General features: G+C 73.9%; 61 protein-coding genes. 34 read left to right on the forward strand and 27 right to left on the reverse strand.

What is annotated here, in order from left to right; translation table 11 throughout:
- From IN07_RS26465 to IN07_RS16810, 9 genes are all read right to left on the reverse strand, one after another.
- A partial coding sequence (locus tag IN07_RS26465) for an NAD(P)-binding protein (protein ID WP_231558432.1) occupies window positions 1-368 on the reverse strand: 368 nt, incomplete at its 3' end.
- Between the two features lie 38 nt (window positions 369-406).
- Window positions 407-1,288, reverse strand: a complete 882-nt coding sequence (locus IN07_RS16775; RefSeq protein WP_081975476.1) for a polysaccharide deacetylase family protein — start codon at window positions 1,286-1,288, stop codon at window positions 407-409.
- A gap of 199 nt (window positions 1,289-1,487) precedes the next feature.
- Window positions 1,488-3,059: a DUF2252 domain-containing protein gene (locus tag IN07_RS16780; RefSeq protein ID WP_036337513.1), complete on the reverse strand. Its 1,572-nt coding sequence runs from the start codon at window positions 3,057-3,059 to the stop codon at window positions 1,488-1,490.
- Window positions 3,060-3,115: 56 nt separating this feature from the next.
- Window positions 3,116-4,135 (reverse strand): ABC transporter permease subunit, encoded by a 1,020-nt coding sequence (locus IN07_RS16785; protein ID WP_036337514.1) that lies wholly within the window; start codon window positions 4,133-4,135, stop codon window positions 3,116-3,118.
- Complete coding sequence (locus IN07_RS16790) at window positions 4,132-5,046, reverse strand: ABC transporter ATP-binding protein (RefSeq protein WP_036337515.1); 915 nt, start codon at window positions 5,044-5,046, stop codon at window positions 4,132-4,134. Before IN07_RS16790 ends, IN07_RS16785 begins: the two co-directional genes overlap by 4 nt.
- A 106-nt stretch (window positions 5,047-5,152) precedes the next feature.
- Entirely contained in the window at window positions 5,153-6,157 is a 1,005-nt protein-coding gene (locus IN07_RS16795; protein WP_231558433.1) for an MsnO8 family LLM class oxidoreductase, read from the reverse strand.
- A complete protein-coding gene (locus IN07_RS16800) occupies window positions 6,151-7,800 on the reverse strand; it encodes a SpoIIE family protein phosphatase (RefSeq protein ID WP_036337516.1) in 1,650 nt (549 codons plus the stop codon). Before IN07_RS16800 ends, IN07_RS16795 begins: the two co-directional genes overlap by 7 nt.
- A 105-nt stretch (window positions 7,801-7,905) precedes the next feature.
- Window positions 7,906-9,018: a spore photoproduct lyase family protein gene (locus IN07_RS16805; protein WP_036337518.1), complete on the reverse strand. Its 1,113-nt coding sequence runs from the start codon at window positions 9,016-9,018 to the stop codon at window positions 7,906-7,908.
- Between the two features lie 49 nt (window positions 9,019-9,067).
- Window positions 9,068-9,517 (reverse strand): MarR family winged helix-turn-helix transcriptional regulator, encoded by a 450-nt coding sequence (locus IN07_RS16810; protein WP_036337519.1) that lies wholly within the window; start codon window positions 9,515-9,517, stop codon window positions 9,068-9,070.
- Between the two features lie 76 nt (window positions 9,518-9,593).
- Between IN07_RS16810 and IN07_RS16815 the strand changes: the two genes are divergently transcribed.
- The 6 genes from IN07_RS16815 to IN07_RS16840 all read left to right on the forward strand — a co-directional run bounded on the left by IN07_RS16815 (window position 9,594) and on the right by IN07_RS16840 (window position 12,995).
- Entirely contained in the window at window positions 9,594-10,256 is a 663-nt protein-coding gene (locus IN07_RS16815) for a maleylpyruvate isomerase family mycothiol-dependent enzyme (RefSeq protein ID WP_036337521.1), read from the forward strand.
- Window positions 10,257-10,294: 38 nt separating this feature from the next.
- Complete coding sequence (locus IN07_RS16820) at window positions 10,295-10,714, forward strand: DUF350 domain-containing protein (RefSeq protein ID WP_036337523.1); 420 nt, start codon at window positions 10,295-10,297, stop codon at window positions 10,712-10,714.
- A gap of 21 nt (window positions 10,715-10,735) precedes the next feature.
- On the forward strand, window positions 10,736-11,032 hold the full coding sequence (locus IN07_RS26875) for an SH3-like domain-containing protein (protein ID WP_036337524.1): 297 nt from the start codon (window positions 10,736-10,738) through the stop codon (window positions 11,030-11,032).
- The gene (locus IN07_RS26880) at window positions 11,016-11,306 is read left to right on the forward strand and encodes an SH3-like domain-containing protein (RefSeq protein ID WP_036337525.1); all 291 of its coding nucleotides are present in this window, start codon (window positions 11,016-11,018) and stop codon (window positions 11,304-11,306) included. The genes IN07_RS26875 and IN07_RS26880 overlap by 17 nt, the downstream gene beginning before the upstream one ends.
- The gene (locus tag IN07_RS16835) at window positions 11,303-11,893 is read left to right on the forward strand and encodes a nitrile hydratase subunit alpha (protein WP_036337527.1); all 591 of its coding nucleotides are present in this window, start codon (window positions 11,303-11,305) and stop codon (window positions 11,891-11,893) included. Before IN07_RS26880 ends, IN07_RS16835 begins: the two co-directional genes overlap by 4 nt.
- 157 nt (window positions 11,894-12,050) lie before the next feature.
- Window positions 12,051-12,995 carry a GGDEF domain-containing protein gene (locus tag IN07_RS16840; RefSeq protein WP_156119247.1) on the forward strand — a complete coding sequence of 315 codons (945 nt, stop codon included), beginning with the start codon at window positions 12,051-12,053 and terminating at the stop codon, window positions 12,993-12,995.
- A 10-nt stretch (window positions 12,996-13,005) separates the two neighbouring features.
- Here the strand turns inward: IN07_RS16840 and glgA are convergent, their stop codons facing one another.
- Window positions 13,006-14,175 (reverse strand): glycogen synthase, encoded by a 1,170-nt coding sequence (gene glgA / locus IN07_RS16845; RefSeq protein WP_036337529.1) that lies wholly within the window; start codon window positions 14,173-14,175, stop codon window positions 13,006-13,008.
- A gap of 71 nt (window positions 14,176-14,246) precedes the next feature.
- Between glgA and glgC the strand changes: the two genes are divergently transcribed.
- Both glgC and IN07_RS16855 read left to right on the forward strand, forming a co-directional pair.
- Window positions 14,247-15,467, forward strand: coding sequence for a glucose-1-phosphate adenylyltransferase (gene glgC, locus IN07_RS16850; RefSeq protein WP_036337530.1), 1,221 nt, complete (start codon window positions 14,247-14,249; stop codon window positions 15,465-15,467).
- Window positions 15,468-15,473: 6 nt separating this feature from the next.
- Window positions 15,474-15,989: a 2'-5' RNA ligase family protein gene (locus tag IN07_RS16855; RefSeq protein WP_036337531.1), complete on the forward strand. Its 516-nt coding sequence runs from the start codon at window positions 15,474-15,476 to the stop codon at window positions 15,987-15,989.
- On the opposite strand, the gene IN07_RS16860 is transcribed toward IN07_RS16855, so the two are convergent.
- Window positions 15,986-16,663, reverse strand: a complete 678-nt coding sequence (locus IN07_RS16860) for an O-methyltransferase (protein WP_036337533.1) — start codon at window positions 16,661-16,663, stop codon at window positions 15,986-15,988. The two genes, IN07_RS16855 and IN07_RS16860, sit on opposite strands and share 4 nt — an antisense overlap.
- A gap of 233 nt (window positions 16,664-16,896) precedes the next feature.
- Here IN07_RS16860 and sigE point away from each other — a divergent pair, with 233 nt between their 5' ends.
- The 5 genes from sigE (at window position 16,897) to IN07_RS16885 (ending at window position 20,542) form a co-directional block, all read left to right on the forward strand.
- Window positions 16,897-17,502, forward strand: a complete 606-nt coding sequence (gene sigE, locus IN07_RS16865; RefSeq protein ID WP_036337535.1) for an RNA polymerase sigma factor SigE — start codon at window positions 16,897-16,899, stop codon at window positions 17,500-17,502.
- Entirely contained in the window at window positions 17,499-18,074 is a 576-nt protein-coding gene (locus tag IN07_RS26750) for an anti-sigma factor family protein (protein ID WP_036337537.1), read from the forward strand. The genes sigE and IN07_RS26750 overlap by 4 nt, the downstream gene beginning before the upstream one ends.
- Window positions 18,075-18,331: 257 nt before the next feature.
- Window positions 18,332-19,675, forward strand: coding sequence for a S1C family serine protease (locus tag IN07_RS16875; RefSeq protein ID WP_231558434.1), 1,344 nt, complete (start codon window positions 18,332-18,334; stop codon window positions 19,673-19,675).
- Between the two features lie 91 nt (window positions 19,676-19,766).
- Window positions 19,767-20,159, forward strand: coding sequence for a twin-arginine translocase TatA/TatE family subunit (locus IN07_RS16880; protein WP_036337539.1), 393 nt, complete (start codon window positions 19,767-19,769; stop codon window positions 20,157-20,159).
- A gap of 44 nt (window positions 20,160-20,203) precedes the next feature.
- Window positions 20,204-20,542, forward strand: a complete 339-nt coding sequence (locus IN07_RS16885) for a TfoX/Sxy family protein (protein ID WP_036337541.1) — start codon at window positions 20,204-20,206, stop codon at window positions 20,540-20,542.
- A gap of 69 nt (window positions 20,543-20,611) precedes the next feature.
- On the opposite strand, the gene IN07_RS16890 is transcribed toward IN07_RS16885, so the two are convergent.
- Entirely contained in the window at window positions 20,612-21,772 is a 1,161-nt protein-coding gene (locus IN07_RS16890) for an Mrp/NBP35 family ATP-binding protein (protein ID WP_036337544.1), read from the reverse strand.
- Between the two features lie 292 nt (window positions 21,773-22,064).
- Here IN07_RS16890 and IN07_RS16895 point away from each other — a divergent pair, with 292 nt between their 5' ends.
- Window positions 22,065-23,594, forward strand: a complete 1,530-nt coding sequence (locus IN07_RS16895; RefSeq protein ID WP_156119249.1) for an alpha/beta hydrolase family protein — start codon at window positions 22,065-22,067, stop codon at window positions 23,592-23,594.
- A gap of 61 nt (window positions 23,595-23,655) precedes the next feature.
- Here IN07_RS16895 and IN07_RS16900 read toward each other — a convergent pair whose 3' ends face one another.
- On the reverse strand, window positions 23,656-24,885 hold the full coding sequence (locus IN07_RS16900; protein ID WP_036337547.1) for an IS110 family RNA-guided transposase: 1,230 nt from the start codon (window positions 24,883-24,885) through the stop codon (window positions 23,656-23,658).
- 255 nt (window positions 24,886-25,140) lie between these two features.
- On the opposite strand from IN07_RS16900, the gene IN07_RS16905 reads away from it, so the two are divergent.
- A complete protein-coding gene (locus IN07_RS16905; RefSeq protein WP_036337549.1) occupies window positions 25,141-25,848 on the forward strand; it encodes an AzlC family ABC transporter permease in 708 nt (235 codons plus the stop codon).
- Window positions 25,845-26,162, forward strand: coding sequence for an AzlD domain-containing protein (locus tag IN07_RS16910; RefSeq protein WP_036337551.1), 318 nt, complete (start codon window positions 25,845-25,847; stop codon window positions 26,160-26,162). Before IN07_RS16905 ends, IN07_RS16910 begins: the two co-directional genes overlap by 4 nt.
- 54 nt (window positions 26,163-26,216) lie before the next feature.
- Here IN07_RS16910 and IN07_RS16915 read toward each other — a convergent pair whose 3' ends face one another.
- The 4 genes from IN07_RS16915 to IN07_RS16930 are packed head-to-tail and all read right to left on the reverse strand — an operon-like array spanning window position 26,217 to window position 29,707.
- Entirely contained in the window at window positions 26,217-26,618 is a 402-nt protein-coding gene (locus tag IN07_RS16915) for a universal stress protein (RefSeq protein WP_036337554.1), read from the reverse strand.
- The gene (locus IN07_RS16920) at window positions 26,615-28,156 is read right to left on the reverse strand and encodes a tripartite tricarboxylate transporter permease (protein WP_036337556.1); all 1,542 of its coding nucleotides are present in this window, start codon (window positions 28,154-28,156) and stop codon (window positions 26,615-26,617) included. Before IN07_RS16920 ends, IN07_RS16915 begins: the two co-directional genes overlap by 4 nt.
- Window positions 28,149-28,691, reverse strand: coding sequence for a tripartite tricarboxylate transporter TctB family protein (locus IN07_RS16925; protein WP_036337557.1), 543 nt, complete (start codon window positions 28,689-28,691; stop codon window positions 28,149-28,151). The genes IN07_RS16920 and IN07_RS16925 overlap by 8 nt, the downstream gene beginning before the upstream one ends.
- Window positions 28,688-29,707: a Bug family tripartite tricarboxylate transporter substrate binding protein gene (locus IN07_RS16930; protein WP_036337561.1), complete on the reverse strand. Its 1,020-nt coding sequence runs from the start codon at window positions 29,705-29,707 to the stop codon at window positions 28,688-28,690. Before IN07_RS16930 ends, IN07_RS16925 begins: the two co-directional genes overlap by 4 nt.
- Before the next feature lie 155 nt (window positions 29,708-29,862).
- On the opposite strand from IN07_RS16930, the gene IN07_RS16935 reads away from it, so the two are divergent.
- A complete protein-coding gene (locus tag IN07_RS16935) occupies window positions 29,863-31,455 on the forward strand; it encodes an ATP-binding protein (protein WP_036337563.1) in 1,593 nt (530 codons plus the stop codon).
- A complete protein-coding gene (locus IN07_RS16940) occupies window positions 31,452-32,171 on the forward strand; it encodes a response regulator (RefSeq protein ID WP_081975478.1) in 720 nt (239 codons plus the stop codon). The genes IN07_RS16935 and IN07_RS16940 overlap by 4 nt, the downstream gene beginning before the upstream one ends.
- A 50-nt stretch (window positions 32,172-32,221) precedes the next feature.
- Here the strand turns inward: IN07_RS16940 and IN07_RS16945 are convergent, their stop codons facing one another.
- The gene (locus IN07_RS16945) at window positions 32,222-33,802 is read right to left on the reverse strand and encodes an MDR family MFS transporter (RefSeq protein WP_052091389.1); all 1,581 of its coding nucleotides are present in this window, start codon (window positions 33,800-33,802) and stop codon (window positions 32,222-32,224) included.
- 42 nt (window positions 33,803-33,844) lie between these two features.
- On the reverse strand, window positions 33,845-34,447 hold the full coding sequence (locus IN07_RS16950; RefSeq protein WP_036337568.1) for an acyl-CoA-like ligand-binding transcription factor: 603 nt from the start codon (window positions 34,445-34,447) through the stop codon (window positions 33,845-33,847).
- 115 nt (window positions 34,448-34,562) lie between these two features.
- Between IN07_RS16950 and IN07_RS16955 the strand changes: the two genes are divergently transcribed.
- Entirely contained in the window at window positions 34,563-35,171 is a 609-nt protein-coding gene (locus IN07_RS16955; RefSeq protein WP_156119250.1) for a DUF6518 family protein, read from the forward strand.
- A gap of 4 nt (window positions 35,172-35,175) precedes the next feature.
- A complete protein-coding gene (locus tag IN07_RS16960; protein ID WP_036337573.1) occupies window positions 35,176-35,673 on the forward strand; it encodes an AAA family ATPase in 498 nt (165 codons plus the stop codon).
- A gap of 4 nt (window positions 35,674-35,677) precedes the next feature.
- Here IN07_RS16960 and IN07_RS16965 read toward each other — a convergent pair whose 3' ends face one another.
- Together IN07_RS16965 and IN07_RS16970 are read right to left on the reverse strand one after the other, a co-directional pair.
- Entirely contained in the window at window positions 35,678-36,223 is a 546-nt protein-coding gene (locus IN07_RS16965) for a DUF1003 domain-containing protein (protein WP_052091390.1), read from the reverse strand.
- On the reverse strand, window positions 36,216-37,454 hold the full coding sequence (locus IN07_RS16970) for a magnesium transporter MgtE N-terminal domain-containing protein (RefSeq protein ID WP_036337575.1): 1,239 nt from the start codon (window positions 37,452-37,454) through the stop codon (window positions 36,216-36,218). Before IN07_RS16970 ends, IN07_RS16965 begins: the two co-directional genes overlap by 8 nt.
- Before the next feature lie 92 nt (window positions 37,455-37,546).
- Between IN07_RS16970 and IN07_RS16975 the strand changes: the two genes are divergently transcribed.
- Complete coding sequence (locus IN07_RS16975; protein ID WP_036337736.1) at window positions 37,547-38,428, forward strand: PhzF family phenazine biosynthesis protein; 882 nt, start codon at window positions 37,547-37,549, stop codon at window positions 38,426-38,428.
- Window positions 38,425-39,393 carry a DMT family transporter gene (locus tag IN07_RS16980; protein ID WP_036337578.1) on the forward strand — a complete coding sequence of 323 codons (969 nt, stop codon included), beginning with the start codon at window positions 38,425-38,427 and terminating at the stop codon, window positions 39,391-39,393. The genes IN07_RS16975 and IN07_RS16980 overlap by 4 nt, the downstream gene beginning before the upstream one ends.
- 116 nt (window positions 39,394-39,509) lie before the next feature.
- On the opposite strand, the gene IN07_RS16985 is transcribed toward IN07_RS16980, so the two are convergent.
- Window positions 39,510-40,025 carry a GNAT family N-acetyltransferase gene (locus IN07_RS16985; RefSeq protein WP_052091391.1) on the reverse strand — a complete coding sequence of 172 codons (516 nt, stop codon included), beginning with the start codon at window positions 40,023-40,025 and terminating at the stop codon, window positions 39,510-39,512.
- 187 nt (window positions 40,026-40,212) lie between these two features.
- Here IN07_RS16985 and IN07_RS16990 point away from each other — a divergent pair, with 187 nt between their 5' ends.
- On the forward strand, window positions 40,213-41,166 hold the full coding sequence (locus tag IN07_RS16990) for an HpcH/HpaI aldolase/citrate lyase family protein (RefSeq protein ID WP_036337579.1): 954 nt from the start codon (window positions 40,213-40,215) through the stop codon (window positions 41,164-41,166).
- 83 nt (window positions 41,167-41,249) lie between these two features.
- Here the strand turns inward: IN07_RS16990 and IN07_RS16995 are convergent, their stop codons facing one another.
- On the reverse strand, window positions 41,250-41,648 hold the full coding sequence (locus tag IN07_RS16995; protein ID WP_036337582.1) for a DUF4190 domain-containing protein: 399 nt from the start codon (window positions 41,646-41,648) through the stop codon (window positions 41,250-41,252).
- Between the two features lie 16 nt (window positions 41,649-41,664).
- Window positions 41,665-42,381 carry a hypothetical protein gene (locus IN07_RS24120; protein WP_052091392.1) on the reverse strand — a complete coding sequence of 239 codons (717 nt, stop codon included), beginning with the start codon at window positions 42,379-42,381 and terminating at the stop codon, window positions 41,665-41,667.
- Window positions 42,382-42,502: 121 nt separating this feature from the next.
- On the opposite strand from IN07_RS24120, the gene IN07_RS17005 reads away from it, so the two are divergent.
- From IN07_RS17005 to IN07_RS17015, 3 genes are all read left to right on the forward strand, one after another.
- Window positions 42,503-43,699, forward strand: coding sequence for an acyl-CoA dehydrogenase family protein (locus IN07_RS17005; RefSeq protein WP_036337584.1), 1,197 nt, complete (start codon window positions 42,503-42,505; stop codon window positions 43,697-43,699).
- Between the two features lie 111 nt (window positions 43,700-43,810).
- A complete protein-coding gene (locus tag IN07_RS17010; protein WP_231558435.1) occupies window positions 43,811-44,734 on the forward strand; it encodes a quinone oxidoreductase family protein in 924 nt (307 codons plus the stop codon).
- A 19-nt stretch (window positions 44,735-44,753) separates the two neighbouring features.
- The gene (locus IN07_RS17015) at window positions 44,754-45,062 is read left to right on the forward strand and encodes a hypothetical protein (protein WP_052091393.1); all 309 of its coding nucleotides are present in this window, start codon (window positions 44,754-44,756) and stop codon (window positions 45,060-45,062) included.
- On the opposite strand, the gene IN07_RS17020 is transcribed toward IN07_RS17015, so the two are convergent.
- A complete protein-coding gene (locus IN07_RS17020) occupies window positions 45,063-45,722 on the reverse strand; it encodes a DNA alkylation repair protein (RefSeq protein ID WP_036337590.1) in 660 nt (219 codons plus the stop codon).
- Window positions 45,723-45,821: 99 nt separating this feature from the next.
- Here IN07_RS17020 and IN07_RS17025 point away from each other — a divergent pair, with 99 nt between their 5' ends.
- Window positions 45,822-47,360: an acetolactate synthase large subunit gene (locus IN07_RS17025; protein ID WP_036337591.1), complete on the forward strand. Its 1,539-nt coding sequence runs from the start codon at window positions 45,822-45,824 to the stop codon at window positions 47,358-47,360.
- Between the two features lie 9 nt (window positions 47,361-47,369).
- On the opposite strand, the gene IN07_RS17030 is transcribed toward IN07_RS17025, so the two are convergent.
- A complete protein-coding gene (locus tag IN07_RS17030) occupies window positions 47,370-48,809 on the reverse strand; it encodes a sodium/glutamate symporter (protein ID WP_036337746.1) in 1,440 nt (479 codons plus the stop codon).
- Window positions 48,810-49,089: 280 nt separating this feature from the next.
- Here IN07_RS17030 and IN07_RS17035 point away from each other — a divergent pair, with 280 nt between their 5' ends.
- A complete protein-coding gene (locus tag IN07_RS17035; protein ID WP_064972435.1) occupies window positions 49,090-49,590 on the forward strand; it encodes a hypothetical protein in 501 nt (166 codons plus the stop codon).
- Between the two features lie 83 nt (window positions 49,591-49,673).
- Here IN07_RS17035 and IN07_RS17040 read toward each other — a convergent pair whose 3' ends face one another.
- Window positions 49,674-51,263 (reverse strand): FMN-binding glutamate synthase family protein, encoded by a 1,590-nt coding sequence (locus IN07_RS17040; RefSeq protein ID WP_036337594.1) that lies wholly within the window; start codon window positions 51,261-51,263, stop codon window positions 49,674-49,676.
- A 222-nt stretch (window positions 51,264-51,485) separates the two neighbouring features.
- On the opposite strand from IN07_RS17040, the gene IN07_RS17045 reads away from it, so the two are divergent.
- The 6 genes from IN07_RS17045 to IN07_RS17070 all read left to right on the forward strand — a co-directional run bounded on the left by IN07_RS17045 (window position 51,486) and on the right by IN07_RS17070 (window position 55,695).
- Window positions 51,486-52,733, forward strand: coding sequence for a CpaF family protein (locus IN07_RS17045; protein WP_231558436.1), 1,248 nt, complete (start codon window positions 51,486-51,488; stop codon window positions 52,731-52,733).
- Window positions 52,730-53,593: a type II secretion system F family protein gene (locus IN07_RS17050; RefSeq protein WP_197058518.1), complete on the forward strand. Its 864-nt coding sequence runs from the start codon at window positions 52,730-52,732 to the stop codon at window positions 53,591-53,593. The genes IN07_RS17045 and IN07_RS17050 overlap by 4 nt, the downstream gene beginning before the upstream one ends.
- A gap of 70 nt (window positions 53,594-53,663) precedes the next feature.
- Window positions 53,664-54,605: a type II secretion system F family protein gene (locus IN07_RS17055; RefSeq protein ID WP_036337599.1), complete on the forward strand. Its 942-nt coding sequence runs from the start codon at window positions 53,664-53,666 to the stop codon at window positions 54,603-54,605.
- A gap of 28 nt (window positions 54,606-54,633) precedes the next feature.
- Window positions 54,634-54,840: a hypothetical protein gene (locus IN07_RS17060; RefSeq protein ID WP_036337602.1), complete on the forward strand. Its 207-nt coding sequence runs from the start codon at window positions 54,634-54,636 to the stop codon at window positions 54,838-54,840.
- Window positions 54,830-55,237, forward strand: coding sequence for a TadE/TadG family type IV pilus assembly protein (locus IN07_RS17065; RefSeq protein ID WP_036337605.1), 408 nt, complete (start codon window positions 54,830-54,832; stop codon window positions 55,235-55,237). The genes IN07_RS17060 and IN07_RS17065 overlap by 11 nt, the downstream gene beginning before the upstream one ends.
- Window positions 55,234-55,695, forward strand: coding sequence for a hypothetical protein (locus IN07_RS17070; RefSeq protein WP_036337608.1), 462 nt, complete (start codon window positions 55,234-55,236; stop codon window positions 55,693-55,695). The genes IN07_RS17065 and IN07_RS17070 overlap by 4 nt, the downstream gene beginning before the upstream one ends.
- The last annotated feature ends 115 nt before the right edge of the window (window positions 55,696-55,810 follow it).

Consider the following 55,810-nt stretch of genomic DNA (forward strand, 5'->3'; position numbering starts at 1 on the left):
GTCCACTGCGCACCGCTGCCGGGGCCGAGGTCGGCGTCGAGCCGGGTCGGGACGTCATCGCGGTGCCCGGGCAGCGCCGTCGTCGTCCCGTCGGCGAACCGGTAGGCCACCGCCGGGTCGAGCCGCTGCAACGGCAGCACCTCCGACAGCGGGGCGCCGGTGGCGGCGAAGAGGTCGTCGAGCACCTGCGGCAGGGTGACCAGGCTGGGCCCGGTGTCGAAGCCGTGGCCGTCACGGGCGTACCAGCCGAGCTTGCCGCCGACCTGCGGCGCCTGCTCCAGCACGGTCACCGCGTGGCCGGTCGCGGCCAGCCGGGCGGCGGCGGCGAGACCCCCGAGCCCGGCGCCGACGACGACGACCCGGGCCACGCCCCTCACGGTAGCCGCCGGGGTGCGAGCGCCGACGGTCAGAAGTCGGACTCCAGGTGGGCCAGCAGGGTGGCGCCGTCCCAGGTGGGCGGCGGCATGATCCGGCGGATGGTGGGCAGCGGCTGCATCGGGTCCGTGGGCTCGGAGAGCTGGAACGCGGCCCGGTACCCGGCAGCGGCGACGTGCGGCAGCGCCTCCTGGTCCCACATCCCGTGCGGGTAGGCGAGCAGGTCGACCGGGTGCCCGAGGATGCCGGCCAGGGTGGCCCTCGGGTCGTCGAGCTGCTCGGTCCACTGGCCGCCGGTCAGCTGGTCCACCCGCTGGTGGTCCCAGCTGTGCGCGCCGATCGTCATGCCGGCCGCGTCGAGCTCCCGCAGCTGGTCGCTGCTGAGCCAGTCCGGCTTGTCCAGCACCACGGTCATCGGGAAGAACGCCGCCGGGAAGCCGAACTCGCGGAGCACCGGCAGGGCCGCCGTGGCGTGGGTGACCGACCCGTCGTCGAAGGTCAGCAGCACGGGCCGGTCGGGGAGGGCGGTGCCGAACTGCAGGTGGTCCACGAGCGCCGGGGCGGTGACCGGGGTGTGACCGCCGTCGCGCAGCGCCTGCAACTGGGCGGTGAGCACGGCCGGGGGCGTGATGAGCGTGCGGGCGTAGGCGCTGTCGTCGGGGCGGAACTCGCGGATCTGGTGGAAGCAGAGCACCGGCACCGTCGACCGGGCGAGGATCTCCGCCGGCGTCCCCGGGGTGGGCGCTGGTTCCTCGGTCGGCGTGGGGGCCGCACTGGTCGACGCGGCTGCAGACTCCGGTGCCGACGTCGTGGCTGCCGACGTCGTGGGCGCAGCGGTCGGGGAACTGCCGGACCGGCTGCAGCCGGCGAGGAGGAGTGCGCCGCCGGCGGCCAGGAAGTCTCGTCTGCGCACGGCACCACCGTGGCCCACCCGGGGGCGCCGGGGCAAACCCCCGGCGTGGCGCCACCCGGGTGAGCAGCCGCAGGGGCCCCTGACAGCTCCGGCGGGAGCGAGGCCGCCGACGGGGTCTACCCGCCCCACCGACCGTGGAGCCGTGCCGGGGCCCGGCTCCACGGTCGGTCTGGTGGCTCACGCTCGCCCACCGCCGAGGTCAGCGGTAGACGACGTCCACGCTGCGGAAGGCGCCCAGCTCGTGGTCGGCGACGAAGTACTCGTGGTCCCGGCGGATCCGCTCGGCGGCCTCCTCGGCGAAGCGGAGGACGTCGTCGACGAACAGGTCCCGCCCGCCGATCGCCTCCAGGATCGCCGGCTCGACGTCGTAGTCGACCTTGCCGGTCTCGTCCGACATCGCGTGCGTGTGCGCCAGGACCCGCCCGCAGATCCCGGCGTACTCCTTCCACTCGCTCGTCGACAGCGAGCCGAGGCTGATGTCGTCGCGGAACGGCGCCCGCTCGCGGACCATGCAGCTGTGCCCGTCGATGTCGACGCTGCCGTAGAAGACGTCGCCGTCGACCAGGTGCACCCGCTGCGCGTGCCGGATCCGGTCACCCTGCTTGTCGACCTCGTACCCCGACGGCGGCACCAGCCCGGCCAGTGCCGAGCGGCGGGCGCGCTTGAACTCCAGCAGCAGGTCGTCGGTGCCGTCGTCGCGCACGCCGGCGATGAGGACGTAGTACCGGGTCAGGCCCAGGGAGGCGGTGCCGGCGCCGCGCCGCTCGGCGACGTCCTTCACCCGCATCCGGCCGGCGCGCTCGGGCACCGCGACCTCGTTCTCGGCGACGTAGCGGTCGACGATCTCCTGGAACTCCTCCCGGCGGCTGCTGACCGGCACCAGCTCCTCGTCGGTGCGGAAGCCGCGCCGGGTCTCCTCCAGGAGGTCCTCCAGCCACTCGGCGCGGCTGGTCTCCAGCGTGCTGGCGAGCAGCTCGGCGATCAGCGGCGGGGCGTTGTCCATCCGGAGCTGCTCGGTCTGCTCCTGGCCGTCGGCGGCGTAGGAGGCGATCCCGGACACGTAGCCGCGCACGAACCGGCGGGCGATGGCGCGCTGCTTCTTCGGGCTGAGATCGGACTTCTCGGCCGCGCCGAGCATGAAGCCGACGGCGCCGCGCTTGAGGTCCCAGGTGAAGGGCGCGTAGTAGGCGTCGTCGAAGTCGTTGACGCTGAAGATCGGCACGTTGTCGGAGCTGGGCATCACGCCGAAGTTGCCGGGGTGGACGTCGCCGAGGGCGAGCACCGTGGGCAGCCGGGCGTCCTCGCCGACCAGGTCGCGGTAGAAGAGCAGGTTCGTGCCGCGGAAGAAGTGGAAGACCGAGCCGGCGAGCTTGTCGAACTTCGCCCGCGCCTCCAGGTCACCGGTGGCGATGCGGGTCTCGTGGTCCTCACGCACGGTCTCCCGTACGTGCACCCGGCGGTCGTTGCCAGTGAGCATCCGGGGGATGAGCACCATCTCGCCCCGGGCCCGGGCCTCGGCCAGCAGGCGGAACGCCTCGACCCGCGAGTGCACCGGCCGCGAGCCGTCGCCACGGACGCCGTCGGACGAAGCGCTGTCGGACGCGGCGCCGTCGGACGAGGCCCCCTCGGACGCGGCGCCGTCGCCGGAGTCGCCGGACGTCAGCGCGTCGACCAGTTGGTCCTTGGTCATCGACGAGCGTCCGGGTACGTCCTGCTCGCGCGCGCGGCGCAGCAGTTCGGTGCGGGTGGCGGACTCGAGGTCTGTGTCCATGCCCCTCCGCCTACCCCGACCCGCCCGGGTCCTGAAACCCCGACCGGCTGAGCGGGTCAGTGCAGGTCGCGGCGGGTGAACAGCACGGTGCTCAGGGTCAGGACGACGCCGGTCACCACGGCCATGAAGACGCCGGCCTGCAGGTTGCCCAGCAGGTACTCGGTGGACTCCCCGGTGATCGGGTCGGAGCCGAGGAACAGGGTCAGGCCGTCGGGCACGACCAGGGCCGAGGCGTTGTTGGTGAGCAGCCAGGGCTGCCACTCCAGCCGCAGTGCGCGCACCGCCGTCTCCAGCACCGCGAAGTAGACGAACCCCACCCCGAGCGCCGCGCCGGTGTTGCGCACCAGGTTGGTCAGGCCGAACCCGAGCAACCCGGCCAGCGTGGTGAGCAGCACGCCGCGTCCGGCGGTGGCCAGCAGCTCCGACCAGAACCCGTCGGGCAGGGCGACACCGTCGCCGGCGAAGGTCCGCCAGAGGCCGGCCATCGCCAGCCACGCGCCCTGCGCGACCACGCCGAGGACGGCGGAGGCCACGGCGACGACGACGATCTTGGCGGCGATCACCCGGGGCCGCCGGGTCTCCCAGAACAACAGCGCGATCATCGACCGGGAGGACCACTCGGCGCCGACGAACGTGGCGCCGACCAGGAAGGCCAGCACCGCACCCGCCGCGCTGAACGCCACCGCCCCGGCGACGCCGTCCGCGGCGAAGGAGAACGGCGCCGGGTCCAGGTACCAGTCGAGGTCGAGGTCCGCGGCGGTGACCGGCGCGCCACACCACTCCTCGGGGGAGACGTCCGCCGGGACGTCGTCCGAGGCCAGGCACTCCTCCCGGAACTCGTTCGCCCGTTCCACCTCCCCCTGCAGCTGCTGCTGTGCCGCGGCGAGCCGCTCGGGCGTGGGGGAGGCGTACTGGGTGAGGCCGATGGCGGTGAAGGTGGCCCAGCCGAGCGCCGCGAGGAGCAGCAGCACCTGGATGAACCGGCGGGCTCCGAACCGGTGCGCCTCGGCCCTGAGCAGGCCGCTGAACCGGCCGGCGGGTGCGGTCGGGGGCGCCTCGGTGCGGACGGCGGTCATGCCGGCTCCGCCGTCAGCGCCAGGAACGCGCTCTCCAGGTCCGCCGCCACCGGGGTCAGCTCCTCCAGGTAGTGGCCGTGCTCGGCGAGCACCCGGGTGACCTCACCCGGCGCCGGGACGGCGGAGACCAGCAGCGCGTCCTCGGTCGGGGTGACGGTGAAACCGGCTGCGGTGAGCACGGCGGTCGCGGCCGCCCGGTCGGGCACCCGCACCCGCACGTCCCCGGAGGACCGGCCGGCGAGCACCTCGTGCACCGGGCCGGAAGCGATGCAGCGGCCCCGCGCCATGATCGAGACCTGGTCGGCGACCTGCTCGATCTCGGCCAGCAGGTGGGAGCTGAGCAGCACCGTCGTCGAGCCGTCGCGGCCCAGCCGGCGGATGAGCTCGCGTACGTCCCGGATGCCGGCCGGGTCCAGCCCGTTGCTGGGCTCGTCCAGGATCAGCAGCTGCGGGGACTTCAGCAGCGCGGCGGCGATGCCGAGCCGCTGCTTCATCCCCAGCGAGTAGCCCTTGAACCGGTCGTCGGCCCGGTCGCGCAGCTCGACGGTCTCCAGCACCTCCTCGACCCGGCTGCGCGGCACCCCGGCGGTCTCGGCGAGCAGCCGCAGGTTGCGGCGGCCGGAGAAGCCGGGGAAGAACAGCGGGGTCTCGACCAGCGCGCCCACGCTGCCGATCACCTGCGGGAGCCCATCGGGCACCGGTCGGCCCAGCAGTCGCACGTCGCCGGCGTCGGGCCGGATCAGGCCCAGCAGAACCCGGATGGTCGTCGTCTTGCCCGAGCCGTTCGGGCCGAGGAACCCGTGCACGCCGCCGGACTCGACCACCAGCTCCAAGGAGTCCAGGGCCTGCTGCGGCGGGCGGCCGCGTCGGGCGTAGCTCTTGGACACCGCGTGCATCTCCACGGCCGGCACGGGTGCCTCCTGTCGCGACGGGGCTGGGCGGGAGCACCGTGGCACAGCGCGCGCCCGGGCGACACCACCTGGCGTACGTGTCCGGAACGGGACCGGCCGCCGGGCGTCAGTGGGCGGTGCGCGGTGCGCCGAGGAGCGCTGCCAGTGCGGCGTCGGAGGCGGCGAGCGCCGTCCGGTCGTGCGTGCTGCTGGAGGCGACCAGCTCGGCGGCGCCGGTCCGGTCGAGCAGCTCGGCCAGCCGGCTCCCCACCTGGGCGGGGGTGCCGGCGATCGCCGCCGCGGCCGTCTGATCGACGTAGGACTGCTGGCGCGGGGTGAGGGTGCGGGCCCGGATCCCCGCCACCGGCTCCAGGGGCGGGAAGACGCCGGTGGTGCGGGCCTGGGCCATGGCCCACGCCTCGGGCAGCAGCAGGTCGGCGGCCTCGCCCGAGGTGTCGGCGACCAGCACGTCGAGACTGATCGCCACCCGCGGCTCCGGTGCCTCCTCGCTCGGCCGGTAGGTGCGCCGGTAGTCCGCCAGCGCGGCCAGCCCGGGTTCCGGGTCGCCGGCCACGCCCAGCAGCGGGCCGCCGACGATCACCGGCAGCCCCAGCTCGGCCGCCACGGTCAGTCCCGAGCCGGTGGCCAGCACGTACACCGGGACGGCGGCGGCCGGGCGGGGGTGCGCGGTGATCGGCGCCGAGCCGGCGAGGAACGCCCGCAGCTCGGTCAGGTCGTGGGCGAAGTCCGGCTCACCGGTGGAGCGCAGCGCCTGCCGCACGGGGGCGGTGAAGCCGGGGGAGCGGCCCAGCCCCAGGTCGATGCGGCCGGGGGCGAACGCGCTCAGGGTGGCGAACTGCTCGGCGACGACCAGCGGCTGGTGGTGCGGCAGCATCACGCCGGCCGAGCCCAGCCGGATGCTCGTCGTCCGGCCGGCGATCGCGGCCAGCAGCACCGCCGGGGCGGCACCGGCGATGCCCGGCACGCCGTGGTGCTCGGCGACCCAGAACCGCTCGAAGCCCAGCCGCTCGGCGCGCACCGCCCGCTCCACGGTGCCGATGAGCGCCGCTGCATCGGGCTCGCCGACCCGGGTGCGGGAGCGGTCCAGCAGTGAGAGCGCCGGACTCAGCACCGCAGGGCGAGGACGGCCAGGTCGTCCCGCTCGTGGCGGGAGTCCTGCCGGTGCCGGTCGACGGCGGCCTGCACGGCCTCCACCGTCTCCTCGGCCGAGCGCGGTGGGCCGCTCTCCAGCAGTCGGACCAGACCGGACTCCTCGAACTGCACCCCGGAGTCGTCCCGGGCCTCCGTCACGCCGTCGGTGTAGAGCACCAGGGTGCTCCCGGCGGACAGCTCGACGGCGACCTCGCCGAAGTCCGAGTCGACGGCCATGCCCAGCGGACGTCCCACCTCGCCCACCTCCGTGCACTCGCCGGTGGAGGAACGCAACACCGGACGGGGGTGTCCGGCGACGGTGAGCCGCGCGGAGGCGCCTGAGCTGTGCGGGCGGAGCACCAGGCAGCAGGCGGTGACGAAGCGGAGCGGGCCGGGGCCGGCCTCTCGGATCAGCGCGGCGTTGACCGCGCGCAGCACATCGGCTGGACCGGAGTCGGCTGTCGCGGCGGCCCGTGCGGTGTGCCGGGCGAGCGCGGCTGTCGCGGCGGCCTCGGCCCCCTTGCCGCAGACGTCCGCCATCAGGACCATCCAGCTCCCGCCAGGCAGTGGCAGGACGTCGTAGGTGTCCCCGCCGACGAGCAGCCCTCGGCCACCGGCGCGGTAGCGGGCCGCGATCCCGACGCCGGGGATGGCCGGCAGCGAGGGCGGCAGCAGGCTGCGCTGCAGCGTCTCGGCCAGGGAGCGGATCTGCGACTCGGCGCGGAGCCGGCTGAGGAACTGGCCGATCTGCCGCCCGGCGGTCGCCAGCACGTCGAGCAGGTCGTCCGGCACGGGACGCGCTTGCCGGGAGAACAGCTCGCACACGCCGAGCAGGGTGTCCCCGTACAGGACCGGGAAGGCCACGCCGGTGCGGACGCCATCGGCGTGTGCGCCGTCCCGGCGCAGGAAGCGCGGCTCGGACCACAGGTCCTCGAAGACCACCGGCCTGCGCTCCTGCCAGGTGACGCCGGGCAGTCCCTCGCCGCGGCCGAGCGAGAGCCCGCGCGCGCGAGCGCGCAGGTTGGGCACCTCGCCACCCGGTGCTGCCCAGATGTCGGCACAGGTGAGGCGGCCGGTGACCTCGTGAGGACGCCAGATGGTGGCGGCGTCCCAGTCCAGCTCGTTGCAGAGCGTCGGCAGCAGCTGCTGGAAGGCGGCGTCGGCGTCGGGTGCCTCGGTCAGCGCTGCGGTGACCCGCTGGATCGCAGCCAGGTACCGGCTCACCTGGAACTGACGTTCCAGGAGGATCGTGGTGCTGGCGTCCCGTAGGACGGCGACCACCAGGGCGCCGTCGACTGCTGCGCCCTCGGCGGCCAGCCGGGAGATCGTCAGGTCGACCGGCACCTCGTGCCCGGCGACGTGTAGCGCCGGCAGTTGCGTGGTCGCCCCGACCAGCTCACCGCGGCCGGTGGCCGCGTACCGGGCGAACCCGGTGCCGTGCCCGCGGCGCAGGCGTTCGGGCATGAGCACCGTCAGGGACTCGCCGATCAGCTCCTCGGGCCGGTGGCCCAGCAGCGTGTGCACGGCTGGGTTGACGTAGGCGATGCGACCGTCCCGGTCGGCGACCACGACGGTGTCCGGGAGTGCCTCGAGCAACGCCGGCGCAGTACGCGGGTCGAACATGTGGTCTCCCTGGGAACGAGGTCTGGTCGCCCCGACCGCAGACTGCTCAGGGTCGCACATCGGACGACGCTGCGCCGGGCAGCACCTCGGCCCGTGCGGGGCGACTCAGAAGGCGTAGCGGACGTGCAGCCACGGGACGTGCTGCCGGATGAGCTGCTGCAGCCGGTCGACCCCGGCCCGCTTCACGTCGTTGCGGTACCGGACGTTGACCTGGCCGTTCTGGCTGACCTTGGGCTGCTGGAGCTCCGGGCGCCAGAGCAGGTCCTCGGCCTGGGGGTGCCAGCCCAGGTTGACCTGGTGCAGCCCCTCGTTGTGGGTCAGCATGATCACCTCGGCGGCGGCCTGGGCCTTCGCGGCGTCGCCCAGCTCGTCGTCCAGCTGCTGCAGCAGCGCCGTCCAGTCGGCCTCCCAGCCCTCGCGCAGCACGACGGGGGAGAGGTTGAGGTGCACCTCGTAGCCGGCCGCGACGAAGTCGTCGACGGCGGCGATCCGCTCGCCGACCTTGCTCGTGCGCACGTCCAGGACCGTGGCGTCGGCCTGCGGCATCAGCGAGAAGCGGACCCGGGTGCGGCCCTGCGGGTCGAGGTCGAGCAGGTGCTCGTTGACGTACTTGGTGGCGAAGGAGGCCTTCGCCGTCGGCAGCTCGCGGAAGGTGGCGACCAGGTCGGCGACGTTGTCGCTGACCAGTGCGTCGACCGAGCAGTCGCTGTTCTCGCCGATGTCGTAGACCCAGCTCTCCGGGTCGCACTGGTCGGGCTCGGTCTTCGGTCCCTGGCGGGCGACGTGCCGGCGCAGGTAGCCGGTGATCTGCTCGATGTTGGTGAACACCGTGATCGGGTTGGCGTAGCCCTTCTGCCGCGGCACGTAGCAGTAGGCGCAGGCCATCGCGCAGCCGTTGGCGGTGGACGGCGCGATCCAGTTGGCCGAGCGGCCGTTGGGCCGGGCCGACAGCGACTTCTTGACCCCGAGCACCAACGTCTCGGTCTTCACCCGCACCCAGCGGTCGACGTTGCCCTCGTTGCCGTGCAGCGTCGGGATCTGCCAGTGCGAGGGCACCTCCACCAGCTCCGCACCGGGGAACCGGGCCAGCACCTGCCGCCCGCGCGGAGAGGCGGCGGCCGCGGGCTCCGCGTAGACCGTGCGCACCTGCAGCAGCCGGTTCTCGACCGGTGTCTCGGGCGGGAGGACGTCGTCGAACAGGGTCAGTGCGTCCGTCACACCTGGTGCAGCGCCGTCCGCACCTGCGCTGTTCCACCGGGCCGGGGGGTCACGCCCAGGGATCGGTGATCTCCCGCAGCCGGGTCAGTGCCGCGCGGAGCGCCGTCATGGACTCCGGGCCCAGGTGCGTCGCCCACTCCGCCTCGACGGTGGCGACGACGGGGGCCGCGAGGGCGGCTGCCTCCCGGCCACGAGCCGCGAGCCGGATCAGCCGGGCCCGGCCGTCCGAGGGGTCGGGGACCCGCTCGACGTAGCGACGCCGCTGGAGCTGGTCGACCAGCTCGCCCGCGGTCTGCTTGGTGACCTGCGCCTGGGCGGCCAGGTCGGTGAGCCGGCTGCCGTCGTCGGCGACGCGCTGCAGCAGCCGGGCCTGGGCGAGCGTGATCTCGAACCCTGCCTCGGCGAGCGCGGTGAGCACCCGGCTCTCCAGCGCCCGGTAGGGGTAGAAGAGCAGCAGCCCGGTGTTCGGCTCCACGGCATCCGGTCGCTCGGCGGTCATCGCACCCCTTGTGTAGTCACGGCATCCCGAGGATCGTCAGGGATCCTGACGGAATCTACCGGCCGAGGGGGCCGCGATGGACGGCGACGAGCTCTGGACGACGATCGACACCGAGCGGTCGACGCTCGCGGACCTGCTGGAGGAGCTGGCCCCGGCCGAGTGGGAGCACCCCTCCCTGTGCGCCGGCTGGCGGGTGCGGGACGTCGCGGCGCACCTCACCCTCGCCCACACGGGGGCAGCGAGCGCCCTGCCGGCGCTGGTCCGGGCCCGCGGCAGCTTCGACCGGATGGTGCACGACACCGCGTGTGCCGCCTCCGTCGCGCCCCCGGCGCAGCTGGTGGCCGGCATCCGGGCGATGGTGGGTTCGCGCCGGCACGCCGTGGGGACGACGCAGCTCGAGCCGCTGATCGACGTCCTGGTCCACGGGCAGGACATCGCCGTGCCGCTGGGCCGGGAGCGCGCCGTGCCCCCGGCGGCGGCCGCGGCGGCCGCGACCCGGGTCTGGTCGATGGGCTGGCCGTTCTGGGCCCGGCGCCGGCTGCGCGGGGTGCAGCTGGTCGCCACCGACTCCGACTGGCACGCCGGCTCCGGCCCAGTCGTGCAGGGCAGCACCGGTGCGTTGCTGATGGTGCTCACCGGTCGCCGGTGCGGGGTCGCGCAGCTGTCCGGGCCGGGGGTCGTCGAGCTGGCCGGGGCGCCGGCGGGGCGGGGCGGCGGGTCGGGTGCGCGCTGGCCCTAGGCTCAGCGCTCCGCCGTCCCCCAACTCGGAGGTCCTCTGTGCTGGCCAGCATCGGCTACGCCGTCGCCTACACCGGCGTCGGCATCCTGCTGCTCGTGGTGGGCGCCCTCGCTCTCGACCTGCTCACCCCCGGCCACCTGGCCAAGCACATCTACGAGGAGCGCTCGGTCAACGCCGGCATCGCGCTGGCCGCCGGCTTCCTCGGCCAGGGCGCGATCGCGTTCACCACCATCTGGACCAACGCGACCAGCGGGTTCGGGCGGGCGCTGCTCTACACCGTGGTGTTCGGGCTGCTCGGCGTCCTGCTGCAGGCGCTGGCGTTCCTGCTGCTGGACCTGCTCACCCCCGGGCGGCTGGGTCAGCACCTCACCGAGGTGGCCTTCCACCCCGCCAGCCTGGTCTCCGCTGGCGCGACGCTGGCGGTCTCGGCGATCATCGTCGCCTCCATCTGGCCCTGACCCCTCACCAGGAGGCTCCGCATGAGCCGGATCAACGACGTCGGCGGGATGGCCGGGTTCCCGGCGATCGTCGAGGAGCCCGACGAGCCGCCGTTCCACGCGGACTGGGAAGCGCACGTCCTCGCACTCAACGGTGCGCTGATCAAGCGCGGGGTCTACAACCTCGACGAGTTCCGCGACGCCCAGGAGCGGCTGCCGGTGCAGCAGTACCTGGGCGCCTCCTACTACGAGCGCTGGTTCGCCGCGATCAGCACGCTGCTGGTGGAGAAGGGCGTCGCCACAGCCGACGAGCTCGCGGTCGATGACCACGGCGCCTGACGGGTTCGCCCCGGGCGACCGGGTGCGCACCCGGGCCGTCGATCCGGCCGGTCACACCCGGCTGCCCCGGTACGCCCGCGGCGCGGTCGGGGTGCTGGTCGAGCGTGCCGGGCGGCACCCGCTCGCCGACGACCGCGCCCGCGGCCTGACCGGGCCGGCCCGGTCGGTGTGGCACGTCCGGTTCGCCGCCGCCGACCTGTTCGGCGAGGGCGACCACACGGTCACCGTCGAACTGTGGGAGGACTACCTGACCCGAATCGAGGAGCAGCGATGAGCGGCGACCACGGCAGTTCCCGGATCTCGGCGCAGGTGCGGCACGTCGAGACGCTGCTGGAGAGCCGCGGTCTGCTGGCCGCCGGGGAGGTCGACGGGCGCATCGACGAGTTCCTCGCCGGTGGCACCCCGGCCAACGGGGCGCGCATCGTGGCCCGGGCGTGGGCCGACCCCGGCTTCGCCGAGCGGCTGCTGGCCGACGCCAACACCGCCATCCGGGAGGTCGGGCTGTCGATGGCCGGCGGCCTGCAGGAGCAGCGGCTCAAGGTGGTCGCCAACACCGCGGAGACGCACAACGTCGTCGTCTGCACGCTGTGCTCCTGCTACCCGATCGCCCTGCTCGGCCCCTCGCCCAGCTGGTACAAAAGCGAGGCCTACCGCTCCCGGGTGGTCCGTGACCCCCGGGGCGTGCTCACCGAGTTCGGGCTCGAGCTCCCGGCCGGGACGGCGATCGCCGTCTGGGACGCCAGTGCCGAGTCGCGGTACCTGGTGCTGCCCCGACGTCCGGAGGGGGCGGCGTCGCTGACCGAGGCGGAGCTGGCCGGGCTGGTGACCCGCAAGGGCCTGATCGGCACTGCCGCCGTCTGACCGATCCGGGTGAGGCGCGGCCGGGGAGCGGCCGGATCCTCGTGGCCAACGACTAGGTTGCCCGCAACGGAACTCGCCGGTCTCCTGCCCGTCCGACTCCGGCGACCCAGGCACCTCACCCGGAAGGCGGCACGAACGGATGCGCAGCGGACCCGAGGTGGCGAGCGCACGCGTCACCGCCCCGGTCATCGGGGCGCTGTACGTGGCCGGCGGGCTCGCCGTCCTCGCCGTCGTCCTGCTGGGCGGGGGCGGTGCCGGCGGCGTCTCGTCCGTGCTGACGGCGATCGGGCCGGGTGCCCTGCTGGCCGGCGGTGTGGTGGTCCGCTGGGGTCGCCACCTGCCCCGGTCGGCGTTCCACCTGATGGTGCTGCTGGGCACCGCGCTGATCAGCACGGTCGTCTGCGCGGCGCCCGACCCGACCTCGGCCGTGGCGCTGGCCGGCATGTACCTGTTCATCGCCGTCGCGGCCTTCTTCCTCTTCGCGCTCCCGGTGGCGTCGGCGTACCTGGGCACCGCGATCGCGGCGTGCACCGTCGTCCTGACCCTGTGCGGGGTGGCGGCCGGCCCGGTGGTCGCGCTGGCCGTCGTGATGGCCGCGATGGGCCTGGTGGTCGCCACGCTGGCCCGGCGCGCCTCCGCCGCCAGCCTGGACGGGCTCACCGGCCTGGCCAACCGGCGTGGCTTCGACGACGCGCTCGAGGAGACGGTGCGGGTCGCCGTGCGCAGCGGTGCCGACCTGTCCGTGGCGCTGGTGGACATCGACCACTTCAAGTCCATCAACGACCAGCACGGGCACGCCGCCGGCGACGACCTGCTCCGGACGGTGGCCGACGAGTGGCTGCCCCGGGTGCCCCGCGGCTCCGTGCTCGCCCGGCACGGCGGCGACGAGTTCGCGCTGCTGCTCCCCGCCCACGCCGGCCCGGCCGCGCTGGCGGTGGTCGAGCAGCTGCGGCTCGCCTGCGCCGGCGTGCCGCTGTCGATCGGCGTCGCCGCGCACGAGCCGGGCGAGCCGACCTCCCAGTTCATGCGCCGTGCCGACAGCGCCCTGTACCGGGCGAAGGCGGCCGGTCGTGCGCGCAGCGTCCTCTCCGAGGACCGCTGAGCGGCTCGGGTCAGCGGGCGGCGAGCACCGTCTCGTAGACCTCGGCGGTCTGCTGGGCGATCGCCGGCCAGCCGAACTCCGCCAGCACCCGCTCCCGGCCGGCCGCGCCCATCGCGGCCGCACGGCCGGGATCGGCGAGCAGTTCGGCCATCCGCGCCGCCAGCCCGGCGGCGAACGCGGTCGGGTCCTCGGCGTCGTAGGGCACCAGCAGGCCGGTGCGGCCGTCGTCCACGACCTCCGGGATGCCGCCCACGGCGCTGGCCACGACCGCGGTGCCGCAGGCCGCCGCCTCCAGGTTCACGATGCCCAGCGGCTCGTACACCGACGGGACGACGAAGACCGTCGCCCCGGTGATCAGCGGCACCAGCTGCTCGCGGGGCAGCATCTGCTCGATCCAGACCACCCCGGTGCGGCGGGTCTGCAGCTCGGCCACGGCGTCGGCCACCTGCGCGCGTTCGGCCGGGGTGTCGGGCGCGCCGGCGCAGAGCACCAGACCGGCCTCGGGGGGCAGCTGATCGGCCGCGGCCAGCAGGTGCACCAGCCCCTTCTGCCGGGTGATCCGGCCGACGAACAGCGCGTACGGCCGGTCGGGGTCGACCCCCACCGAGCGGACGACGTCGGGCGCCTCGATCGGCCGGTAGGCCTGGGCGTCGACCCCGTTGCCGACCACGACGACCTTCGCCGGGTCCAGGTCGGGGTAGACGTCGAGGACGTCGGCCCGCATGCCGCGGCTGACCGCGATCACCGCGTCGGCCGAGGCGTAGGCGGTGCGCTCCACCCAGGAGGAGAGCCGGTAGCCCCCGCCCAGCTGGTCGGCCTTCCACGGTCGGCGCGGTTCCAGGGAGTGCGCGGTCACCACGTGCGCGGAGCCGTGCACCAGCGAGGCCAGGTGCCCGGCGTGGTTGGCGTACCAGGTGTGCGAGTGCACCAGCTCGGCGTCGGCCAGCGCGGCGGCGATCTCCACGTCGACGCCGACGGCCTGCAGTGCGCCGTTGGCGGCCTGCAGCCCGGACGGCACCCCGTGGCCGGTCGCGTCCGCACGTGGGCCACCGAAACAGTGGACGTCCAGCTCCGGCCCCTGCTCGAGTCCACGCAGGGCCGCGACGAGGTGCTCGACGTGCACCCCGGCCCCTCCGTAGACGTCCGGCGGCCATTCCCGGGTGATCACTCCGACGCGCACGGACTCACCCTAGGTGGTTGGACCGTGGGGCAGATGGGGCGAACACCCCCGGCAGCCGATACGGTCCGTCCATGCGTGGCGGCCCTCGAGTTCTCGGCATCGTGCTGGCAGGTGGTGAGGGGAAGCGCCTCGCCCCGCTGACCCAGGACCGGGCGAAGCCCGCGGTCCCCTTCGGGGGGAACTACCGGCTCATCGACTTCGTGCTCTCCAGCCTGGTCAACGCCGACATCCGGCGGATCGCGGTGCTCACCCAGTACAAGAGCCACTCGCTGGACCGGCACATCACCACGGTCTGGCGGATGTCCACGCTGCTGGGCAGCTACATCACCCCGGTCCCGGCGCAGCAGCGCCTGGGCCCGCGCTGGTACACCGGCAGCGCCGACGCGATCTACCAGAGCCTCAACCTGATCTACGACGACCGTCCCGAGATCGTCGTCGTCTTCGGTGCCGACCACGTGTACCGGATGGACCCGTCACAGATGATCGACCAGCACCTCGCCACCGGCGCCGGCGTGACCGTCGCGGGCCTGCGGGTGCCGCGCCAGGAGGCCACCGCCTTCGGTGTCATCGACGCCGACGAGAACGGCAAGGTGCGCCAGTTCCTGGAGAAGCCGGCCGACCCGCCGGGGATGCCGGGCAGCCCGGACGAGACGTTCGCCTCGATGGGCAACTACGTCTTCACCACCGACGCGCTGCTGGAGGCCCTGCGGGTCGACGCTGCCGACGAGAACTCGGTGCACGACATGGGCGGGTCGATCATGCCGATGATGGCCGGGGCCGGCGACGCCTACGTGTACGACTTCAGCAGCAACGCCGTCCCCGGGGAGACCGAGCGCGACCACGGCTACTGGCGGGACGTGGGGACGCTGGACGCGTACTACGACTCGCACATGGACCTCGTGTCGGTCAGCCCGATCTTCAACCTCTACAACGACCGCTGGCCCATCTACACCCTGCCGCCGATGCTGCCGCCGGCCAAGTTCGTGCTCGGAGGCCGGGCCGAGGAGTCGATGGTCAGCGCCGGGGTGATCATCGACGGCGGCTCCGTGCACGGCTCGGTGGTCGCACCGAACGTGCGCGTGGAACGCGGTTCGCGGGTCGAGGCCAGCGTGCTGATGGACGGCGTCCACATCGGCGAGGGCGCCGTCGTGCGCCGCGCCATCCTGGACAAGAACGTCGTCGTCCCGCCCGGTGCGCAGATCGGGGTCGACCCCGAGCGGGACCGGGAGCGGTACCACGTGAGCGCCAGCGGCATCACGGTCCTGGGCAAGGGCTCCCGCGCCATCCTGTAGCCGACGGTGCCGTCACCGCTGATCGTGACGCTGCTGCTGGACGACGCCGCCCAGCAGCGGTTCGACCGGCTGCGGGCGGCGCACTTCCCGCCGGAGCGCAACCACGTGCAGGCGCACGTGACGCTCTTCCACGCGCTGCCCGGTGAGCACCGGGCGGCCATCGGCCGCGAGCTGGCGGTGGTGGCTGCGCGACCGGCGTTCGACGTCGCAGTCACCGGCGTCCGCTTCCTCGGTCGCGGCGTCGCCCTGGACCTGGCGTCGTCGGAGCTCACTGCGCTGCGCAAGGGCCTGGCCGACGCCTTCGACCCGTGGCTCACCCGGCAGGACCGGCAGTGGTCCCGCCCGCACGTGACGGTGCAGAACAAGGTCGCCCCGGAGGCGGCCCGCGCGCTGCACGCCGAGCTGACCGCGTCGTTCGTGCCGGAGACGGTCACCGCCCGCGGGCTCGGCCTCTGGCGCTACCTCGGCGGGCCGTGGGCGGCGGAGGCGGAGTTCCCGTTCGGCTCCGGTCGGTCCGGTTAGGTGCGCTTGGTGGCGACCAGCAGGCCGGTGCCGATGGGCAGCACGGCGCAGGTCAGCGTCTCGTCCTCGCGGAGCGTCCGGGCGATCTCCCGCCACGCGACGGTCTGCGCATCGCGGGCCGAAGGGTCGGCGATCTTGTCCTCGGTGAGCAGGCCGTGGCAGATGAGCGACCCGCTGTGCCGGATGAGCCCGAGCAGACCGGCCAGGTTGCCGGCGTACTCCAGCGGCGGGCCGGCGCAGCTGACCAGGTCGTAGGCACCGGGGGACAGCCGCGGCAGCACCTCACCGGGCGTGCCGAAGATCAGCCGGGTCCGCCCGCTGGGGACGCCGGCCTCGGTGAAGGCCTGCCGGGCCGCACGCAGCTCGGCCGGGTCGGCGTCCAGGGCGGTGAGGACGCCGTCGGGGCGCATTCCCTGCAGCAGCCAGAGCCCGGCGACGCCGCCGCCGCTGCCGATGGACACCACCGAGCGGGCGTCGCAGGCGGCGGCGAGGACGGAGAGGGTCGCGCCCACCGCCGGCTCGACCGGGACCTGGGTCCCGAACGCCTCGGCGGAGGTCATGGCCCGCTGGCGGGCGGCCACCTGGGCGGGGGTCTCGGCGGCGAAGCTGTCGGCATAGGCCGCCGCGCCCGTCGGGGAGCCGCCGGTCGGGGGCGGTCCGGCAACGCTGGTCACCGGGCGAGGGTAGTGGCGAGGGCGGGGTCCCCGCCCGCCCGGGTGGGGGACGGGACGACGCCCGGTCGACTGCCTGGCAACTGGCTGTGTGTCTGCGCTGCACGGGAACACCGACTGCGCGCCCGGCCGTTGGACCGGACGTGCGTCTCCCGCGTACCACCAGCCAGCGCTCCGTCGAGCGGTCCACCCCCGCTGGGGAGGTGTCGACCTCGGCCGTCTGCGATCCTGGGGCCGTGACCGAGCCCACCGCGACCGGGTCGGCGGCCCCAGCCGGCCTCGAACCCGTGGCCTCCGCGGCCGACGGCTGGGTCGCGCCCACCTGGGAGCAGGTCGTCCGCGACCACTCGGCGCGGGTCTACCGGTTGGCCTACCGCCTCTCCGGCAACCAGCAGGACGCCGAGGACCTCACCCAGGAGACCTTCGTCCGGGTGTTCCGCTCGCTCGCCGACTTCTCCCCGGGCACCTTCGAGGGCTGGCTGCACCGGATCACCACGAACCTCTTCCTGGACATGGTCCGTCGCCGGCAGCGGATCCGCTTCGACGCCCTCCCGGAGGACACCGAGCGGCTGCCCGGCTCCGCGCCGTCCCCGGAGCAGGTCTACGCCGACACCCACCTCGACCCGCAGATCCAGGCCGCCCTCGACGCGCTCTCCCCGGAGTTCCGGGTCGCCGTCGTGCTGTGCGACATCGAGGGCCTCACCTACGAGGAGATCTCGGCGACCCTCGGCATCAAGCTCGGCACCGTCCGCAGCCGCATCCACCGCGGTCGAGTGCAACTGCGGGAGGCGCTGGCCCACCTCGCCCCCGGCCGCCCCGTCCCCGCCGTGGAGGTGTCGTGAGCATCCCGGAGAGCCACCTCGCCCAGGAGGCGATCGCCGCCCTCGTCGACGGAGAGCTCTCCGGCGGGGCCGCGAACCGGGCGGCCCGGCACCTGGCCGGCTGCGCACAGTGCCGGATGGCGGTCTCCGCCCAGCGCGAGGCCAAGGACGCGCTGCGGCACGGGGTCGACGTCGCGGTCCCCGGTGACCTCATCTCCCGGTTGCAGGCCATCCCGTTCACGGCTGCCGGCCCCGGCGGCGGGCTGGGCTCGTTGAGCGCCGGTGCCGACGGCCTCGCGGCCACCGGCGCGGGTGGCTCCTGGGCGATCCCGCTCGCGCCCGCCGAGGCCCCGCCCCGGTCCGACGGCAGTGCCCGCTGGCTGCGGCGGGGGATGACCGGGGCGCTGGCCGGCCTCGGTCTGGGTGTCGCCGTGCTCGCCGTCAACCTGCCGACCGCCGACATGCCCCACCGGGAGCCGGTGGCCGACGCCGTCCGCTATGCGCCGACCGAGCGGACCGACATCGTCCCGCCCGTGGTGCGCACGTCCACCGTCGGTTCCACCACCGGCCTGCCCGCCGGCGGGACGCCCTGAGCGGGACGCCCGGCACCGAGCCGTCCGACGCCGGCTCCCGTCGCGCCGACCACGCAGTCGGCCTGAGCGACGAGCAGCCGACCGCGTACGCCCGTCCCGCGGGGACGACAGGCGCCTTCGCGCCCACCGACGCCCGGCTGCAGCCCAGCACCCCGCCGGCCCCGGCTCCCCAGCCGGAGCAGCAGGCGGCCTTCGGTCGGCCCGCCGCGGTCGACGGGTCGTTCGGCGACGACCGCCCGGTGCCGTCGCCCCGACCAGTGCCCCCGCCGCCCCCCGAGGCGGTGCTGCGGGCGTTCGCCCCCCGGGACGGCGCCACCGGTCTGGGTGAGCCCCCGGGTGGCCGCCCCGCGCGGCGGCGCACCGCGGTGGCCCCGTTCTGGAAGCCCGACGCGATCGCCGACCCGTGGCGCGACCCGCACGCCCCCGCTGCGCTGGGTGCACCCGCGCAGTACCCGCAGGAGCAACCGCCGCCCGGCCCGGTCCTGCCGGAGCCGCAGCGTCGCAGCAAGGTCCGGCTGCGCGACCTCTCCGTCCGGCTGACCGTGCTGGCCCTGCTGAGCCTGCTCCTGGTCGGCATGGTCGGCGGCACGACCGCCTGGTACCTGGGCCGGACGGCCGACGAGGCGCCGTTGCTGGCCGAGGGCACTCAGCTCTCCGAGGTGTCCCCGGGCACCAGCCGGGAGCCCGGTTCGATCGCCGACATCGCCGGTCGGATCATGCCCGCCGTGGTCTCCATCGAGGTCCGGCTGGCCAGCGCAGGCGCCACCGGGTCCGGGGTCGTGGTGGACGCCGAGGGCGGCTACATCATCACCAACAACCACGTGATCTCCGGTGCCGCCGACGTCGCGGGCGCGGAGATCCGGGCGGTCTTCAGCGACGGCAGTGGCTCCACCGCCCGGATCGTCGGCCGCGACCCGGCCAGTGACCTCGCCGTCCTCAAGGTGGAGAAGCCCGGGCTGGTCGCGGCCTCCCTCGGCAGCGTCGGCGATCTCGTCGTCGGTGACCCCGTGGTGGCGATCGGTTCGCCGCTGGGCCTGGCCGGCACGGTCACCAGCGGCATCGTCAGCGCGCTGGACCGCCCGGTGCGGCTGACCGGCGAGGGCAGCGACACCAATGCCGTGATCAGCGCCGTGCAGACCGATGCGCCGATCAACCCCGGCAACTCCGGTGGCGCACTGGTCGACGCCACCGGCGCGGTCATCGGGATCAACACCGCGATCGCCTCGGTGGCGGGCGCCGGCACGACCGGCGGTTCGATCGGCCTCGGCTTCGCCATCCCGATCGACACGGTGCGCGACATCTCCGAGGAGCTGATCACCACCGGGACGGCGGTGCACGCCTCGCTCGGCGTGAACGCCCGCACGGTCACCGACGGCACCCGCGACGGGGCGCTGGTGCTCAACGTCGAGCCCGGCAGTGGTGCCGCCGAGGCCGGGGTGCAGGAGCAGGACGTGGTCATCGCGGTCGACGGCGAGCCGGTCGTCAGCTCGGAGGAGCTGGCCGTCGAGGTCGACGCCCGCGAGCCGGGTGACACGGTGACCCTCGAGCTGGTGCGCGGTGGCAGTTCCCGCGAGGTCGACGTCACCCTCGGCGTGGCCTGACACCTGCTGTTGGGCTGTGGGTCGTCCGACAGCAAGCCGGTCCGCCTACGCTGGACACGACCGCGGTCCGCGGTGGGTGCGAGGAGGAGCGGTGTTCGACTCGATCGGCTGGGGCGAGATCGTCGTCCTGGCGCTGGCGGCGCTGTTCATCTTCGGCCCCGACCGCCTGCCCTCGCTGGCCAAGGACGCCGCGAACGGGCTGAAGAAGGCGCGGGATGCGGTCACCGGGGTGCGCGGGCAGCTGCACGACACCCTGGGTGACGACTTCGACCACCTGCGCGACATCGACCTGCGGCAGTACCACCCGAAGACCTTCATCCGGTCGCAGCTGATGGGCGACGACGACGCCCCGGCCCGGACGGGGAGCACCGCCGCGAGCGCAGCTGCTGCGGGAGCGACCGCAGCCGGCTGGTCCCCGGCGGGGCAGGCGACCCGCACGCGGGACGCGAGCACCCCGCCGCCGTTCGACGTCGACGCGACCTAGGCCGCGTCTCCGGACTCTGCTGCTCGCCAGGGAGGAGCCGGTGGATGGCTCACGACGCTGAGCTCGCAGACCGCGTCCGCACTGCGCTGTCGGACCGGGACGTCCGTGAGGTGACGATGTTCGGCGGCCTGGCGTTCATGGTCGACGAGAAGATGATGGTCTCCGTCTCGGGCGGCGGAGGCGCACTGCTCGTGCGCGTGTCCCGCAGCCGCGATGCCGAGTACCTGGAGGCGCGCGGCGCCCGCCGGGCAGAGATGGGCACGGGCCGGTCGATGGGCGAGGGGTGGATCACCGTCGCCGAGGAGGCGCTCACGGAGGACGAGGACCTGCAGTTCTGGGTCGACGCCGCCCTGGAGCACCACGCCGAGGCAGCGGGGCGCTGACCGCACACGTCCGACGACAGAGGCCGGTCACCCCGCGTGGGGTGACCGGCCTCGGTCGTGCGGGGGTGGCTACCGCTTGACCGGGGTCAGCCCCAGCGACATGCCGGACAGCCCGCGCTGGCGGACGGCGAGGGCGTCGGCGATCGCGGACAGCGACTGGGCGGCGGGCGCGTCGGGCTGGGCGAGCACGATCGGCGCACCGGCGTCACCGGCCTCGCGCAGCCGGGTGTCCAGCGGGATCTGGCCCAGCAGCGGCACCCGCGCACCGAGGGTCTTGGTGAGCGCGTCGGAGACGGCCTGGCCGCCGCCGGAACCGAAGACGTCCATCCGGGAGCCGTCGGGCAGCTCCAGCCAGGACATGTTCTCCACGACGCCGACGACCTGCTGGTGGGTCTGGGTGGCGATCGCACCGGCCCGCTCGGCCACCTCGGCGGCGGCGAGCTGCGGCGTCGTCACGACCAGGATCTCGGCGTTCGGCACCAGCTGGGCCACCGAGATCGCCACGTCACCGGTGCCGGGCGGGAGGTCCATGAGCAGCACGTCCAGGTCGCCCCACCACACGTCGGCGAGGAACTGCTGGAGCGCACGGTGCAGCATCGGCCCGCGCCAGACCACCGGGGTGTTGCCGGGGGTGAACATGCCGATCGAGATGACCTTCACGCCGTAGGACTGCGGCGGCATGATCATGTTGTCGACCTGGGTGGGCTTGTCGTCCACGCCGAGCATCCGGGGCACCGAGTGGCCGTAGATGTCGGCGTCCACGACGCCGACCGACAGGCCCTTCTTGGCCAGTGCCGCGGCCAGGTTCACCGTGACGCTGGACTTGCCGACGCCGCCCTTGCCCGAGGCGACCGCGTAGACCCGGGTCAGCGAGCCCGGCTGGGCGAAGGGGATGACCGGCTCGGCAGCGTCGCTGCCGCGGACGGTCTTGCGCAGCTCGGTGCGCTGCTCGTCGCTCATCACGTCCAGGCCGACCGCCACGGAGGTGACGCCGGGGACCGCGGAGACGGCCTGGGTGACGCGGTTGGTGATGGTCTCGCGCATCGGGCAGCCGGCGACGGTCAGGTAGACCTCGATGCGCACCGCGCCCGGGTCGCCGCCGACGCCGATCTGCACGTCCTTGACCATGCCCAGCTCGGGCAGCGGACGGTTGATCTCGGGGTCCTGGACGGTCGCCAGCGCCGCGTTCACGGCGTCCAGCTCCGGGGATCCGGTCAGCGTGTCGGACATGCGCGTTGTGTCTCCTTCGACGGGGAGCCTGCGGATTCCGGGCCCCTGTGGGGGCCCGCGCGCCGGCGAGCCCCACTGTACGGCGGCTGATCGACCCGCCCCGGGCCAGCGGGTGTGAACCGGCCGACCCCGGACCTGCGGGGGCGACGGCCGGTGGCGGCTGACGGCCGCCCGGCGCGCCCGGCACGACCCGCCGGTGCCCGAGGGTCACCAGATGACAGCGCTGCGGTGTCTGGTCATGATGAGGCGCCCAGTGGCGCAGCTCACAGTCGAGCAGTCGGGAGACGTCCTCATGACCCAGTTCCAGCACCGCTCCACCCGGCTCTGTGCGGTCACCGCCGCTGCGACCCTCCTGGTCGGCGGGTGGGCCGGCACCGCCGGTGCCACGGACGACCGACGCGGGCCCGAGGGCCCGGTCGCCCCGGGGTTCCAGGAGGTCCAGCAGTCGCCGTCGCTGCCGGCGGTGCCCGCCCGGGACATCGAGTGGACGGTCGCCGACCCGGCCTTCGACTACGACCCCGCCACGGGGCAGCCGGGTGAGGCCTTCACCCCGCTGCTGGACGCGGAGGGCCAGCCGCGGACCCGGGTCCTGACCGGCGTGGAGAAGGGCGCCGGCTACCGGATCGAGGTGCCCACCGAGGGCTGGAACGGGGACGTGGTGTTCTGGGAGCACGGCTACCGCGGCACCGGGACGGTGCTCTGGGTGGACAGCCCCTCCTTCGAGCTGCGCCAGGCCTACATCGACGCGGGCTACGCCTGGGCGGCGTCGTCCTACTCCGCCAACCGGTACGACATCCGGGCGGGGGTCACCTCGACGGAACGGCTGGCCCGGCTCTTCGACCGGCTCGTCGCCCCGGCCGACGACCGCTACCTGCAGGGGGTGTCCATGGGCGGCCACATCATCGGTGCCCTGGTGGAGCGGCAGCGGGTGGACTGGGCCGGCGCCGCGCCCATGTGCGGGGTCATGGGGGACCTGGCCCAGTTCGACATCCGACTGGACTACAACCTGGTGGCGCAGACGCTGGCCGAGGTCGACGCGTACCCGGTGACCTCGACCGAGGACTACCAGGCTGCGATCGCCGAGATCAAGGCGACCCTGGGGCTGCCCACCTCGCCCACCGGTCCCAACCCCGAGCTGACCGATCGGGGGGAGACCTTCCGGGACGTCGTGATCGACCTGACCGGCGGCCCCCGGCCGGGTGACGAGGCCGCCTTCACCTACTGGGAGGGGCTGACCTTCAACCTGGGCCGGTTCGCCGACGACCCGACCGGGACGCTGGGTGGGCTCACCGCCGGCTCGGTGGCCGAGAACGCCGACCGGCTGTACCCGACCACCTTCACCTTCCCGGACGGCTCGACGCTGAACTCCCGGATCGAGCGGGTCGAGGCGGCGCCGGGCACCCGCGAGGAGACCGGGAAGGCGCCGATCATCCAGCTGGACGCCGACTTCTCCGTCCCGGTCCTGTCGGTGCACACCATCGGTGACATGTTCGTGCCGTTCGAGCACCAGCGGATCTACGCCGCCGAGGCCGCGATCCAGGGCACCGGCGGGCTGCTGGTGCAGCGGACGGTCCGGTCGGTCGGGCACTGCGAGTTCAGCCCGGAGGAGGCGGCACAGACCTTCACCGACCTGGTGACCTGGGTCGAGTCCCTCGAGGGGGGCGGCCCGATGGTGCGGCCGGCAGGGGAGGACGTGCTGAACCGGAACGCGGTGGCCGAGGCGGACCTCGGGTGTGCGTTCACGGTGCCGCAGACCGGCGGCACCCGGGACCTCCTCCCGGCCTGCCCGGTGGTCGAGGAGCAGGTGGGCGCCGGCTCCTGACCGCCGTGCCCGCGGCGCTGGCCGACCCGGGGTCCGCCTAGACATCCCACGGTTGGAAGCGTCAAGCGGCGGTGGTTTGATCGGCTGCGGTGTGCCAGGCGGTGGTCTCGTCGTAGCGCTGGTGGTGGTGCAGGCAGCCGTGCAGGATGCCGACGAGGCGGTTGGCCAGGGCGCGCAGCGCTTGGTGGTGGGTGGCGCCGCGGGCGCGTTGCCGGTCGTAGTACTCCCGGGCTCCGGGTGAGGCGGTCAGCGCGGTGAACGCCTGTAGGTAGAGGGCGTCGGCGAGCCGGCGGTTGCGGGCGTAGCGGGCCAGCACCACCCGGCGGGTGCCCGAGGCGCGGGGGATCGGGGCCATCCCGGAGTAGTTCTTGCGGGCCTTGGGGTCGGCGAAGCGGTGCGGGTCGTCTCCGAACTCGGCGAGCACCCGGGCGCCCAGGACCGGCCCGAGCCCGGGCTGGCTCAGGTAGATCTCAGCGTCCGGGTGCCGGCCAAAACCCGCCTCGACCTCGCCCCGGAGCACCTCGGTCTGGGTGACCAGTTCGGCGATGACGGCGACCTGTGAGCGCACCGCGGCGGTGTAGGCGCCGACCACCCCCGGATGGGCCTGCAGCTGCGGGGCGCGCAGCGCGGCTTGGATCCGTTCGGTGGTGCCCTCGAGGTTGCGCTGCCGCCCGGCCCGGCGCAGCGCCGCAGCGATCTTGGACTGGGAAAGACGGCGGCCCGCCTCGGGTGAGGGGGCGATCGCCAGGATCGCCAGGGCGTCCCGGCCGGCGAGCTCGTCACCGAAGGCGGCCAGCGCGGCCGGATAGAACTCACGCAGCATCGAGCGCAACGCGTTGGTCTGCCGCTGCCGGGACCAGACCATCGACTGGTGGGTGCGGGTGAGCACCTTGACGTGCTCGGCGACCGCGGAGTCCCCGGCGACCGGGCGGTGGTGGGCGCGGTCCAGCCGGACCAGTTCGGCCAGCACGTGCGCGTCACCGGGATCGCTCTTGGCACCCGAGGTGCCGTGCCGCTCGCGGTAGCGGGCCACCTGCAGCGGATTGACCGCATAGACGGTGTAACCGGCGGCAAGCAGTGCCTGCACCCACGGCCCCCGGTCCGTCTCGATCCCGACCGTCACCTGATTCGCCTCGGCATCCTCGGCCACGTGGTCGGCGACCAAGGCATGCAGCCCGGCCAGCCCCTCGACTCCCTCGGGCAGCCGCCGGCGGGCCAGCCGGCGGCCGGACTCGTCGACGATCTCAATGTCGTGATGGGCTTCGGCCCAGTCATCTCCGATGAACAACACTTCGCAACGGCCTCCTCCGGTCCGGTGGCACCTGTCCGAACCCTGGAGGAGAAGACCGTGGCGACCTAATGGATCAGTGCTCATCCGGCACGACATCCCACCGGCCATCCGCTTCTCCTCGCGCACCGGCGGGGGCACGGTCTAAGCGTGGGCCTCGACCATCGGACCCGGGACGGGCAGTGCTCACCCACCGGCGGCTCGGACACCCGATCCTGCTCCAAAGCCGTCCGGATGTAGCCCCATTAGGGTCGGCCCGTGCCGTCCTCCGCCCGCACCGCCACGCTCCGGGACGCCGTCGGGCTGGGCGTGGCGGTGGGGCTGTACGGGGTCGCCTTCGGTGCGGCGGCGGCCGGGGCCGGGCTGGACACCTGGCAGGCGGTGGCGACGTCGGCGCTGATGTTCACCGGCGCCTCCCAGTTCGCGATGATCGGCGTACTCGGTGCCGGCGGGGGAGCGTTCTCCGCCGTGGGCAGCGCCCTGCTGCTCGGCACCCGCAACACCGTCTACGGCGTCCGGCTGGCCCCGATGCTGGCGCCGCAGGGCTGGCTGCGCCGGGCCGGGGCGGCGCACTGGGTGATCGACGAGACGACGGCGATGGCGGTCGCCGCGCCGGACCGGGAACTGGGCCGGCTGGCGTTCTGGGTCACCGGCGCCACCATCTACCTGGGCTGGAACGTCACGACGCTGGTCGGGTCGCTGGGGGCCGCGGCGCTGGGGGAGACGGCGCAGGCCGCGCTGGACGCCGTCGTGCCCGCGGCCTTCCTGGCGTTGCTGTGGCCCCGGCTGCAGCGCTCGGCGCGCGAGCCGGGCGTGCAGCGGCGGGTGGCCCTGGGCGGCGCGGTCGTCGCGCTGGCGCTCACCCCGTTCGTGCCGGCCGGGGTGCAGGTGGTGCTCGCCGTGGTCGCGGTGGCGCTGGCCGGCCGGCCGCGGACGACGACGTCCCCGCGGGAGGCGGCCGCGTGAGCACCGGGACGCTGTGGGCGGTGGTGCTGGTCGGCTCGCTGGGCTGTTACCTGCTGAAGCTGGCCGGGCTCTCGGTGCCGGCGGCCTGGGTGGAGCGGCCGTGGGTGACCCGGGTGGTGGAGTTCGTGCCGGCGGCCCTGCTGGCCGCGCTGGTCGCCGTCCAGGCCGCGACCTCGGGGCCGGACCTGGTCGTGGACGGGCGGCTGGTCGGGCTCGCCGTGGCCGCGGTGGCGCTGGCCCTGCGGGCACCGTTCATCGTCGTCCTGGTGCTGGCCGGTGCAGCCGGTGCGCTGGTGCACGTCGTCACCGGTTGACCGGACCGGTGGGGGTCGCCGTCCCGCGCCGTGGGGACGGCGACCCCATCCGGTTCAGCCGGCCGACGGGGCCTTGACCGACAGCACCGGGCACTCGGCCTCCAGCAGGATGCGCTGGGCGTCGCTGCCGAAGACGAGCTTGCCGGTGGGCGACCGCCGGCGGATCCCGATCACGATGAGCGAGGCACCCAGCCGCGCCGCCGTCGCCACCACCTCGTCCGCCCCGCTCTGGCCGCCGACGTGCTGCTCGAGCTCGAAGGTCAGGCCGGTCTCCTCGAGCAGGCCGCGGACCTCGGCGAGGTCCTCGGGACTGGCGTACGAGGGGTCGACGTAGGCGTCCCCGCGCGAGGTGTTCAGCACGTGGAGCTGCTCCCCGCGCAGGTCGGCCTCCTCCACCGCCGCCCGCAGGGCAGCGCGGCCCTCCGGCTTGGGCACGTAGCCCACCACGATCGTCACGACGAACTCCTCTCGGACTCGGCAGGCGTGGCGACCACGGCGGCCAGTTCTGCCTCGGTACGGGCCTGACGGCGGCGGAGCCACCAGCCCAGGAACAGGAAGACCACGAGCGCCGCGTACACGACCGCCGCGAAGGGGCTGGTGACCAGGACCGTGGGGTCACCCTGGCTGATGGCCAGGGCGCGGCGGAGCTGCTCCTCGGCGATGGGGCCGAGGATCAGCCCGACCACCGCCGGCGCGATCGGGAAGCCGAAGTTCCGCATCGCCCAGCCCAGCAGGCCGAGGAGGAACAGCAGGACCAGGTCCTCGGTCGAGGCGCCGACGGAGTAGCTGCCCAGCGCGGCGAAGGTGAGGATGCCGGCGTACAGGTAGGGCCGGGGGATCTGCAGCAGCTTCACCCAGATGCCCACCAACGGCAGGTTCAGCACCAGCAGCAGGACGTTGCCGATGTAGAGGCTGGCGATCAGGGCCCAGATCAGCGCCGACTCGTCCTGGAACAGCAGTGGCCCCGGCTGGATCCCGTAGCTCTGGAAGGCGGAGATGAGGATCGCCGCCGTCGCCGAGGTGGGGAGGCCGAGGGTGAGCAGGGGCACCAGGACCCCGGCCGCCGAGGCGTTGTTGGCCGCCTCCGGGCCGGCGACGCCCTCGATGGCGCCCTTGCCGAACTCCTCGCGGTGCTTGGAGAGCTTCCGCTCCGCCGAGTAGGACAGGAAGGTCCCGACCTCTGCACCGCCGGCGGGCAGGGTGCCGATCGGGAAGCCGATGGCAGTGCCGCGCAGCCACGGCTTCCACGAGCGGCGCCAGTCGTCCTTCGTCATCCAGCCCTTGCCCGCCGGCACCAGGGGGATGGGGCCGCGGCGCATCCGGGAGGCGACGTAGAGCGCCTCCCCGACGGCGAAGACCCCGACCGCCACGACGACGACGTCGATGCCGTCGGCGAGCGCGGGCAGCCCCAGGGTGAACCGCTGCTGCCCGGTGAGCGTGTCGGTGCCGACCAGGCCGAGGAACAGCCCGATCCCGAGCGAGGCGATGCCCCGGGGCGGGCTGGAGCCCAGCACCGCGGCCACCGTCAGGAAGGCGAGCACCAGCAGGGCGACGTAGTCCGCCGGGCCGAGCTGGACCGCCAGGCGCGCGATCGTCGGCGCCACCAGGGTCAGCGCCACGGTGGCGATCGTGCCGGCCACGAAGGAGCCGATGGCCGCGGTGGCCAGTGCGGCCGAACCCCGGCCGGCCTTGGCCATCCGGTTGCCCTCCAGCGCGGTGATGATGGAGGAGGACTCACCGGGGGCGTTGAGCAGGATGGACGTGGTCGAACCGCCGTACATGCCGCCGTAGTAGATGCCGGCGAACATGATGAAGGCCGCGGTGGGCTCCAGCGAGTAGGTCAGCGGCAGGAGCAGCGCCAGGGTCATCGCCGGGCCGATGCCGGGCAGGACGCCGACGGCGGTGCCCAACGTGACGCCGATCAGCGCGTAGAGCAGGTACATCGGCTGCAGAGCGGTGGCGAACCCGTCGAGCAGCGCGCCGAAGTCACCCAAGGAAGCTCACTCCCTCCAGCGGTCCGGCCGGCAGGTACAGGTCCAGCAGCTGGGTGAACAGGACCTGGGTGGTGAAGGCGAGCACGGCCCCCACGAGCACGGGCCGCCACCAGGGACGGGCGCCCAGCGACCAGGCGGCGCCGCCGAAGAGCACGGTCGCCGCGATGGGCCAGCCGAGGGGTTCCACCAGGACGACGAGGGCGGCGAAGGACCCGGTCAGCTTGAGCACGGTGGCCCAGTCGGTGGTGGCCGACGGATCGACGTCCTCGCCCTCCTCGGCGGCGCCACCGTGCCCGCGGGCCAGGTCGACGAAGAGCGCGAGGGAGGTGAGCACCAGCAGCACCCCGACCGCGTACGGGAAGGCCTGCGGGCCCACGGTGTTCACCGAGCTGGGCGCGACGATGGTGCTGGCGTCGACCAGGGTGAAGACCCCCAGCGCGAGCAGCCCCACGGGGAAGGCAGCCTCTGCCCAGGACCACGCCCGCCCCGGCGTACCGGTGCGGGCGCGGTCCTCAGCGGCTGCAGACGAACTCACTCCACCAGCCCGATGTCCTGCAGGACACCGCGCACCCGCTGCTGCTCCTCCTCGAGGAAGGCGTCGAACTCGTCGCCGGACAGGTAGGTGTCCTCCCAGCCGTTGAGCTCCAGCCGCTCCTGCCAGGCGTCGGACTGCACGGCCTCGTCGACGAGGTCGATCAGCTTCTGCCGGGCCTCGGGGGACAGGTCCGGCGGCCCCACGACCCCGCGCCAGTTGCTGAGCTCGACGTCCAGCCCTGCCTCGGTCAGCGTGGGTGCGTCGATGCCCTCGACCCGCTCGGCGCCGGAGACGGCCAACGCACGCAGCTCGCCGGCCTCGATCTGCTCGGCGTACTCGGAGACACCCGAGATGCCGGCCGAGACCTGGCTGCCCAGCAGGGCGGCCAGGGACTCACCGCCGCCGGAGTAGGCCACGTAGTTCAGGTCCTCGACCGGCACGTCCCCGGCCTGGGCGATCAGCCCGGCCAGGATGTGGTCGGTCCCGCCGGCCGAGCCGCCGGCGATCGACACCGACCGGCCGTTGGCCTTCATGTCGTCGACCAGGTCCTGGACGTCCTGGTACGGCGAGTCCGCGGGGACGACGACGACTTCGTCCTCGGCCGTGAGCCGCGCGATCGGGGTGGTGTCCTCCAGCGTGGCCTGGGACTGGTTGGTCTCGATGGCGCCCAGCATCACCAGGCCCATCACCATCAGGAAGTCCTCGCTGCGCTCGTTGGCGAGCTCGGCCAGGCCCACGGTGCCGCCGGCACCGCCGACGTTGGTGACCTGGGTGCTCCCGGCGAGCTCGGCCTCCTCGATGGAGGCGGCCAGCGCACGGGCGGTCGAGTCCCAGCCGCCGCCGGGATCGGCCGGGGCCATCATCTCCAGGCGGTCGACCGCAGCGTCCGCGCCGGCCTCGCCGTCACCGGAGTCGCTGCAGCCGGTGAGCAGGCCCAGCAGTGCCGCGCCGGCCGCAGCGGTCAGCCGCCAGGGGCGGGCAGCGGACCGTGGTCGTGCGCTGAGGGTCAGGGACATCGGGTGGACCTCCTCGTCCGCCGGGCCGGGATCGGCTCGGGTTCTGTTCGGACGCTAGGAAGGCCGCAGGCTGGTGGGAACGTCACGGTCGTACTGGTTGTTTCGGTCTTTGTGGTCGGCGCCACATCCAGGGGTGGCGAGCGCACACTGGGCCGGTGCGCCGCCGGACCATGACCCTCGGGGTCCAACTGCTCCTGTTGCAGGTGGGCATCGTGCTGGCCACCGTGTTGCTGGCGGGCGCGGTGGCCGTGCAGCACCAGCAGGAGCAGATCCGCGACGCCTACCGCCAGCAGGTGCTCACCGTCGCCACGAGCACGGCCCGGCTGCCCAGCGTCGTCGACGCGTACGGCAGCCCCGATCCCGGCGCCGTCCTGCAGCCACTGGCCGAGCTGCTCCGGGAGGCCTCCGGGGTGACCTTCGTCGTCCTCACCGACGCCGACGGGATCCGCTACTCCCACCCCGATCCCGACCGGATCGGCGAACCGGTGTCCACCGACCCGAGCCCCACGCTGGCCGGCGAGGTGTTCGTCGGCACCGAGCAGGGGACGCTGGGGGAGTCGCTGCGCGCCAAGGTGCCGGTCCGCGACGGCTCCGGACAGGTGATCGGCGCGGCCTCGGTGGGCATCCTGGAGGCCCAGCTCGCCGCCGAGTTCCGGCAGGAGGCGCCGGTGCTGGTCGCCTGGCTGGGTGGCGCCGCGCTGCTGGGGTCGCTCGCGTCGTGGTTCGTCGTCCGGCTCGTCCGCCGGCGGATCTTCGGCCTGGAGCCGGAGGAGATCGCGCGGCTGCTGGAGACCCGAGAGGCGATGGTGCACGGCATCCGCGAGGGCCTGGTCGCCGTCGACGACCGCGGGCGGGTGGTCCTGGTCAACGACGAGGCCTCTCGACTGCTCGGCCTGGGCGAGGACGTGGTGGGCCGCCCCGCCGCCGAGGTCCTGGACGCGGCGATGCTGCCGCTGGTCGGCGGTGAGCGAGCGGTGACCGACGAGCTGGTGCTCGCCGGGGAGCGGCTGCTGGTCGCGAACCGGACCCCCGCGGTCGTCGGCGGCCGCCGGGTCGCCGAGGTGCTCACCCTGCGCGACCGCACCGAGCTGTCCAGCGCCCTGCGTGAACTGGACGGCCAGCGCAACCTGACCAACACCCTCCGCGCCCAGGCCCACGAGTTCAGCAACAAGCTGCACGTGATCCAGGGGCTGATCGAGCTCGGCCGGGAGCAGGACGCGGTGGCCTTCATCGACCGGGCCGGGGGTGGTCAGCTGCTCGACGGCCGGTCGCTGGCCGCGGTGGCCGACCCGGCGGTGACCGCGCTGGTGCTCGCCAAGTCGGCGGTCGCCCACGAGCGGGGCATCGCGCTGACCCTCGCGCCTGGGAGCTCCCTGACGGCCGGGAGCGGGGACGACGTGGTGACCGTGCTCGGCAACCTGCTGGACAACGCGATGGACGCCACCGGGAACGGCGGGACGGTCATGGTCCACCTCGGCTCGCAGCCCGACGGTGGGCTCGTCGTGCGGGTGGACGACGACGGACCGGGCGTGGCCGACGCGGACCGGACCCGGGTCTTCGACGTCGGGGTCACGACCAAGCGGCCGGCCGACGCCGATCACGGCCGCGGCATCGGCCTGGCGCTGGTGGCGAGGATCGCGGCCCGTCGCGGCGGCTCGGCCACGGTCACCGCCGCGCCCCTGGGCGGAGCCCGGGTCGAGGTGCACCTGGGCGCCCCCTCCCCGGCGATGGCCGAGGCGGCGCCGTGACCGGCGGAGGCGCGGTGCGGGTGCTGGTCGTGGACGACGACTTCGCCGTGGCGGCGGTGCACCGCGGCTACGTCGAGTCCGTGCCCGGCCTGGAGGTGGTGGGCGAGGTGCACCGGGGCGTCGAGGCGCTGCAGGCCGTCCAGGTGCTCGCCCCCGACCTGGTGCTGCTGGACATCCACCTGCCGGACCTCTCCGGCGTCGAGGTGCTGCGGCGGCTCCGGTCGCTGGCCGGCCCCCAGCCCGACGTCATCGTCATCACCGCCGCGCGGGAGGTGGAGACGGTCCGGGCGGCGATGACCACCGGCGTCGTCGACTACCTGGTCAAGCCCTTCTCCCTGGCCGCCTTCCGGGAACGGCTGGAGGCCTACCGGGCGCACCGGGTGGAGGTCCTGCGCCGTACCGCCGAGCCGGGGCGGGGGTTGCAGCAGAGCGACGTCGACCGGCTCTTCTCGACTCGACGGCGGGTCAGCGAACCGCTCGCGGCGACCCCGCTCCCCAAGGGGCTCTCGCCCCGGACGCTGGAGTTCGTCGCCCGGGCGCTGGCCAGCAGCCCCGCCGACGACCTGTCCGCCGGTGAGGTCGGGCAGCGCTGCGGCCTGGCGCGGGTCAGCGCCCGGCGGTACCTGGAACACCTGGAGCGGTCCGGGCTGGCCGCCGTCCGGCCCCGGTACGGAGCTGCCGGCCGTCCGGAGAACGGGTACCGCTGGACCGGGTGACGGACGCCGTCGTCCCGAGGGGGGACGACGGCGGTCCGGGTGCCGGCGGGTCAGTGCGCCAGCGGCAGCTGGGCCTGCTCCTCGGCCAGCCGCTCCGCGCCGCTGGTGGTCTTCAGCGGCTTCTCCTTGATGAAGAGCACCACCAGCAGCGCCAGCGCGGCCAGCGGGGTGGCGATCAGGAACAGCTCGGCGGTGGCGTTGCCGTAGGCGTCCTGCACCACGCGGGCGACCTCCGGCGGCAGGCTGGAGACGTCGGGGACGGTGGTCTCGCCGCCGCCGCTCTCGCCGCCGCCCCACACGGCCAGGTCGCCGGCCACCCGGCTGGCGAGCACCGCGCCGAGCACGCTGACCCCGATCGTGCCGCCCAGGCTGCGGAAGAACGACAGCACCGAGGTGGCCGAGCCGAGCTCCCGGGCGGGCACGTCGTTCTGCGCCGCCAGGACCAGGTTCTGCATCAAGAGGCCCACGCCGACGCCGAGCACGACCATGAACGCGCCGAGCAGCCAGATCGAGGTCTGCGCGTCGATGGTGGACAGCAGGCCGAAGCCGAGGGTCATCAGGACGCCGCCGGCGACCAGGAACCGCTTCCACGTGCCGGTCTTGGTGATCAGCGCACCGGCCACCGTCGAGGAGACCAGCAGGCCGCCGACCATCGGCAGCGAGAGCAGCCCGGCCTCGGTGGGGGAGTAGCCCAGCGAGATCTGGAAGTACTGGGACAGGAAGACCGTGCCGCCGAACATCGCGATCCCGACCAGGGCGCTGGCCAGCGTGGTGAGGGCGACGGTGCGGTTGCGGAAGATGCCGAGCGGGATGACCGGCTCGGCCACCTTCGACTCGACGAGGAGGGCGAGCGCCAGCAGCACGGCGGCGCCGCCGACCATCAGCGCGGTGGTGCCGGAGAGCCAGTCGAAGTCGTTGCCGGCCAGGGTCACCCAGATCAGGAGGGTGCTCACCCCGGCGGTGATCAGCAGGGCGCCCAGCCAGTCGATCTGCACGCCACGACGCTTGACCTGGGTGAGCTTGAGCGTCTTCTGCAGCAGCACGATCGCCAGCAGCGCGAACGGCACCCCCATGAAGAAGCACCAGCGCCAGCCCAGCCACGCGGTGTCCACGATGACGCCACCGATCAGCGGCCCGGCGACGGTGGCGACGGCGAAGACGGCGCCGAAGATGCCGGCGTACCGGCCCAGCTCGCGCGGCGGGATCATCGCCGCCATCACGATCTGCACCAGCGCGGTGAGGCCACCGGCGCCGAGGCCCTGGACCACCCGGGCCACGATCAGCGTGGTGGTGTCCTGGGAGAAGCCGGCCAGCAGCGAACCGGCGACGAAGAGGGTCAGCGAGAGCTGCACCAGCAGCTTCTGGCTGACCAGGTCGGCGAGCTTGCCCCACAGCGGCACCGAGGCCGTCATGGCGAGCAGCTCGGCGGTGACGACCCAGGTGTAGATCGACTGGCTGCCGTCCAGGTCGGCGATGATCACCGGCAGGGCGTTGGAGACGACGGTCGCCGCCAGGATGGACACGAAGATGCCCACCATCAAGCCGGACAGCGCCTGGAGGACCTCCCGTCGGCTCATCCTGGCCTCGGTGCTGGCCGCGCCGGCTGCGCCGGTCTCCACGGTCGTGGACATGGTGCTCCTGTCAGTGCTGTGCATCGGTCGGGAACGGGGAGGTCAGCGGCCGGGCTCGGGCAGGCCGGCGGCCAGTGCGTCGAGCGCCTCGTCGAGCAGGGCGGTGAGCGGGACGGCGCCGCGCTGGACGTGCCAGCGGGAGAAGGTCACCCGGACGGCGGCGGACAGCACGGCGGCGAGCAGACCGGGGTACAGGTCGGTCCCGGCGTCCTGGCCGGTGCGCTCGGCGATCGCCACCGCGACCTCCCGCTCGTCGGCCGCGCCGATCTCCACCAGCCGGGGGAGCAGTGCAGGGGTGCCGGCGATGACGGTGATCCGGTCGTGCAGCGCCGCGGCGTCGGCCTCCAGCGCGGTGAGGTCCGCGTGCAGCGCGGCGCGGGCGGCGGCGAGCGCCCCCGCGCCGGGGGGCTGAGCCCGCAGCCGCGCGGACAGCCGCGGCTGGTCGGCGCCGGCCGGGAAGAGCAGCGCCTCCTCCTTGGCGGAGAAGTGGTTGAAGAACGTCCGGTAGGAGACGTCGGCCGCTGCCGCGATGGCCTCGACGGTGACGTTCTCCCAGCCGAGCTCGATCGCCAGCCGGAGGGTCGCCGCGGCCAGCGCGGCCCGGGTGTCGGCCTTCTTCCGCTCGCGCAGCCCTCGCTCGGTCACGCGCTCAGGATGCGCGGTTCGCTGCACAATGTGCAAGCTTGCTTGGTGTGCAGCTGATCACGACGTGCGGCGCGGCGGACGCAGGCGGGCGGACGGCGGCGGCACGATCGGTGCCGTGACGGCGACGATCGAGGCACCGGCCCGTCGGCGGGCACCCCTGGCGCTGGCCCTGCTCGCCGGGGTGCTGACCGGCGCCGCGGCCAAGGCGGGTGACGAGTCGGGGTGGCGGTGGGCGGCCGACCTCGGCTCCTACCCCGCCGCCTGGGTGCTGGTCGTGGCCCTGATCGGCTGGTCGGCGCCCTCGCTCTCCGCCGCCGCGCTCCGCTCCGGGGTGTTCTTCGCGGCGATGACGGTGGCCTACTACGCGTGGGCCGCGCTGGTCCTGGACTTCGGCTGGTCGGTCCGGCTGCTGGTCGCCTGGCTGGTGCTGTCGGCCACCGCGGTGCCGGCCACCGCCGTGGCGGCGCACGTGGCGACCCGGGGCTCGGGGTGGCTGTCGGGAGCCCTGCTGGCGATGGCCGCCGGCATCACCCTGGGCGGTGGTGCGCTGGCCGACGCCGGTGACCACCCGGTGCAGGCGGTGGTCGACGTCGTCATCGCCCTGGTGCTCGTCGTCGTCCTGGCCCGTGACCTGCGCACCCGACTGGAGGCCGCGGCGCTGACGCTCCCGCTCACCGGGGTGGCCGCGGTGCTCCTCGGTCTGCTGCGCGACCTGCTGGGCTGAGCGGGTGCTCATCGTGGTGGGCGGGCTGCCCGGGGTCGGCAAGACGACGGTCGCCCGAGAAGTGGCCGCCGCGCTGGGCGCGGCCCACCTGCGGGTCGACGCCTTCGAGGTCGCCCTGCTCCGGCAGGGCCTGGTGCCCACCCCGGACGAGGTCGGCGCGCACGGCTACGACCTGGCGCTGGCCGCCGCCGACACCTGCCTGACCGCCGGCACCGACGTGCTGGTCGACGCGGTCTTCGACGTCGCCGCCGCCCGCCGGCCGTTCCGGGACCTGGCGATCCGGCACGGGATCCCGGTGCACTGGGTGCGGCTGATCTGCACCGACCGGGCCGAGCACCGGCGCCGGGTCGAGGAGCGTCCCGCCGACCTCCCCGGCCACGTCCTCCCGACCTGGGAGCAGGTGCGGGCCCGGCGGGTCGACCAGTGGCACGACCGGCACACCGTCGTCGACACCGCCGGCGGCGACCCGGTCACCGCCGCGCTCGCCGCCCTCCGCGACTGACGCGTCAGCCGACGGGGTCGGCCGCCGCCTCGCGGCGCTTCTTGTTCTTCTTCTTGCGCTCGGCGGCCTCGTCGTCCGGGTCCTCGGGCACCAGCCGGTTGAGCTCGCCGCGGATGAAGTCGCGGGTGGCCAGCTCGCCGACCGACACCCGCAGCGAGGCCAGCTCCCGGGCCAGGTACTCGGTGTCGGCGCGGGTCTGCGCCGCGCGGTTGCGGTCCTCCTCGGCCTGGATCCGGTCGCGGTCGGCCTGCCGGTTCTGCGCGAGCAGGATCAGCGGTGCGGCGTAGGCGGCCTGGGTGGAGAAGGCCAGGTTCAGCAGGATGAACGGGTAGGGGTCCCAGCGCAGGTCGACCGCGACCACGTTCAGCGCGATCCAGACGATCACGAGGATCGTCTGCACCGCGAGGAACCGGCCGGTGCCCAGGAACCGGGCGATCCCCTCGGCGAACCGGCCGACCGCGTCGGGGTCCAGTCGCAGGAAGCTGCCGATGCCCCGGGCGGTGCGTGGCTGGTCCAGCCGCAGGTCGGCGCGCCGCTCGGCCTCAGCCACGCCGGGACCTCTCGCGCCAGTCCTCGGGCAGCAGGTGGTCCAGGACGTCGTCGACGCTGACCGCGCCCACCAGCCGGCCCTGCGGGTCGACCACCGGCGCCGCGACCAGGTTGTACGTCGCGAAGTAGCGGGTGACCTCGGTCAGCGGCGTCTCCGGGCGCAGCGGCTCCAGGTCGTCCAGCACCCCGCTGACCAGCCCGGACGGCGGTTCGCGCAGCAGTCGCTGGATGTGCGCCAGCCCCAGGTACCGCCCGGTCGGCGTGGCCGAGGGCGGCCGGCAGACGTAGACCTGGCTGGCCAGCGCCGGGGAGAGCTCGGGGGTGCGGACCCGGGCCAGCGCCTCGGCGATCGTCGCGTCGGGGGCGAGGATCACCGGCTCGCTCGTCATCATCCCGCCGGCGGTGTCCTCGGAGTACTTCAGCAGCTGGCGCACCGGCTCGGCCTCGTCCGGCTCCATCAGCTCGAGCAGCCGGTCCCGGTCGAGGGTGGAGAGCTCGGCCAGCAGGTCGGCGGCGTCGTCGGGGTCCATCTCCTCCAGGACGTCGGCGGCCCGCCGTTCCTTCAGGGTGCCCAGGATGGTGATCTGGTCGGCCTCCGGCAGCTCACCGAGCACGTCGGCGAGCCGGGGGTCGTCCATCGCCTCGGCGACCTCGTGCCGCCGCTTGATCGGCAGCTCCTGCAGCGCGTGCGCTGCGTCGGCGGCGTTGAGCTCGCGGTAGGTGGCGATCAGCGTCTCGGCGCTCTGCCCGGTCTCGGGCAGGGCCAGCCCGCTGACCTCGTCCCACGCCAGCTGGTGCAGCTGCCCGCGGCGGCCCAGCCGGCCCGGCTCCTGGACGGCGAGGCGGGAGACGACCCAGTCACCGGTCCGGGTCTGCTCGATCGCGGCGTCGACGACGGCGGCCGGCCGGTCGGACTCCTGGATGGTCACCCGCCGGTCCAGCAGCTCGCCCAGCACCAGGGTCTCCCCGGCCCGCTGCTCGAAGCGCTTGAGGTTGACCGTGCCCGAGGACAGCCGCACCGAGGCGGAGTCCACGCCGGTGACCCGGCCCATCGGGCAGAAGATCCGGCGGCGCGGCACCACCTCGACGATGAGGCCCAGCACGCGCGGCGCGGCGGTGCCGACCCGCAGTGCGATGAGCACGTCGCGGACCTTGCCCACCCGGTCGCCGTTGGGGTCGAAGACGGTCAACCCGGCCACCCGGGACACGTAGGCCCTCGTCACCGTCGTCACTGGCCCTCCTCGGTGCTGCGTCGGTCCCGTGACCAGCCGATGCGGTGACCTCGGCAACCCGGCCACCGAAGCGGAAGGCTACCGTCGCCTTCGTGGCGGCCCCGGGACCCGATCGACTCAGCTACGAGGTCGTGGACGTGTTCGCGCCCCAGCCCTACGCGGGCAACCCGCTGGCGGTGGTGTTCGACGCCGACGAGCTGACCACCGAGCAGTGCCAGGCGCTGGCCTTCGAGTTCCACCTCTCGGAGACCTCGTTCCTCTGCGCACCCACCGCCCCGGACGCCGACTACCGGGTGCGGATCTTCACGCCGTTCGCCGAGCTGCCCTTCGCCGGGCACCCCAGCGTCGGGGCCGCGCACACGCTGGTGCGCACCGGGCGGCTGCCGGCCGGCCGGGTGCGCCAGGAGTGCGGCGTCGGCGTCCTGGACCTGACGGTGGACGTCGCCGGGGCGACCCTCGGCGGCGGTCGGCCGACCCTGGACCCGGGGCCGGACCCCGCCGCCCTGGCCGCTGCGCTGGGGCTGTCCGCCGCGGACCTGGCCGACTCGCCGGTGCACGTGGCCGGCTGCGGCCTGCCCTTCGCGTACCTGGCGGTGCAGCCGGGCGCGGTCGACCGGGCGCGCCCGGACCAGGGCGCGCTGGACCTGCTCGGCGTGGGGGAGGGCGTCTCGGTGCTCAGCTGGGACGCCGGCACGGCCACCGCCTACGCCCGGGTGTTCGCCGGCGACCTGCGCTGGGGCGAGGACCCGGCCACCGGTTCGGCGGCGCTGGGCGCGGGTGTCTGGCTGGCCGCGGCCGGCCTGGTGCCGGCGGACGGGACGGCGCAGTACACGGTCCGGCAGGGCGAGCAGCTCGGCCGCCCCTCGGTGCTGTCCTGCACGGTCACCACCGCCGACGGTGCCGCCACCGCGGCCACCGTCGCGGGCACCGTGCTGCCGATCGCCAGCGGCACGATCCGGGTCCCGGCGCGGTGACCGATCCCGCCGCCCCGCCCCGGTCAGCGGCGCGCGCGGTGGGCGCCACCGCCCCGTCGGTGTCGCCCTGGGCGGTGCACCGGCCGGGTGGCCGGGACGTCGCGCTGATGGCGGTGGCCGTCATCGGGGTGTCGTTCTCCGGCCCGCTCACCGCCATGGTCGCGACCTCGTTCCTGGCGATCGCCTTCTGGCGCAACGCCGCCGGTGCCATCCTGCTGCTGCCGGTGCTGCTGCTGCGCGAGCGCGCGACGCTGACCGGGCTGCGACCCCGGCAGCTGGTGAGTTCCGTCGTCGCCGGGCTGTTCCTGGCCGCCCACTTCGCCGCCTGGCTGCCCAGCCTGTCGATGACGACGGTCGCCGCCTCCACCGCGCTGGTGACCACGACGCCGATCTGGACGGCGCTGGCCGCCCGCGTCTCCGGCGTCCACCTGCCCCGGCAGGTGTGGTGGGGGCTGGCCCTGGCGGTGTTCGGCGCCGCGCTGATCGCCGGGGTCGACGTCACGGTCTCCTGGACGGCGCTGGCCGGCGACGGGCTCGCGCTGCTGGGGGCGATCTGCGCCGGCGGCTACATGCTCGCCGGGGCCCGGGCGCGGGAGCGGCTGACCACCTCGGCCTACGCCGTCATCTGCTACTCGACCTGCGCGGCCGTCCTGGCCCTCGCCGCGCTGGTCGTCGGGGTGCCGCTGGCCGGGTTCAGCGCGCGGGACTGGTGGCTGATCGCGGCGATCACCGTCTGCGCGCAGCTGCTCGGGCACACGCTGCTGAACCTGGTGCTCTCCTCGGTGGGCCCGACGGTGGTCGGGCTGGCGGTGCTGCTGGAGGTGCCGGGCGCGTTGCTGGTCGCGCTGGTGCTGCTGCAGCAGGTGCCGCCGCTGCTGGCGCTGCCGGGGATGATCGCCGTCGTGATCGGGGTGGCCCTGGTGATCCGGGCCGGGCGCCCGACACCGGAGGCTGATCCGGTCTGACCCGAGGCGTTGTTGATCATCGGCGAGCGGCTGCTCGACACGCCGACGGTGGCCGCCGTTCGCCGATGATCAACCGGAGGAGCGGGTCGTTCAGCGGACCCGAGCCGATCCAGCTGTCAGTCGTGCAGCAGGACGAGGCCAGGGCGCCCGTTCGGCGCATCCGGACCGTGGCCGATCCGGCGCCAGCCGCGCTGCTCGTAGAGAGCCAGCGCAGGCGTGGGCTCGTCGCGGGTCATCAGCCACGCACGCTCCCGGGTCTCGGCCAGCAGCGTGTCCAGCAGCGCCGCGCCGAGCCCCTGCCGACGGCGGCTCGGGTCGACGACCAGCAGGCAGACCGCGAAGCTGCCCTCCAGCAGGTCCGCCGCCACATCGAGGCGTGTGCGGAGCTGGCGTCCCCACGGGTCGGACTGCTCGGGCCAGTGCCACGGGTGGCCGTAGGCGAAACCGACCAGTCGCCCGTCCGCGCGCAGCGAGGTGGTGAGCAGGTCCGGTCGGGGGAGGAGCGCGCCGTACAGCGCCGCGAAGACTGCGGCGACCTCAGGTGGCTCACCCAGCGGTGCGCCCCGGGACGCTTCTCGGTACAGCTGCTCGACCTCTGCCGCCGCCGGTGCCCCCTCGCTTCCTTGCGTCACCAAGGGGTCCGGACCCACGGAACGACCGTAGCCGTCCGCGTGGCTCCGCCGCTGTCGACCATCGGCGAACGGCTGCTCGACACGCCGATGACGGCCGCCGTTCCACGATGACCACGCGGGGGCCGAGGAGTCGCGGAGCAGCGTCGCTACTCTCCGGTAACCAACGTCGACCAGCAGCGGAGGCACCGTGGCCGAGCTCCGATCCCGTCGTTCCAACCTCGCCGTCCCGGGCAGCAACCCCCGGTTCCTGGAGAAGGCCAAGAGCCTCCCCGCCGACCAGGTCTTCCTGGACCTCGAGGACGCCTGCGCTCCGCTGGCCAAGCCGGGCGCGCGGAAGAACATCGTCGCGGCGCTGAACGAGGGCGGCTGGGGCGAGAAGATCCGCACCGTCCGGGTCAACGACTGGACGACGGAGTGGACCTACCGCGACGTGGTCGAGGTCGTGGAGGGCGCCGGCGCCGAGCTCGACTGCATCATGCTGCCCAAGGTCGCCGACGCCGCCCAGGTGAAGGCGCTGGACCTGCTGCTCACCCAGATCGAGAAGAGCAACGGGCTCGAGGTCGGGCGGATCGGCATCGAGGCGCAGATCGAGACGGCGCAGGGCCTGATCAACGTCAACGACATCGCCTTCGCCAGCGACCGGATCGAGACGATCATCTTCGGCCCGGCCGACTTCATGGCCAGCATCAACATGAAGTCGCTCGTCGTGGGCGCCCTGCACCCCGACTACCCGGGCGACCCCTTCCACCACATCCTGATGACGATCCTGATGGCCGCCCGCGCCCGCGGCGTGCAGGCCATCGACGGCCCCTTCCTGCAGGTGCGCGACGTGCCGGCGTTCGAGGAGGTGGCCAAGCGCTCGGCGGTGCTCGGCTTCGACGGCAAGTGGGTGCTGCACCCGGGGCAGATCGACGCGGCGAACGAGATCTACGCGCCGTCCCAGGAGGACTTCGACCACGCCGAGCTCATCCTGGACGCCTACGAGTGGGCGACGTCGGAGGCCGGCGGCAAGAAGGGCTCGGCGATGCTCGGCGACGAGATGATCGACGAGGCCAGCCGGAAGATGGCGCTGGTGATCGCCGGCAAGGGCCGCGCGGCCGGGATGTCCCGCACCTCGACCTTCACCCCGCCGGAGGGCTGACCCGTCTCTGCACTGGCTCGTGGACGGCCCCGTCCCGAGGCTCGCCCCGAGCTCGCGAGGGGTGAGGAGGACGGGGTCCTTCTTCAGGGGGCGAACGCGCCGTCGCTGATGGAGGCGAGCACCCAGATGTAGGCCACCAGCCCGATGACCATGAAGGTCGTGACGATGCCGCCGACGATCACGGCGACCACCGCCAGGCCGCCGCCTCTCTCGCCGGTCCGCCGGACCTGCCGGCCGGCCACCAGGCCGAGCACCAGGCCGACCGGGGCGAACACGAAGGCGGTGAACAGGGCCACGATCGCGAGCTGGTTGGTCGGCCGCTGCCAGCCGGGGCCGTAGGCAGTGCGGCCGTACCCGGGAGGGCCGTACCCCGGAGGCCCGTACGCGGGCGGTCCGGGAGGTCCGTACGCGCGGGGTCCGTACCCCGGCGGGGCGCCGTACGACGGCGGCGGGTCCCCGCGGTAGAAGTCGTCCTGGCTCACGGCGTCAGTGTGCCGGTCAGGCGCCGATGGCCGCGGCAGGCAACGCGGCGATGCGGGTGGCGATCGACCGGCCGGCGGCGGCGGTGACCTCCGGGTCCTCGCCGACCAGTACCGAGAGCACCTGCCCCCGCGCCTGGGCGAGGGTGACCTGGGTCGTGCCGTCGGCGAGGCGGTACTGGAAGACGACGCTGTTGGCGGCCAGGCCCTCCGCGCTCGGGCCCGGCTCGAACGTGTACTCCTCGGCCGGGCAGCCGCCGAACGCCTGGACCAGCTCCTGCACGGCGGTCGTCGCCGCGGCCGGGGTCGCGTAGGCGATCGCCTCCGACGACAGCTGCGCGGTGCCGGCGGGGTCCAGGCCCACCACCGGCTGCTTCGCCGTCCGCTGCGACTCGGAGGTGAACGGATAGCCGCAGATGCCGTCGAGGCTCGGGTTCCCCGCCAGGTCGGCGTCCGTGGGGACGGGGTTGGCCTGCACCGACCAGCCCTCCGGCAGGTCGGCGGCCCGCAGGGCGGTGGCCACGATCGCCTCGGCCGGGTCCTGCGCGGCGGCCGGGTCGGCTGCCGCCGCCGCTGCGGCGGCTGCGTCGGCCGGGGCGGGTTCCGCAGTGTTCTGGGCGGGTCCGGCGGTGCCCGGGGCGGCCGCACCGTCGTCGGCGTCCTCGGCTGTCCCGCACCCGGCCAGCGTCAGGAGGGCCACGGCGGCGGGGACGAGGAGGCGGCGACGGTGCTTCACCGCCGCGACGGTAACCGCCACAGCTGTGCGGCCGGGACGCCGGAGGACGGGGCCGGGCGTGCTCCATACTCGCGACGTACTCGCCAGTAACCGAGACACCGTCGTCCCGAGGAGTGTGCGCATGACCCGCCTGGCCCAGACCGCGGACCTGACCGACGTCCAGACCGAGATCCTGTCGACGGTCCGCAGCTTCGTGGACAAGGAGATCATCCCCAGGGCCCAGGAGCTGGAGCACGGGGACGTCTACCCGACCGAGATCGTCGAGGGCCTGGCGGAGATGGGGATCTTCGGGCTGACCATCCCCGAGGAGTTCGGCGGGCTGGGGGAGTCGCTGCTGACCTACGCCCTGGTCGCCGAGGAGATCGCGCGCGGCTGGATGAGCGTCTCCGGCGTCATCAACACGCACTTCATCATGGCGCACCTGATCACCCAGCACGGCACCCCGGAACAGCAGGCCGATTACCTCCCGCGGATGGCCACCGGCGACCTGCGCGGCGCGTTCTCGATGTCCGAGCCGGAGCTGGGCAGCGACGTCGCGGCGATCCGGACGAAGGCCACCCGCGACGGCGACGAGTACGTCATCAACGGCTCGAAGACGTGGCTGACCAACGGCGAGAACGCCACCCTGGTCGCCTTCCTGGTCAAGACCGACGAGGGGAGCGACTCCCCGTACAAGAACATGACCACGTTCCTGGTGGAGAAGACCCCGGGCCTGGGTGAGCGACTGCCCGGGTTCTCCATCCCGGGCCGCATCGACAAGATGGGCTACAAGGGCATCGACACCACCGACGCCAGCTTCGACGGGTTCCGGATCGGCGCGGACAAGATCCTGGGCGGGCAGCCCGGCCGCGGCTTCTACCAGATGATGGACGGCGTCGAGGTCGGTCGGGTGAACGTCGCGGCCCGTGGCTGCGGGGTCGCGATCCGGGCCTTCGAGCTGGCCATCGAGTACGCCCAGCAGCGGGAGACCTTCGGCAAGCCGATCGCCCAGCACCAGGCCATCGCCTTCAAGCTCGCCGAGATGGGCACCAAGGTCGAGGCGGCCCACACGATGATGGTGCGCGCGGCCCGGCTGAAGGACTCCGGCGAACGCTTCGACGTCGAGGCCGGCATGGCCAAGTTGCTGGCCAGCGAGTTCGCCAGCGAGGTCACGCAGGAGTCCTTCCGCATCCACGGCGGCTACGGCTACTCCAAGGAGTACGAGATCGAGCGGCTGATGCGCGAGGCGCCGTTCCTGCTGATCGGCGAGGGCACCAGCGAGATCCAGAAGACGATCATCAGCCGCGGCCTGCTCAAGGAGTACGCCAGCAAGCGCTGACCCGTCCCCCCGGCCCCACCAGAATGGCCATTTTGGTGGGGCCGGGGGCTGGGGGGCGGGTGGAACAGCGGGGCGGGTGGGCGCCTTGCACCGGGAATGAGAGCTGCAGGAGTGACGGAGTTCGGTGGTCCGGAGGCCCTGCGCCTGGTCGACGTCCCCCGGGAGCCGCTGGGCCCGGGGCAGGTGCGCGTGCGGGTGATGGCGGCGGCGGTCAACCCGACCGACACCTACAGCCGCAACGGCACCTACGCCCAGCGTGACCCGGTCAAGGAGCCCCCCTACGTGCCGGGGATGGACGTCGCCGGGGTGCTTGCCGAGATCGGGGAGGGCGCCGACACCGACATCCACGTCGGTGAGCACGTGATGGGCATCGTCGTCCCGACCGGTGCGCACGGCGGCTACCGCGAGGACGTCGTGCTGCCCGCCGGCTCCATCGCCCGCGTCCCCGAGGGCGTCGGCCACGCCGCGGCGGCCACGCTGCCGATGAACGGCCTCACCGCCCGGCTCGCCCTGGACCGGATGTCTCTGCAGCCGGGACAGGTGCTCGCGGTGACCGGCGCGGCCGGGGCCTTCGGCGGCTACGTCGTCCAGCTGGCCAAGACCGAGGGGCTGACCGTGGTGGCCGACGCCAAGCCCGAGGACGAGCAGCTGGTGCGCGACCTGGGTGCCGACGTCGTCGTCCGGCGGGGGGATGACGTCGCCGACCGGATCCGCGAGCAGTTCCCCGACGGCGTCGACGGGCTGGCCGACGGCTCGGTGCAGGACGCCGCCGTGCTGCCCGCGGTCAAGGACGGCGGGGCCGTCGCGACCGTCCGTGGCTACCGCGGCGACGGGCAGCGCGACCTGCGGGTCTTCCCGGTGATGGTCCGCGACTACGCCGAGGAGCACGCCAAGCTGGACCGGCTGCGCGAGCAGGTGGAGAACGGCGAGATCACCCTCCGGGTGGCGCACACCTTCCCGGCGGCGAAGGCCGCGGAGGCCCACCGCCGGCTCGAGGCCGGCGGCGTGCGGGGACGTCTGGTCCTCACCTTCTGACCGCGATAGGAAGGCCCGCATGAGACGCAGGCGCTCGTGGGGCTCGCTCTGGTCGAAGGGCTCGGTGCTGTCGATCGGCTCGACCGGGTCGGTGCTGTCCATCGGCAGCGTCGGCTCGGTGCTGTCGATCGGCAGCATCGGCTCGTCCTGCTCGCTGTTCAGCATCGGGTCGAGCACGTCGATCGGGTCGGCGGCGTCCTGGCTGTCGATCGGGTCGGTGCTGTCGGCGGAGTCCCGGTGGTCGGTGCTGTCCTGGCGGTCGGTGAGGTCCTGGCGGTCGGCGGGGGAGTGCGCCGGGGAGTGCGACTGTTGCGGGTCGGCCGCCTGATCAGCCCAGGTGCTTGGCCGCCTCCCGGCGGGAGAGCGGGCTGAGCTCGTGCTCGGCCAGGAACCGGCGCACCCAGTCGGGGTCGGTCTTGGTGTGCTCGCGCAGCGCCCAGCCGATCGCCTTGCGGACGAAGAACTCCGGGTCGGCGGCGTTGACCTCGATCACCTCGGCGAGCAGCGCGGTGTCGGTGCGCTCCTTGGCGCCGAGCTGGGCGATGACCGCGCTGCGCCGCAGCCACCGGTCCGGGTCGCGCGCCCAGCCCTGCAGCACCGGCCGCAGCCGCGCCGGGTGGGCGAGCAGCAGATCGCGGACCCGGGGCTGGACCCCGTCGACCAGGTCCCACCACGCGCCGGTGGTGATCATCTCCTCGTACAGCGGCAGCAGCTCCAGGGCGCCGCGGGCGACGGGCAGGCCGGTGAGCGCGATGGCGGCATGGCGCTCCTCCCGGACGGTCGCCTCCCGCCACAGCTGACCGGCGGCCCGTTCGACGTCCGGTGGGTGCGTCTGCGCGGCGGCCCGGACGATCCGGCGGACCTCGGGCAGCCGCACCCCGAGGCAGGGTTGCGCCGTCTTCAGGTAGGCCTGCATGCCGCGGCCCCGCTCGGGGTCGGCCGCCGCCCGCAGCGCGGCGCGCACCTCGGCGACCAGGTCAGCGGCCATGCCGGTGATCCTGCCGCAGTCGGATCGCCCAGCGGGAGCCCCCGTGCGAGGCTGCCGGGGAGGTCGCCCGCCGGAGTGCGGCCCTGGTCGGGAGGTCCCGTGAACGGCGCGCAGGCAGTCATCCGCACCCTGGTCGACGGCGGGGTGGACGTCTGCTTCGCCAACCCCGGCACCTCGGAGATGCACTTCGTCGCCGCCCTGGACGACGTCCCGGAGATGCGGGCCGTGCTCACCCTGTTCGAGGGGGTCGCCACCGGCGCCGCCGACGGATACGCGCGGATGACCGGCTCGCCGGCGGCCACGCTGCTGCACCTGGGGCCGGGGCTGGGCAACGGGATCGCCAACCTGCACAACGCCCGCCGGGCACGGACGCCGCTGGTCAACGTCATCGGCGACCACGCACTGACCCACAAGCGGCTGGACGCGCCGCTGGAGTCCGACATCGACGCGCTGGCCGGCACGGTGTCCGGGTGGGTGCGCCGGTCGCTGGCCACCAGCGAGGTGGGTGCGGACACCGCCGACGCGATCGCCGCCGCCGCCCGCGGCCAGGTGGCCAGTCTGGTGCTGCCGGCCGACGTCTCCTGGAGCGACGGCGCCGCGGTGGCCGCCGTCCCGTCCCGGCGCCCGGCCCCGCAGGTGCCCGCCTCCGTGGTTGAGGAGGTGGCCGGGGTGCTCGGCGGCTCGACCTTGCTCTTCCTCGGCGGCGACGCGGTGCTCGAGCCCGGGCTGCGGGCCGCTGCCCAGGTCGCCGCGGGCACCGGTACCCGGCTGCTGTCCCAGCGGTCGCCGGCGCGGATGCAGCGCGGGGCCGGGCGGCCCGACGTGCTCAAGCTGCCGTATCCGCCCGAGGGCGCCCGCAAGCAGCTGGACGGCGTCGAGCACCTCGTTCTGGTCGGTGCCGTGGAGCCGGTGGCGTTCTTCGGCTACCCCGGCATGGACGGCCGGCTGCTGCCCGAGGGCTGCTCGGTGCACGTGCTGGCCGCCCCGGGCGAGGACGCCGTCGCGGCGCTGCAGGCCCTGGCCGAGTCGACCGCACCGGACGCGACTCCGGAGCTGGCCGAGGCCCGCCGTCCGGACCTGCCCACCGGGGAGCTGGACATCAAGGCCCTGGCCGAGGTGGTCGGCGCATTGCTGCCCGAGCGGGCGATCGTCGTCGACGAGGCGCTGACCAGCGGCTACTTCCTCCCCATGGCGACCGTCGGAGCGCCGGCGCACGACTGGCTGACCCTCACCGGCGGCGCGATCGGGCAGGGGATGCCGGTGGCCGTCGGCGCCGCGGTGGCCTGTCCGGACCGGCCGGTGGTCTCGCTGCAGGCCGACGGCAGCGCGATGTACACCATCCAGGCGCTGTGGACCCAGGCCCGCGAGGGGCTCGACGTCACCACGGTCATCTGCGACAACAGCGCCTACGCGATCCTGGCCAGCGAGCTGGAGAGCGTCGGTGCGGCCGGCGGCGGGGAGCGCGCCGGGAAGCTGCTGGACCTGGGCGGGCCGGCGCTGGACTTCGTCGCGCTGGCCACCGGGATGGGCGTGCCGGCGACCCGGGCCACCACCGCCGAGGAGCTGGCCGAGCAGTTCCGCGCCGCGCTGGCCGAGCCCGGGCCGCACCTGATCGACGCCGTCCTGCCGCGCGGCTGACCCGCTGGGTCAGGTGTCCGCGACCCGGGCCTCCTCCTCTGCCGGCGAGCGACGGCCGAAGTAGAAGATGCCGATCCCGAGCGACACGATGAGCAGCACGGCCATGAAGACGAGCAACGGGACCGCGCCGAACTGGGCGATCAGCGGCAGTGACGCCGCGGTGACCAGGCCGCCGCCGAAGAAGGGCTCGAAGGCCAGCTGTTTGTAGCCGAACGCCTCCATGGCCGGGGTGGCGGCGTTGGGGTCGGCAACCCGGATCAGGATCAGCCCGGTGGCCGTGACGCCGAGGGACTGCCCGAGGTCACCGATGCCGCGTTCGAACCAGAACCGCGGGATCATCCGGCGGGCCAGGAAGACGAAGACCCCGACGTTCCAGGCGAGCCCGGCGATGGCGAGCAGCAGGAACGTCACCCAGTTGTTCGCGATCGCCTGGATGGACAGCGTGGCCAGCGCGCTGATGATCAGCAGGTCGAGCGCGATGCCCTGGATCCGCAGCATCATCTGCCGGTCGACGATGCCGGTGCGGTCGAACCGGTCGACCAGCTTCTGCACCGCGACGCCGCCGATCATCGCCAGCGGGAACAGCGGAACGTACTCGAAGAGCTCGACGGTGTCGGCCCACAGCAGCCGCTCCAGCGCCTGCAGCGCCTCCAGGAGGGCGAGGCCGAGCAGGATCGCCACGGCGACGACGGCGAAGTGGATCGCCAGCGGCTCGACCGAGGCGGTGCGCACCGTCAGCATCGCGGCCGGCTTCTGCTCCTCCCGCTCGTAGAGCCCGCGCTGCTCGGCCAGCGAGGTCTTCGCATCGCTCTCCAGCACCTCGGCGCGGCCGGTGTGCACCCCCCAGTTGATCAGCGCGATGCCCACGACGACACCGGCGACGACGCCCACCGTGGCCAGGCCGAGCGCCAGGTCCTGTCCCTCGGGGAAGCCGAGCTCGGCGAAGGTGTCGCCCAGCCCCGCTGCGGTGCCGTGCCCGCCCTCGAAGCCGACCTCGATCAGCGCCCCGACCATCGGGTCCTGGTCGAGGAAGGGCACCAGCAGGAGGACGGCGAGCAGCAGCCCGATCACGTACTGGCCGGACGCCATGGTGACGCCGAGCGCCAGTTGCGGGCCGGCCAGCTCGGCGGCCTCCTTCACCTTGGGGATGCGCTCGCCGAGGAACAGCGTCGCGAACACCACCGAGATGAGCAGGCCGGGCAGCGACGCCCAGACGTCGAGGAACTCCTCCGGCCACAGCCCGCCGGTCAGCGGGGCGTCCGGCCCGCCGATGGCCTCGGCGATCGAGCCGACCACCTCCGGGCCGATCAGGAGCGCCAGGAAGCCGCCGATGATCGAGCTGGGGAGGAAGAGCTTCTGCGCGATCCGCGACCGGATCCGGACGAGCTTGGCGACCAGGAGCAGGACGCCGAGCACCAGCAGGCTGAGTCCGATGACGTCGGCGGACACGGTGCCTCCCTCGGGGAGATCCGAGTCGGGACCGGTCACGCAGGGTGGTCCCTGACGGGTCTCACACCCTGGTGCCTCGGAGGTCCGCCGACAACCCCCCGGTCGGCCTTGACCTCCCTCAGCTCGCCCATGGGCTCAGTGCAGTCGCTGTAACCACCTCGCCTGCGGTGGATGGACGTCCGCGACGCCCGGTGCTCCGGTGCTGGTCACGCCGCGATGGCACGGGGTTTCCCCGATGATCAACGCAGGGCATCTGTGGCTCACCATCCGAGGAGGACCCGTGGACACCTGGCTGATCATCGTCATCGTCATCGCCGTGCTGATCGTGCTGGCGCTCGTCGCGTTGGCGATCACCAAGCGCGGCGGGGCGAGCAAGGAGCGCAAGCGCGAGCAGGCCCTCGAGCACCTGCGGGAGGCGGAGCTGCTCGCCGCCCGCGCGGACAAGGAGCAAGCGCTCGCCGACGAGCAGGCCGCCCGGGCCCGGCGGGAGCGCGCCGAGGCCGAGGAGCGCACCGCGCTGGCGGAGCGGGAGGCGCACGAGCACACCGTCCACGCGCAGCAGGAGCGGTCGATGGCCGCCGAGCTCAAGGCCAAGGCGGAGAAGCTCGCCCCGGGGCTGGCCCAGTCTGACGGCTCACACCACCAGGTGGACGCCGACCGGCGGGACGTGGCCGAGGAGCAGGACGTCGTGCGCCACGACGACCCCGTGCGGCAGGACGACCCCGTGCGCCGGGAGGCGTCCCCGCAGCAGGAGGGCCCCCACGGCGCCACCCGCGCCTGATCACCTCATCCGCAGCTGTCTCCCCGCTCCGGGGGCTCCTCGTTACAGGCACTGGACCAACATGGCCGACCGTTGTTCGGGTGTCAGTTGGGCAAGGCGCCGTCGACCGCGGTAGGTGACGGCGGGGCGCTGCCGCCGTGCGGTGCCTCGCCGGTCATCAGCTGCACGATCTGCTCGCGGTCGGCCGCCGAGGGCAGCCCCCAGGCCGGGTCGTAGTCGTAGACCTCGGCGAGTGGGCGTGAGGCGGTGCGGCCGGTGAGGATCTCCACCGCCGAGGTGTCGATGAGCCCGGGGTGCTCCACTCCGCAGGCCTCCGCGACCTTGAGCAGGTCGCGCCGGAGCGTCTGGATGTAGGTGGCCGCCCGCACCGACTTCAGCGCGGGGTCCAGGCCGTGGGCGAGCCAGGCGTTCTGGGTGGCGACGCCGGTGGGGCAGGTGTCGGTGTGGCACTTCTGCGCCTGGATGCAGCCGATCGCCAGCATTGCCTCGCGGGCGACGTTGACCAGGTCGCAGCCGAGGGCGAAGGCGATGGTCGCGTTGTCGGGCAGGCCGAGCTTGCCGCCGCCGATGAAGGTGACCTGCTCGTGCAGCCCGGCCCGGGCGAAGGTGGAGTAGACCCGGGCGAAGCCCAGCTGGAACGGCAGCGAGACCGAGTCGGTGAAGATCAGCGGCGCGGCGCCGGTGCCGCCCTCGCCGCCGTCGATGGTCACGAAGTCCACGCCCCGGTCGGTGGTCGCCATCAGCTCGGTGAGCTCGTGCCAGAACCCCATGTCGCCGACGGCGGACTTGATGCCGACCGGCAGCCCTGTCTCGGCGGCGAGCAGCTCGACCCAGTCGAGCAGGCTGTCGGTGTCGGAGAACTCGGCGTGCCGGGACGGGCTGATGCAGTCGACGCCCTCCGGGACCCCGCGGGTGGCGGCGATCTCGGCAGAGACCTTGGCCGCGGGCAGCACGCCACCCAGACCGGGTTTGGCGCCCTGGCTGAGCTTGATCTCCAGGGCACGGACGGGGGCGGAGGCGACCAGGTCCTTGAGCCGGGCCAGGTCGAAGCGGCCGTGCTCGTCGCGGCAGCCGAAGTACGCCGTCCCCAGCTGGAACACCAGCTCACCGCCGTGCCGGTGGTGCGGGGACACCCCGCCCTCGCCGCTGTTGTGCAGGCAGCCGGCCAGCGCGGCGCCGCGGTTGAGCGCCTCCACCGCCTGGCCGGACAGCGAGCCGAAGCTCATCGCGGAGATGTTCACGACCGACTGCGGCCGGAACGCGTGTGCCCGCCCGCGGGCGGCGCCGAGCACCTTGGCACTGGGCAGCCGCGTCTCCTGCCCGGCTTGCGCGGTGGTGGCCGGGACGGCGTGGCCGAAGGTGCGGTGGTTGATGACCGGGTAGCCGGCGGTGAACTCGAGGTCGTTGTCGGTGCCGAAGCCGAAGTAGTTGTTCTGCTTCTTCGCCGACGCGTACACCCAGCGCCGCTGGTCGCGGGTGAACGGCCGCTCCTCGTTGTTGCCCGCCACCAGGTACTGCCGCATCTCGGGGCCGATGGACTCCAGCAGGTAGCGGGCCCGGCCGAGCACCGGGAAGTTGCGCAGCAGGGTGTGCTCGCGCTGCAGGAGGTCGCGGGCGGCGACCCCGGCGAGGGCGGAGAGTCCGGCGGCCGCAGCGCGGGTTGCCCAGGTCATGTCCCACTATGACGCGAGCCCGCTCCGATCGTGTCCGGTTCTGCGCCGGGACCTCTCCGTGCGCGCGAGAGGCACCTCGCCGTCGTCGTGTCCCCTGACCGGGTGAACCAGCCGGGTGAGCGGTCACTCCTTGTCCACAGGGCGTCCCGCGGAGCCGTCCCATCCCCTTACAGTCACCGCACTCAACCGACCAAGTGGCTGCTCAACGGGGGTGTCGTGCCGGTGGCGAGCTCTGCCGTCGATCTCGTGGACGGCGAGGTCCGGGAGCTGATCCGGCGCCGGGGGCTCGACCCGTTCAGCGATCCCGGGCCGGTGCGGATGCTGGTGCGGGACGTGGTCGCCGACTACTCCGAGCGCTCGCTGTCCTCCACGTTGCCGCCGGTCGGTGACCCGGAGGGCGTCGTCCGCGACGTGCTGGACCGGGTGGCCGGCTACGGGCCGCTGCAGCGGTGGCTGGACGACCCCGAGGTCGAGGAGATCTGGGTCAACGAGCCGGGCCGGGTGTTCGTCGCCCGCCGCGGGCGCAGTGAGCTGACGACGACGATCCTGGGCGCCGGGCAGCTGGCGGACCTGGTCGAGCGGATGCTGCGCAGCTCGGGTCGGCGGATCGACATGTCCACCCCGTTCGTCGACGCGATGCTGCCCGACGGCTCTCGGCTCCACGTCGTGATCCCGGATGTCACCCGCCGGCACATGGCGGTGAACATCCGGAAGTTCGTGCTCCAGGCGCACTCGCTCGACGAGCTGGTCGCGCTGGGCACCCTGACCTCACAGGTGGCTCGGTTCCTGGAGGCCTCGGTCGCCGCGGGGCTGAACATCCTGGTCTCCGGCGGAACCCAGGCCGGCAAGACCACGATGCTCAACTGCCTGTGCGCCGCGGTCCCGGCCCGCGAGCGGGTGGTCACCTGTGAAGAGGTCTTCGAGCTGCGGGTGCCGTTGCCCGACGTCGTGGCGATGCAGACCCGGCAGGCCAACCTCGAGGGCGCGGGTGAGATCCCGTTGCGCCGGCTGGTGAAGGAGGCGCTGCGGATGCGGCCCTCCCGGCTGGTCGTCGGCGAGGTGCGCCAGGAGGAGTGCCTGGACCTGTTGATCGCGTTGAACAGCGGACTGCCCGGCATGTGCACCCTGCACGCCAACAGTGCCCGCGAGGCCGTGGTCAAGATGTGCACCCTGCCGCTGCTGGCCGGGGAGAACATCGGGCACGCCTTCGTCGTCCCGACCGTGGCCTCCAGCGTCGACCTCGTCGTGCACGTGGGAACCGAGCCCAGCGGTGCACGGCGGCTGCGCGAGGTCGTGGCGCTGCCCGGCCGGACCGAGGGCAGCGTCGTCGAGACCGCCGACGTCTTCACCACCCGCGACGGCCGGCTGGTGCGCGCCGACGGCTACCCGCCGCACGCCGACCGCTACGCCGCCCACGGCTTCGACCTGGCTGCGCTGCTGGGCGACCCGGCCGAACGGCGGACCGCGTGAGCGTGCCCGGTGGCCTGCTCGGGCTGGCGCTCGGCGTCGGCCTGCTGCTGATCTGGCGCAGCGGCGCCCGGGCGCCGGTCCGGCGCGCGGGCACGTCCCGGCCGGGACGGCGCCAGCAGCTGCTCGCCGCCGCCGGGCTCACCGGGATCAACTCCGCCCAGCTGCTCGCGCTCCAAGTCGCCCTGGGCATCGCTTGTCTCCTGCTGGTCCTGCTGACGACGCAGACGGTGACGATCAGCCTGGCGTTCGGCGTCTTCGGCTCGGCGGTGCCGCACCTGCTGGTGCGTCGGCTGGCCGCCAAGCGCCGGGCCGACCTGCGCGAGGTGTGGCCGGAGGTCGTGGACAACCTGGCCTCGGCGGTGCGGGCCGGGCTCTCGCTGCCCGAGGCGCTGTCGGCGCTCGCCGTCCGTGGGCCTGAGGTGCTGCGAGGCTCCTTTGCCCGGTTCGCCGCCGACCACCGCTCCAGCGGCCGGTTCAGCGACGCCCTCGACCGGCTGAAGGACGACCTGGCCGACCCGGTGGGCGACCGGATCGTGGAGACGCTGCGGGTGGCGCGCGAGGTGGGCGGCAGCGACCTGGGCCGAGTGCTGCGCACCCTGGCCGCGTTCCTCCGCGAGGACGCCCGGGCCCGCGCCGAGCTGGAGACCCGGCAGGGGTGGGTCATCCAGGCCGCCCGGCTGGCCGTGGCTGCGCCGTGGGTGGTGCTGCTCCTGCTCGCCACGCAGCAGCAGACGCTGACCGCCTACGACAGCCCGGTCGGGACGGCGCTGCTGCTGATCGGCGGCGGGGTGTGCCTGCTGGCCTACCAGCTGATGCTGAAGATCGGGCGGTTGCCCGAGGACGTGCGGGTGCTGCAGTGAGTGAGCATCGCAGCGAGCGCCAGCGAGCGAGGAGCGGAGCGAACGGGCCGCGGAGCGGCGCGGTGTCGTCGTGAGTGCCGGGCTGACCGGCATGCTGCTGGGGCTGGTCGCGGCCACCGGCGTGCTGCTCGCGGTGAGCTTCGCGCCGCCGTTCCGGCAGGTGCGGCTGGTCGACCGGCTGGCGCCCTATGTGCACGACAGTCCGGCGCCGTCCCGGCTGCTGGGCACCGCCACCCAGCCGGGGGTGCTCAGCGCCGCCCGGCGGGTGTTCGGGCCGGTGCTGGCCGACGGCGGGCGCCACGTCGACCGGCTGCTCGGTGGCCGGGTGGCGGTTCGGCGGCGGCTCGACGCGCTGAACGCCGACGCGACCGTCGAGGACTTCCGGATCGAGCAGGTGGTGTGGGGCGGGGTCGGGCTGCTCGGTGCCGCCGTCCTGGCCGTGCTGGGGTCGGCGCTGGCCGGGGCGGTGAACCTGCTGTCGGTCGTGCTGTTGTGCGTGGCCGGGCTGGTCGGCGGGGTGCTGGGCCGGGACTGGTGGCTGACCCAGCAGGTGCAGCGGCGTGAGGAGCTGCTGCTGGCGGAGTTCCCGGTGGTCGCCGAGCTGCTGGCGCTCGCCGTGACCGCGGGGGAGAGCCCGACCGCGGCGATCGCCCGGGTCACCCGGCTCTCCGGCGGCGAGCTGGCCCGGGAGCTGGGCGCGACCCTCGCCCGGGCCCGCGCCGGGGTGCCGCTGGTCGATGCGCTGCAGCAGCTGGCCGACCGCACCTCGCTCGACCCACTGGCCCGGTTCGTCGACGGCCTGATCGTGGCCATCGAGCGCGGCACCCCACTGGCCGAGGTGCTGCGGGCCCAGGCCGCCGACGTCCGAGAGGCCGGCAAGCGCCGGCTGCTCGAAGCAGGCGGGCGCAAGGAGATCGCGATGATGGTCCCGGTCGTGTTCCTGGTGCTGCCCGTCACCGTCCTGTTCGCCCTGTACCCGGGGCTGATCAGCATCGTCTCGCTGGCGCAGTGACGCCGGTGACCGACAGAGAGGACCACGGATGCGTGCCTACGCGTTCCTTCTGACCGCGCTGGCTGCGCTGGCGGCCCGGCTGCGGGAGGACGATCCCGAGCGGGGCGACGTCCCGGGCTGGGTGATGATCACGGTGATGACCGCCGCGCTGGTGCTGGCGATCCTCGTGCCGTTCCGCGCGGCGATCGTGCAAGCGGTGTCGAACGCGCTGGAGTCCGTGACGAGTGCGCAGTGAGCGGCTGACGGACGACGGCGAGCGGGGGAGCGCGGTCGTCGACTTCGTGCTGGTCGGCGTGCTGGTCGTGGCGTTGCTGCTGGCGGTGTTGCAGGTGGCGGTCTACGTGCACCTGCGCAACGTGGTGGTGGCCAGCGCGCAGCAGGGCGCCCGGTACGCGGCCAACGCCGACGTGCCCGCCGAGGCCGGGGCGGCCCGGACGTTGGAGATCGTCGGCCAGGCGACCTCGACGGGGACGGCGGCCGGGTTGGCGTGCGAGTCGGTGCAGGAGGTCGACGAGAGTGGGCTGACGCTCGTCGTCGTCCGGTGCGTCGGGGCGGTGCCGAGCCTGTTCGGCCCGCTGGGGGACCTGCTGCCGCTGTCGGCGACCGGGCGTTCGGTGGCGGAGACGCCGTGAACTGGCTTCGTGAGCGACTGAGCGGCCCCGAGCGTGGGTCGGCGATCGTGGAGTTCGTGTTCATCGCGCTGGTGGTGTTCCTGCCGCTGGTCTACATCGTGGCCGGGTTCTCGGCCGTCCAGCGCGGGGTGTTCGCGGCGAACGCGGCGGCCCGGGAGGCGGGGCGGGCGATCGCGACCGCGCCGGACGTGTCGACGGGGCAGGCGCGGGCGGAGGCGGCGGTGGCGATCGCGGTGGCCGACCAGTCGGTGGAGGCGACCGACGTCGTCCTGGCCTATGCGCCGGTCGGCGCCGGGTGCGAGGCGGCGGGTGGCTATGCGCCGTCGCTGGTGCCGGGAGAGGAGTTCTCGGTGTGCGTGACGGTGACCGTGCGGATCCCGCTGCTGCCGGAGTTCATCGACGCCAACACCGCCACCGGCCAGTTCCTCGTCGAACGCGACCGCTACGTCGACGGCTGACCGACCCGCCGTTGTGCGCCCAGCGTCGGTCCCGACCCGGCGAACCGACGATCGGCGCACAACCCCGCGGACACGCGCGAGGGGCGGCCCCGGCTGACCGGGACCGCCCCTGCGG

The sequence above is a fragment of the Modestobacter caceresii genome, assembly GCF_000761485.1.
GTDB classification, from domain to species: domain Bacteria; phylum Actinomycetota; class Actinomycetes; order Mycobacteriales; family Geodermatophilaceae; genus Modestobacter; species Modestobacter caceresii.

What these genes read in the sequence shown, in the direction of transcription:
- glgC (WP_036337530.1), top strand. Translation starts at nt 14,247, where the DNA reads ATGCGTGGCGGCCCTCGAGTTCTCGGCATCGTGCTGGCAGGTGGTGAG.
- IN07_RS16785 (WP_036337514.1), bottom strand. Translation starts at nt 4,135, where the DNA reads ATGACCGCCGTCCGCACCGAGGCGCCCCCGACCGCACCCGCCGGCCGG.
- IN07_RS16835 (WP_036337527.1), top strand. Translation starts at nt 11,303, where the DNA reads ATGAGCGGCGACCACGGCAGTTCCCGGATCTCGGCGCAGGTGCGGCAC.
- IN07_RS17005 (WP_036337584.1), top strand. Translation starts at nt 42,503, where the DNA reads ATGACCCGCCTGGCCCAGACCGCGGACCTGACCGACGTCCAGACCGAG.
- IN07_RS16815 (WP_036337521.1), top strand. Translation starts at nt 9,594, where the DNA reads ATGGACGGCGACGAGCTCTGGACGACGATCGACACCGAGCGGTCGACG.
- IN07_RS16780 (WP_036337513.1), bottom strand. Translation starts at nt 3,059, where the DNA reads ATGGACACAGACCTCGAGTCCGCCACCCGCACCGAACTGCTGCGCCGC.
- IN07_RS16800 (WP_036337516.1), bottom strand. Translation starts at nt 7,800, where the DNA reads ATGTTCGACCCGCGTACTGCGCCGGCGTTGCTCGAGGCACTCCCGGAC.
- IN07_RS16895 (WP_156119249.1), top strand. Translation starts at nt 22,065, where the DNA reads ATGACCCAGTTCCAGCACCGCTCCACCCGGCTCTGTGCGGTCACCGCC.
- IN07_RS17020 (WP_036337590.1), bottom strand. Translation starts at nt 45,722, where the DNA reads ATGGCCGCTGACCTGGTCGCCGAGGTGCGCGCCGCGCTGCGGGCGGCG.
- IN07_RS26880 (WP_036337525.1), top strand. Translation starts at nt 11,016, where the DNA reads ATGACCACGGCGCCTGACGGGTTCGCCCCGGGCGACCGGGTGCGCACC.
- IN07_RS26875 (WP_036337524.1), top strand. Translation starts at nt 10,736, where the DNA reads ATGAGCCGGATCAACGACGTCGGCGGGATGGCCGGGTTCCCGGCGATC.
- IN07_RS16930 (WP_036337561.1), bottom strand. Translation starts at nt 29,707, where the DNA reads ATGTCCCTGACCCTCAGCGCACGACCACGGTCCGCTGCCCGCCCCTGG.
- IN07_RS16890 (WP_036337544.1), bottom strand. Translation starts at nt 21,772, where the DNA reads ATGTCCGACACGCTGACCGGATCCCCGGAGCTGGACGCCGTGAACGCG.
- IN07_RS17015 (WP_052091393.1), top strand. Translation starts at nt 44,754, where the DNA reads ATGAGACGCAGGCGCTCGTGGGGCTCGCTCTGGTCGAAGGGCTCGGTG.
- IN07_RS17060 (WP_036337602.1), top strand. Translation starts at nt 54,634, where the DNA reads ATGCGTGCCTACGCGTTCCTTCTGACCGCGCTGGCTGCGCTGGCGGCC.
- IN07_RS16885 (WP_036337541.1), top strand. Translation starts at nt 20,204, where the DNA reads ATGGCTCACGACGCTGAGCTCGCAGACCGCGTCCGCACTGCGCTGTCG.
- IN07_RS16810 (WP_036337519.1), bottom strand. Translation starts at nt 9,517, where the DNA reads ATGACCGCCGAGCGACCGGATGCCGTGGAGCCGAACACCGGGCTGCTG.
- IN07_RS16945 (WP_052091389.1), bottom strand. Translation starts at nt 33,802, where the DNA reads ATGTCCACGACCGTGGAGACCGGCGCAGCCGGCGCGGCCAGCACCGAG.
- IN07_RS17040 (WP_036337594.1), bottom strand. Translation starts at nt 51,263, where the DNA reads ATGACCTGGGCAACCCGCGCTGCGGCCGCCGGACTCTCCGCCCTCGCC.